Annotated in this window: 47 protein-coding genes (2 of these 47 cut by a window edge); 25 read left to right on the forward strand and 22 right to left on the reverse strand. The window is 53.9% G+C overall.

The genetic code is table 11. The features are described 5' to 3' along the window. Positions 1-1,122, reverse strand: partial view of a tetraacyldisaccharide 4'-kinase gene (lpxK, locus tag R3C20_05005; GenBank protein ID MEZ6039841.1) — the 5' portion only. 24 nt of this gene lie to the left of the window's left edge; the window shows 1,122 of its 1,146 coding nt (coding positions 1-1,122); its start codon is at positions 1,120-1,122; its stop codon lies off the left edge, out of view. A gap of 96 nt (positions 1,123-1,218) precedes the next feature. On the opposite strand from lpxK, the gene R3C20_05010 reads away from it, so the two are divergent. Continuing rightward, positions 1,219-2,634: a UDPGP type 1 family protein gene (locus R3C20_05010; GenBank protein ID MEZ6039842.1), complete on the forward strand. Its 1,416-nt coding sequence runs from the start codon at positions 1,219-1,221 to the stop codon at positions 2,632-2,634. A gap of 327 nt (positions 2,635-2,961) precedes the next feature. Further along, positions 2,962-5,244, forward strand: coding sequence for a primosomal protein N' (priA, locus tag R3C20_05015; protein ID MEZ6039843.1), 2,283 nt, complete (start codon positions 2,962-2,964; stop codon positions 5,242-5,244). Positions 5,245-5,434: 190 nt separating this feature from the next. Here the strand turns inward: priA and trmB are convergent, their stop codons facing one another. Beyond that, the gene (trmB, locus tag R3C20_05020) at positions 5,435-6,058 is read right to left on the reverse strand and encodes a tRNA (guanosine(46)-N7)-methyltransferase TrmB (GenBank protein ID MEZ6039844.1); all 624 of its coding nucleotides are present in this window, start codon (positions 6,056-6,058) and stop codon (positions 5,435-5,437) included. 49 nt (positions 6,059-6,107) lie between these two features. Next, a complete protein-coding gene (locus R3C20_05025) occupies positions 6,108-6,599 on the reverse strand; it encodes a 3-hydroxyacyl-ACP dehydratase FabZ family protein (GenBank protein MEZ6039845.1) in 492 nt (163 codons plus the stop codon). Between the two features lie 317 nt (positions 6,600-6,916). On the opposite strand from R3C20_05025, the gene R3C20_05030 reads away from it, so the two are divergent. From R3C20_05030 to R3C20_05045, 4 genes are all read left to right on the forward strand, one after another. After that, positions 6,917-8,026, forward strand: a complete 1,110-nt coding sequence (locus R3C20_05030) for an FAD:protein FMN transferase (GenBank protein ID MEZ6039846.1) — start codon at positions 6,917-6,919, stop codon at positions 8,024-8,026. A 97-nt stretch (positions 8,027-8,123) separates the two neighbouring features. Continuing rightward, positions 8,124-9,380, forward strand: coding sequence for a hypothetical protein (locus R3C20_05035; GenBank protein ID MEZ6039847.1), 1,257 nt, complete (start codon positions 8,124-8,126; stop codon positions 9,378-9,380). Between the two features lie 156 nt (positions 9,381-9,536). Further along, positions 9,537-11,078, forward strand: coding sequence for a Gfo/Idh/MocA family oxidoreductase (locus R3C20_05040; protein MEZ6039848.1), 1,542 nt, complete (start codon positions 9,537-9,539; stop codon positions 11,076-11,078). A 212-nt stretch (positions 11,079-11,290) separates the two neighbouring features. Continuing rightward, positions 11,291-12,745: an MFS transporter gene (locus R3C20_05045; GenBank protein ID MEZ6039849.1), complete on the forward strand. Its 1,455-nt coding sequence runs from the start codon at positions 11,291-11,293 to the stop codon at positions 12,743-12,745. Positions 12,746-13,185: 440 nt separating this feature from the next. Here R3C20_05045 and R3C20_05050 read toward each other — a convergent pair whose 3' ends face one another. Beyond that, positions 13,186-13,725, reverse strand: coding sequence for a YbaN family protein (locus R3C20_05050; GenBank protein ID MEZ6039850.1), 540 nt, complete (start codon positions 13,723-13,725; stop codon positions 13,186-13,188). Between the two features lie 292 nt (positions 13,726-14,017). On the opposite strand from R3C20_05050, the gene R3C20_05055 reads away from it, so the two are divergent. Further along, on the forward strand, positions 14,018-14,764 hold the full coding sequence (locus tag R3C20_05055; GenBank protein ID MEZ6039851.1) for a metallophosphoesterase family protein: 747 nt from the start codon (positions 14,018-14,020) through the stop codon (positions 14,762-14,764). A gap of 235 nt (positions 14,765-14,999) precedes the next feature. Continuing rightward, positions 15,000-17,168: a membrane protein insertase YidC gene (gene yidC, locus R3C20_05060; GenBank protein MEZ6039852.1), complete on the forward strand. Its 2,169-nt coding sequence runs from the start codon at positions 15,000-15,002 to the stop codon at positions 17,166-17,168. A gap of 25 nt (positions 17,169-17,193) precedes the next feature. On the opposite strand, the gene R3C20_05065 is transcribed toward yidC, so the two are convergent. The 3 genes from R3C20_05065 to R3C20_05075 form a co-directional block, all read right to left on the reverse strand. Continuing rightward, the gene (locus R3C20_05065) at positions 17,194-17,823 is read right to left on the reverse strand and encodes a Uma2 family endonuclease (protein ID MEZ6039853.1); all 630 of its coding nucleotides are present in this window, start codon (positions 17,821-17,823) and stop codon (positions 17,194-17,196) included. Between the two features lie 116 nt (positions 17,824-17,939). After that, the gene (locus R3C20_05070) at positions 17,940-18,806 is read right to left on the reverse strand and encodes a hypothetical protein (GenBank protein ID MEZ6039854.1); all 867 of its coding nucleotides are present in this window, start codon (positions 18,804-18,806) and stop codon (positions 17,940-17,942) included. A 12-nt stretch (positions 18,807-18,818) separates the two neighbouring features. Further along, positions 18,819-19,706 (reverse strand): ABC transporter ATP-binding protein, encoded by an 888-nt coding sequence (locus tag R3C20_05075; GenBank protein MEZ6039855.1) that lies wholly within the window; start codon positions 19,704-19,706, stop codon positions 18,819-18,821. 163 nt (positions 19,707-19,869) lie between these two features. On the opposite strand from R3C20_05075, the gene R3C20_05080 reads away from it, so the two are divergent. The 5 genes from R3C20_05080 to R3C20_05100 all read left to right on the forward strand — a co-directional run bounded on the left by R3C20_05080 (position 19,870) and on the right by R3C20_05100 (position 25,527). Next, positions 19,870-20,352, forward strand: coding sequence for a hypothetical protein (locus R3C20_05080; protein ID MEZ6039856.1), 483 nt, complete (start codon positions 19,870-19,872; stop codon positions 20,350-20,352). A 162-nt stretch (positions 20,353-20,514) separates the two neighbouring features. After that, positions 20,515-21,111 carry an HNH endonuclease gene (locus R3C20_05085; protein MEZ6039857.1) on the forward strand — a complete coding sequence of 199 codons (597 nt, stop codon included), beginning with the start codon at positions 20,515-20,517 and terminating at the stop codon, positions 21,109-21,111. Between the two features lie 594 nt (positions 21,112-21,705). Continuing rightward, on the forward strand, positions 21,706-22,842 hold the full coding sequence (locus tag R3C20_05090) for a PASTA domain-containing protein (protein MEZ6039858.1): 1,137 nt from the start codon (positions 21,706-21,708) through the stop codon (positions 22,840-22,842). A 480-nt stretch (positions 22,843-23,322) separates the two neighbouring features. Continuing rightward, the gene (locus R3C20_05095; protein MEZ6039859.1) at positions 23,323-24,291 is read left to right on the forward strand and encodes a ParB/RepB/Spo0J family partition protein; all 969 of its coding nucleotides are present in this window, start codon (positions 23,323-23,325) and stop codon (positions 24,289-24,291) included. A 21-nt stretch (positions 24,292-24,312) separates the two neighbouring features. Next, positions 24,313-25,527: a phosphotransferase gene (locus tag R3C20_05100; protein MEZ6039860.1), complete on the forward strand. Its 1,215-nt coding sequence runs from the start codon at positions 24,313-24,315 to the stop codon at positions 25,525-25,527. 16 nt (positions 25,528-25,543) lie between these two features. Here R3C20_05100 and R3C20_05105 read toward each other — a convergent pair whose 3' ends face one another. Beyond that, positions 25,544-26,266 (reverse strand): U32 family peptidase, encoded by a 723-nt coding sequence (locus R3C20_05105; GenBank protein MEZ6039861.1) that lies wholly within the window; start codon positions 26,264-26,266, stop codon positions 25,544-25,546. 93 nt (positions 26,267-26,359) lie between these two features. Beyond that, complete coding sequence (locus R3C20_05110) at positions 26,360-28,075, reverse strand: U32 family peptidase (GenBank protein ID MEZ6039862.1); 1,716 nt, start codon at positions 28,073-28,075, stop codon at positions 26,360-26,362. Positions 28,076-28,564: 489 nt separating this feature from the next. Between R3C20_05110 and rnc the strand changes: the two genes are divergently transcribed. After that, a complete protein-coding gene (gene rnc, locus R3C20_05115) occupies positions 28,565-29,302 on the forward strand; it encodes a ribonuclease III (GenBank protein ID MEZ6039863.1) in 738 nt (245 codons plus the stop codon). A 95-nt stretch (positions 29,303-29,397) separates the two neighbouring features. Here the strand turns inward: rnc and R3C20_05120 are convergent, their stop codons facing one another. Both R3C20_05120 and R3C20_05125 read right to left on the reverse strand, forming a co-directional pair. Further along, a complete protein-coding gene (locus R3C20_05120) occupies positions 29,398-30,330 on the reverse strand; it encodes a cation diffusion facilitator family transporter (protein ID MEZ6039864.1) in 933 nt (310 codons plus the stop codon). Between the two features lie 212 nt (positions 30,331-30,542). Then, positions 30,543-31,040 (reverse strand): 6-carboxytetrahydropterin synthase, encoded by a 498-nt coding sequence (locus tag R3C20_05125; GenBank protein MEZ6039865.1) that lies wholly within the window; start codon positions 31,038-31,040, stop codon positions 30,543-30,545. 452 nt (positions 31,041-31,492) lie between these two features. Between R3C20_05125 and R3C20_05130 the strand changes: the two genes are divergently transcribed. The 5 genes from R3C20_05130 (at position 31,493) to R3C20_05150 (ending at position 36,724) form a co-directional block, all read left to right on the forward strand. Continuing rightward, complete coding sequence (locus tag R3C20_05130) at positions 31,493-32,383, forward strand: HDOD domain-containing protein (GenBank protein MEZ6039866.1); 891 nt, start codon at positions 31,493-31,495, stop codon at positions 32,381-32,383. Between the two features lie 132 nt (positions 32,384-32,515). Continuing rightward, entirely contained in the window at positions 32,516-33,406 is an 891-nt protein-coding gene (locus R3C20_05135; GenBank protein MEZ6039867.1) for an amidohydrolase family protein, read from the forward strand. A 175-nt stretch (positions 33,407-33,581) separates the two neighbouring features. Then, positions 33,582-34,688 carry a 3-dehydroquinate synthase gene (gene aroB, locus R3C20_05140; GenBank protein ID MEZ6039868.1) on the forward strand — a complete coding sequence of 369 codons (1,107 nt, stop codon included), beginning with the start codon at positions 33,582-33,584 and terminating at the stop codon, positions 34,686-34,688. Between the two features lie 107 nt (positions 34,689-34,795). Beyond that, positions 34,796-35,299: a hypothetical protein gene (locus R3C20_05145; GenBank protein MEZ6039869.1), complete on the forward strand. Its 504-nt coding sequence runs from the start codon at positions 34,796-34,798 to the stop codon at positions 35,297-35,299. Between the two features lie 174 nt (positions 35,300-35,473). Beyond that, entirely contained in the window at positions 35,474-36,724 is a 1,251-nt protein-coding gene (locus tag R3C20_05150) for an MFS transporter (protein MEZ6039870.1), read from the forward strand. A gap of 50 nt (positions 36,725-36,774) precedes the next feature. On the opposite strand, the gene R3C20_05155 is transcribed toward R3C20_05150, so the two are convergent. Then, positions 36,775-37,548 (reverse strand): hypothetical protein, encoded by a 774-nt coding sequence (locus R3C20_05155; GenBank protein ID MEZ6039871.1) that lies wholly within the window; start codon positions 37,546-37,548, stop codon positions 36,775-36,777. Between the two features lie 123 nt (positions 37,549-37,671). Beyond that, entirely contained in the window at positions 37,672-38,112 is a 441-nt protein-coding gene (locus R3C20_05160; GenBank protein MEZ6039872.1) for a secondary thiamine-phosphate synthase enzyme YjbQ, read from the reverse strand. 151 nt (positions 38,113-38,263) lie between these two features. Between R3C20_05160 and R3C20_05165 the strand changes: the two genes are divergently transcribed. After that, a complete protein-coding gene (locus R3C20_05165) occupies positions 38,264-39,439 on the forward strand; it encodes a hypothetical protein (GenBank protein ID MEZ6039873.1) in 1,176 nt (391 codons plus the stop codon). Between the two features lie 294 nt (positions 39,440-39,733). On the opposite strand, the gene R3C20_05170 is transcribed toward R3C20_05165, so the two are convergent. From R3C20_05170 to R3C20_05190, 5 genes are all read right to left on the reverse strand, one after another. Further along, complete coding sequence (locus tag R3C20_05170) at positions 39,734-41,509, reverse strand: GspE/PulE family protein (GenBank protein ID MEZ6039874.1); 1,776 nt, start codon at positions 41,507-41,509, stop codon at positions 39,734-39,736. Further along, the gene (locus R3C20_05175) at positions 41,506-41,844 is read right to left on the reverse strand and encodes an STAS domain-containing protein (protein MEZ6039875.1); all 339 of its coding nucleotides are present in this window, start codon (positions 41,842-41,844) and stop codon (positions 41,506-41,508) included. Before R3C20_05175 ends, R3C20_05170 begins: the two co-directional genes overlap by 4 nt. A gap of 15 nt (positions 41,845-41,859) precedes the next feature. Then, complete coding sequence (locus R3C20_05180) at positions 41,860-43,419, reverse strand: ATP-binding protein (GenBank protein ID MEZ6039876.1); 1,560 nt, start codon at positions 43,417-43,419, stop codon at positions 41,860-41,862. A 31-nt stretch (positions 43,420-43,450) separates the two neighbouring features. Continuing rightward, positions 43,451-43,837 carry a response regulator gene (locus tag R3C20_05185; GenBank protein ID MEZ6039877.1) on the reverse strand — a complete coding sequence of 129 codons (387 nt, stop codon included), beginning with the start codon at positions 43,835-43,837 and terminating at the stop codon, positions 43,451-43,453. A gap of 254 nt (positions 43,838-44,091) precedes the next feature. Next, complete coding sequence (locus R3C20_05190; protein MEZ6039878.1) at positions 44,092-44,262, reverse strand: hypothetical protein; 171 nt, start codon at positions 44,260-44,262, stop codon at positions 44,092-44,094. A 236-nt stretch (positions 44,263-44,498) separates the two neighbouring features. Between R3C20_05190 and R3C20_05195 the strand changes: the two genes are divergently transcribed. The 3 genes from R3C20_05195 to R3C20_05205 all read left to right on the forward strand — a co-directional run bounded on the left by R3C20_05195 (position 44,499) and on the right by R3C20_05205 (position 48,542). Next, the gene (locus R3C20_05195) at positions 44,499-46,148 is read left to right on the forward strand and encodes an HD-GYP domain-containing protein (GenBank protein MEZ6039879.1); all 1,650 of its coding nucleotides are present in this window, start codon (positions 44,499-44,501) and stop codon (positions 46,146-46,148) included. 208 nt (positions 46,149-46,356) lie between these two features. After that, on the forward strand, positions 46,357-46,713 hold the full coding sequence (locus tag R3C20_05200) for a MazG-like family protein (GenBank protein ID MEZ6039880.1): 357 nt from the start codon (positions 46,357-46,359) through the stop codon (positions 46,711-46,713). Between the two features lie 107 nt (positions 46,714-46,820). Then, positions 46,821-48,542, forward strand: a complete 1,722-nt coding sequence (locus tag R3C20_05205) for a 5'-3' exonuclease (protein ID MEZ6039881.1) — start codon at positions 46,821-46,823, stop codon at positions 48,540-48,542. Positions 48,543-48,792: 250 nt separating this feature from the next. On the opposite strand, the gene R3C20_05210 is transcribed toward R3C20_05205, so the two are convergent. Continuing rightward, positions 48,793-50,343, reverse strand: coding sequence for a sulfatase (locus R3C20_05210; GenBank protein ID MEZ6039882.1), 1,551 nt, complete (start codon positions 50,341-50,343; stop codon positions 48,793-48,795). Positions 50,344-50,577: 234 nt separating this feature from the next. Between R3C20_05210 and R3C20_05215 the strand changes: the two genes are divergently transcribed. Further along, complete coding sequence (locus R3C20_05215) at positions 50,578-50,982, forward strand: response regulator (GenBank protein ID MEZ6039883.1); 405 nt, start codon at positions 50,578-50,580, stop codon at positions 50,980-50,982. A gap of 415 nt (positions 50,983-51,397) precedes the next feature. Next, on the forward strand, positions 51,398-53,206 hold the full coding sequence (locus R3C20_05220; protein MEZ6039884.1) for a hypothetical protein: 1,809 nt from the start codon (positions 51,398-51,400) through the stop codon (positions 53,204-53,206). A gap of 84 nt (positions 53,207-53,290) precedes the next feature. Here R3C20_05220 and R3C20_05225 read toward each other — a convergent pair whose 3' ends face one another. From R3C20_05225 to R3C20_05235, 3 genes are all read right to left on the reverse strand, one after another. Next, positions 53,291-54,073 carry a phytanoyl-CoA dioxygenase family protein gene (locus R3C20_05225; protein ID MEZ6039885.1) on the reverse strand — a complete coding sequence of 261 codons (783 nt, stop codon included), beginning with the start codon at positions 54,071-54,073 and terminating at the stop codon, positions 53,291-53,293. A gap of 383 nt (positions 54,074-54,456) precedes the next feature. Beyond that, positions 54,457-55,806 carry a DUF1501 domain-containing protein gene (locus tag R3C20_05230; GenBank protein ID MEZ6039886.1) on the reverse strand — a complete coding sequence of 450 codons (1,350 nt, stop codon included), beginning with the start codon at positions 55,804-55,806 and terminating at the stop codon, positions 54,457-54,459. A gap of 269 nt (positions 55,807-56,075) precedes the next feature. Next, positions 56,076-57,671, reverse strand: the final stretch of a protein-coding gene (locus R3C20_05235) for an SUMF1/EgtB/PvdO family nonheme iron enzyme (GenBank protein ID MEZ6039887.1). 3,045 nt of this gene lie beyond the right edge of the window; 1,596 of the gene's 4,641 nt are visible here — the last part of the coding sequence; the start codon falls outside the window, past its right edge — the gene reads right to left on this strand; it ends in the stop codon at positions 56,076-56,078.

A 57,671-nucleotide genomic window follows, 5' to 3' on the forward strand; every position in this document is an offset into this window, starting at 1 on the left:
TCTCTCCTGAGTCGCCGACGCCAGACATTCATGAAAAACGTCTCGGTCAGCATTCGTCAGAAACGCGGCTCGAATTGACAAAGCAAAGAAAGGCGGCCTGTGTATTTCCGCATTCGAACCTGACTGGTTAACCTCGACGTGAACCATTGGATCAAGATCTGCGACTTTCACCAGGTCCTTCTGCGTTCCAAGAACCATATCCGCACCGCTGGCAACGGCAGCTTGCTCCACACTTTCCAAATCAGCTCGTGTGTAATGGTGGTGATCACGAAACCAACGATGGCCCTTCACTTCGAAACCAGCCTGGCGGCAGGTTTGTTCAAAGCTCTCCGGGTTGCCAATCCCTGACATCAGAAACACTTTCCCGGCAGAGGGATCGTTCGAACAAAACCGTGCTGCGTCAAGCTTTTCATTGGTTATAGACAGTAATTCAGAGGGTGCAAACCGGACGCGACAGATTCGCCCCGTCAGCCCCGGCGATGCGTTGATGACTGCCTTTTCAATTTGCTCAAGCGTTTCTGCGTCAGCTAAATCAGCCCTGGTGATCATCACAAGTTGAGCCCGACTGAGAGAATTCAGCGGTTCGCGCAGCAATCCTCGGGGCAGGAGTGCTCCGAACCCAAAAGGGTTTGTTGCATCAATCAGCACAATATCCAGATCCCGATGCAGGCGACGATGCTGAAATCCGTCGTCCATAACGATCACATCAGCCTCACCGGAAGCCTCCAGTTTCTTTGCGGAGATGATTCGATCCGGGTTTTGCAGATGCGGGATCTGCGGGCAAAGCTGCTGCAGTACCTGGTACTCGTCATTCACACCCTGCACTGCAGCTCGATAGCCGCGACTGACAATGGCTGTGCGTCTGCCAGCGGACGTCAGCGTCTGAACGACCAACGCAACGACGGGGGTTTTTCCGGTTCCGCCGGTTGTAATGTTGCCAACGCTGATAACCGGCATACTGGCTTGATATGTCGGCTTCACCCCGCAGTCGAACAAAAAGTTTCGAACTGCGACAATCCATCGATATGGTATCGAGCAGACGAACAGGCAAGCGCGCAGGGTGGCTGCGAGGAGCCCCTTCGACTGACCACTGATCAGCATTCGAAAACTTGATTCGTCCATCTTCACGTTAGAATCACATGTTCCATTGAGACTGTTGGGCGCGCCCGACGGGCATCCTGTGTCATCTTAGCGTCTCCAGAAAGGGCGTCCTCCATCATGGCTGATGTTCAATTCGAAGTTGCCGAAAAGCTGAATCACTTCGGGCAATCAGGCCTTCTGAAACACCTCCAGGCCATCGATCCGGCGAGTGCTGAGCGTTTATTGAATCAGATCAACAAAGTCGACCTGCGAATGATTCAGGAAATCTGGCAGTCGGCATCCGCAGAAGAGGCCGTGTCAGAATCTGCTTCGGATCGAATCTCGCGAGCCCAGGCCCCGGCAACCGTTGTTCGGCAACCGGAAGCTGAGGCTGATCAGCAGGCCTGGACTGACGCTGACAGTCTCGGAGCCGCGGCGCTGGCTGAGGGCAGGGTGGCAGTAATTACTGTCGCAGGCGGCCAGGGAAGTCGCCTCGGATTTGATCACCCCAAAGGTATGTTTCCGATCGGACCAGTGACAAACCGCACTCTTTTTCAAATCTTTGGCGAACAGATCCAGGCACGCTGCAAACGTCATCACGCAGATATTCTCTGGCTGATCATGACCAGCGATGCCACGCACGATGAAACGGTGTCCTTCTTCGAAGAAAATGATTTCTTTGGACTCGAATCGAAGTCCGTTCATTTCTTCCAGCAGGGAAGCCTGCCCGCAATCGATGCAAAAACGGGCGAATTGCTGCTGAGTTCCGTTGATTCCCTGTGCCTGTCGCCGGACGGACATGGTGGCCTTGTCAATGCACTCAAAAATTCGGGTCTGCTGGATCTGCTGAAGCAACGCGGTGTCGAACACTTGTTCTACCACCAGGTCGACAATCCAACCGTCATCATGTGTGACCCGGCTTTGCTTGGATTTCATATCGAACAGAAATCGCAGCTCACCACGAACGTCGTTCGAAAAGTTTCTCCGACAGAACGAATGGGCGTTCTGGCTGATGTGGACGGTCGAACGCAGATTATCGAATACAGTGAGCTCACTCCGGAACAAGCGGCCAGCGAAGACGAAAACGGACAGTGGATTTTCTGGGCGGGAAACACTGCGATTCACGTTTTCTCCCGTGAATTCCTCGAGCAGTTGGCCGAAGACGGATGTCGACTGCCACTTCACGTCGCACGCAAAAACGTCGCATTCCTCCGGGCCGATGGCACAATGGTCAAGCCGGACGACCCGGCCAATCCAAACGCTGTCAAACTGGAGCGATTCATCTTTGACGCTCTGCCGATGGCGGAAAAAAACCTGATTGTCGAAGGCAACCGCGACCGGGAATTTAATCCGGTTAAGAATCGAGAGGGAGCGGATTCTCCAGCAACATCTCGCGCAGCGCTCAACCGGATTGCCCGTGAATGGCTGGCTGCTGCGGGTATTGAAGTTTCCGAAGAAAAGTCGATCGAAATCAGTCCGTTGACCGCACTGGATGCTGCGGAATTGTCCGAACGGGAAACTCGCGATCTGATGGATGAGATCGTCATCCAGTAGGAACAGTGCGGCTTCCAGTTGTATTGACTGAACTTGCGGCAGAACCGCGGCACTTAACAATCTGCGGCACACCCCGCTGCATCAGAAGTGACGGAATCTCAGCAGATTCAGTGAGGCCGCCGTTTCATCGCGTTGTCAGCTGCCCCATCCTTATCAGCTGAAGAATAAAAGGCGATCCGTTACAGTGTGAGGCAGGAGTCAGGATTTGATTCCAGGTCTCAGGTGATACGGCCCGGCCGGGATTTGAGTCGTTCGGTAATCCTTTCCGGGGATCTGCATCACGTTGTCTGCGGATCAATGTTTGAAGTGTGAGCGGAAGCCAGCCACGTGAATCAGCAGAATTTGTTTGGCTTTGCAGACACCCCGGAATGGGAAGAAGCTGCCCGCGAAGATGTGATGGTGGCCGAAGTTGTCTTCAACCTCCCGCTTGAAAAACCCTACACCTACGAAATTCCGGAACCACTTCGTCCAATGCTGCAGCCGGGCCAGCGGGTGAAAGCTCCTCTTGGGCGATCGAATCGCATGGTCACCGGCTATTGCGTTGGAATCCGTCAGGCAACCCCTGGTTCGATCAAACGGCTCAAATGCATTCATGAGCTCCTGGACCGCGAGCCACTGCTTGATGAACGAATGCTGGAAGTCACTCGATGGATCAGTGAAAGATATCTTTGTGGATGGGGTCAGGTGCTGGAAAGTGTCATTCCGGCCGGAGTCCGCCGCAAGAGTGGTACGCGTCTTGTGCAGAGCTACCAGCTGCTGCCAAACGTTGCGGATCGGATTCAGACATCCCGGCTGAATAAACAGCAGAAGGTGATCATTGACCTGCTTCAGAAGGCCAATGGGCCCATTGCTGCAGCTGAATTATGCGAAATGGCTGCGTGCAGCCCTTCACCTCTGGCGACTTTGGTCAGGAAAGGACTTATCGAATCGTTACGTATTCGATCGGATATCACCGGGGAGCTCACCGAAGGCAGCGCGAGCGAGGCCGATCTTTCTTTGAACCCGCAACAGGTTCAGGCTCTGGATAGAATTCTGGGAGCGGTTCGGTCTGGCGAACATAGTACGATCCTGCTTCATGGAGTCACGGGCAGCGGCAAGACAGAGGTCTATATTCGATCGATTCGTGAAGTGGTCAGCTATCGCAGGCAGGCCATTGTTCTGGTCCCCGAAATCAGTTTGACACCTCAGACAATCCGGCGTTTTCGCAGTCGCTTTCAATCAGTTGCCGTGCTGCACAGCCATATGACTGATGCCGAAAGGCACTGGCAATGGCAGCAGATTGCAAGCGGGGACATTGAGGTGATTGTCGGAGCGCGGAGCGCAGTGTTTGCGCCGACGCCGCATTTGGGACTGGTGATTATTGACGAAGAACACGAGCCTTCGTTCAAACAGGACAATACCCCGCGCTATCATGCCCGGGAAGTGGCACGATATCGTTGCCTGCAGGAGAAGGTGCCTTTGATTCTTGGTTCAGCGACGCCAACTCTGGAATCGTGGCTTCGGGCTTCCCGGCACCGGGATACTCTGATTTCAATGCCCGAACGCGTCGCGAAACGGCCGTTACCACCAGTGGTCATCGTCGACACTCGCAGTGATCCGCGTATCGGTAAAGGATTCGCCATCGGCCGTGCATTGCTGACAGGGATGCAGAAGGCACTTCGCGAAAACGGTCAGATCATCCTGTTTCTTAATCTGCGAGGTTATTCACCGACAGTATGGTGCCGCGGCTGCGGTGAAGGAGTCAAGTGCCCGAATTGTGACATCACCCTGACCTGGCATCGCGACCGCGCCGTGATTGTCTGTCACAGTTGTGATTATGAAACGCCGCCGCCGGATACCTGTCCGAAATGCGAAAGTCCCGCCATTCGATTCATCGGGACCGGAACTCAAAAGCTGTTCGATGAAGTGGAGCATGCATTTCCCTCCGCCAGCGTGCTTCGAATGGACAGCGATTCGATGAAGAAACCGGGGAGTCATGACGAGGCACTCGAACGATTCCGACTGGGCGAAGTCCAGATACTTCTGGGCACACAAATGATCGCGAAAGGCCTCGATTTCCCCAACGTGACGCTTGTCGGCGTCATCGACACGGACTCCATGCTGCGGCAGCCGGATATGCGGGCTGCAGAGAGGACATTTCAACTGATTGCTCAGGTCGCTGGTCGTACCGGCCGCAGTTCACGAGGTGGTCGAGTTCTCGTACAAACGACAAGTCCAAACGACCCGGCAGTCAGATTTGCTCAGAAGCATGACTACATCGGTTTCGCGCAGCACGAGCTGGCCGAACGACACGATACGCTGGCACCTCCATTCAGCAGCGTTGCGCGCGTGATCTTCCGAGGCCCCAGTGAGCAAACGGTCCTCAACACTGCTCAGGCGGTGGCGGATAAACTCCGGGCTGCCAGAAGTGGTGCCACAGAACATGTTCGAGTCCTCGGTGCCGCGCCGGCTCCGATCACGCGTCTGAGAAACATGTGGCGATTCCATCTGCAGATTACCGGCCGAACGCATGCCCTGGTTCGGGAACTCTGGATGACAGTTGAAAAAAAACTTACGCTGCCCGAGGGCGTCGAAATGGCAATCGATGTCGATCCCATCAACGCGAGATAATCCGCGGCCTCAGGTTCCCCGACTGTTCGCCATCCGGCTTGCCAGTCGTTATCGGGCTTGCGCTGATTGGCAGAGTGAATTCAGCAACAGACTTTAGCCTGTTGAGAAACGGGACTGGCTCGAGCAGGAGACCTTAAAACAGCGTGGTTCCCAGTCCGCCTGCGTGCCGTCCCGGTTTTTCAACGGACAGTTATCGTCGTTGCCAGAGCCCGCGATGAATGACCGACCCCAGCTTTCTCTTTTTGCGTTCGAAACTGGTTTGGTAATCGAGGTCGTGTTCGGGGGCGCGTTCTTCGGGGGCAGGCAGCGCGATGAATTCTGCATGATCCTGGACCAGATCGCTGATCACATCCCAATATTCTGCTACGTCTGTCCAGGAATGCAGGTGCCCACCGGGCTGAATGATCGTAGCCAGCATGTCCAGGAATTCTTCGGTGAAGATCCGACGCTTGTGATGACGTTTCTTCCACCAGGGATCGGGGAAATAGACGTGTGCCGCCGACACGGAGGAAGGTGCGATGAGTTCCGTCAACACTCGTTTTGCATCGCCACCAATCACCCGGGCATTTGTGAGATCGCGTTTCATCAAACGCGTGGCTGTTCGACGACCTTCGCGATAGTCGATCTCCAGCCCAAGGTAATTGACTTGTGGATTGTTGACGGCAGCGTTGAACAGAAACAATCCTCGCCCGCAGCCGATATCGAGTTCGACGGGATTATTGTTGCCGTAAAATGCGGGCCAATCCAAAGCTGGTCCCACATCCTCTATTGTCTGAAACCAGGGTTTGAGTGGCTTGATCGGTGCGGTCTGCATGGAGACGTCAGTCACATTTAGATTCGTTCAATCGGATCCGGTTGTTCGCTCAGCTTTGCTTGTTGACGGTCACACCCAGCATCTGCCCTTCGAACATGAGCTCACCTTCCACGAATCCCTGAAAGTTGAACTGAGCCAGTTTTCGGGCCATGACTCGTGTGACTTTGGCAATCAGGATCAGTCGACAGTTCGGGAAGATGGGCTTACGGAAACGTACATTATCCATCCCTCCAAATCCCAGATAATCACCGCCGATCAGGTCATAACGGCGGGCATAAAATCCCCCCAGCTGAGCAGCACTTTCGCACTGAACAACGCCCGGCATCAGCGGGAATCCGGGCATATGCCCCCGTGCCCAGAATTCGTTTTCCGTGACGTCTTTGTAGCCGACAATCAAATGCTGCGATTGATCGACATGCACAACGGCCGTCAACTGCTCCATTTCGAAGCGTTGAGGATTTGTGTTCCGGATTTCTTCCAACCCGAAGATCGGTTGGCTGAAATCCAGTTGAGACAAGTCGCAGATGGGTTCGGATGCCATCGCCTGAGAGCTCCAGAAGGGAATTTCCGAATCAAAGGCGGGGATTGTACTGATTTCGTCCGTATCTCAAAACGGCACAGCCAAATCCAGTGTCAGGTTTCGACTTTCGGGTTTCTTTTGAAGGGGAGAGCGCAAACCAGACAGGAAAATTCTGACAGAAAACGCCAAAAACCATCCCTGAAGCTGTCATCGTGTCCGTATGGTTTCACAGATCGATAGGAGCTGCTCTCGTAGGGTGCGATCGTGAACCGTTAATCAGACGCTGCTGTGCCGTCTTACCGGACCGGCAAAGGACCGCTACCTCCTGAATTTCGAATATGACTGAAAAACACACCCGCCGAGACCTGATGAACGCAGTGCGTTCGCTGGCTGCAAGTCGCCCGATCCTGCCCGAAAGCCAGTCTCGTACCGACGCTGTCTCCGGTTTAGTCGCGCCGGTTTGTGGCGACACCATTCGAATTGCCAGCCGAGCGATGGCGTGTGAATTTGGTGTGATCCTGAATCCCGGTTCGCCGGAGCATCTGACGGCAGCCGGAGACTTGTTGAATCTTGTGCACGATATCGAACTGTGGCTGAGTGCTTATCAGGACAACAGTGAGCTGTCGGTTTTGAATCGTCAGGCGTCTGAAAAGCCGATGCATGTGAGGCGATCTCTGTTCGAACTGCTTGTCATGTCGAAAGAAATTCATTCTCGAACCAACGGAGCGTTTGATATCACGGCGGGACCTCTCATCAAGCTCTGGCGAGCAGCTCGGGCACAGAAAAAGATTCCCACGACCGATGATGTGAGGTTGGCGATGCAAAGCGTTGGCAGCCAGCATCTGTCACTGCATGAAGAGAGCTGCAGCGTTCAGTTTGAGGTTGCCGGGATGGCACTCGATCCCGGTGCTATCGGCAAAGGCTATGCCCTGGATGAAGTCGCGAAGTGGCTGAATCAAACCGAGGAGGCCCCCGCAAACTACCTCCTCCACGGTGGACACAGCAGTTTGATTGGACGCGGTCATCACAACGGTCTGGACGGATGGCCAGTCGGAATTGGAAACCCACTTTTCACCGAAAAACGACTCGCAACTGTGCTTCTGCGAGATGAGGCAATGTCCACCAGTGGCTCCAATATTCAGTTCTACCGCTACGAGGGGCAGCGGTACGGACACATTCTTGATCCCAGGACAGGTTGGCCTGTCGAGGGAATGCTGTCGGTGACCGTAGTTGCCGGTTCTGCCGCATTGGCAGATGCCGTCTCCACTGCGTTTTTCGTGCTGGGGGTCGAAAAAGCGGTGCAATGTTGTGAGAATCTCAACGGCGTTGGTGTTATTCTGATGCCCTTTCCGGTTAAAGGTCGAAAGATCGAACCGGTTGTCGTCGGAATCCCCGCCGATCAGATTTTCTGGGATCCTGACCAGGTCGTGGCTCCTGAATATCTCTGACGATGGCAGAATTTCCGCGACGCCCCCGTTCCCTCCTGACGTCTCTCCCTGACTGTTTACCGCCGCCTGATTTTTCCTGCACTGGAGTTTTTGATTCGTGCCCGAAATACGACGATACTCTCTGACAGCGATTGTCCTGCTCGTCGGGTTGCGCCTCGCGATCGGATGGCAGTTGCTGTACGAAGGGCTCTGGAAGATAGACACTTACAGCACGCCACGTCCCTGGACTTCTGCCGGATACCTGAAGAACTCCGAAGGTCCCTTGCGCGATGTCTTCCGGTCGATGGCTGGCGATCCGGACGAACTGGGATGGCTGGATTATGGGACTGTTGCGAATCGCTGGAAAGACTGGAGCGAACGCTTTCAGTCACACTACAACCTGAGTAGTGCGCAGATCGATTCATTAAATCGAATGCTCAACGGTTCGGTGGAAAAAGTTGGCGATCAGGAAGTGTTCTCAGCAAAGCTTGCCAAATTGCCGAACGGGATCGAGAAACTTAACGTCAACGAAAAGATTGCATGGTTTGACGCGAATGCACAGAAGCTTTTCGTGAGCGCTCAGCGATTTCTTACGCCTCAGGAAAAAGCTCGCCTGGAGTCCCTGGTGAAAGGCCGCGAAGACGCCGAGTCGCGATTGTTTCTTACAGCCGTCGACACAGTCTACGAAAATCAAAAACGCGGAATGGGTTACTACTCGAAACTGGCCGGAACGCTGCGTGGCGACCCGGAACTCGTTGGAAACGAAGACTGGCAATTACTTGGAAAGCTTGAACAGTATCAGTCTCAACTGGCTCACTATCAAAAGGCTCGCGAAGAAGCGAAATCTTCATTCCAGTGGGACCATTTGAACTACGAATGGGGAAAACTACAGACGCTCCGGACGGAATTGACCAGTCCTGTCAAAGCCCTGGAAGCTGAGCTTCAGGAGAAGGCTCAGAAGATGCTTTCAGTCGGGCAACTCCAACAGGGATCTGTTTCCGAACCCTGGACTCTGCTTCGGGTGACCGACATTCTGACGATTGCCGGTTTGACCATCCTCGGGGTGATGTTGCTTTTGGGACTGGGAACTCGTTTGGCCTGCATCATGGCTGCATTCATGCTGTTCAACTTTTATATGGCAATGCCGCCCTGGCCGGGCGTCCCCGAAGCTCCGGGCCCGGAACACAGCTTCATTATCAACAAGAATCTCATCGAAGTTATCGCACTCTGCGGTCTTGCCGCACTTCCGACGGGATATTGGTTTGGACTGGATTCACTGATGAAAAGGTGGCTGGCCTCCCGGAGCACCGCTCCTGCGAAGGCCGGTCAGGCTGACCCCGGCGCTCAGGCCGCTCCAGCTCCTGCGGCGGGCTGATCAAACTCGACGGCCACGATGGCCTGGCACCAGCAGAATACTCATGGCACCTCGTCAAAGGTGATCGGGCTCGAGGCTCGTGAAGGCACCTGACCAAACCCATCAAAAATCAAACGACTGCATACCTGCAGTTCAGATCAATAAGGAATTTCGAAAATGTTACTCACACCAGAACAGCAGAAGATTGGCAACGACAACTTCAAAGAGGCGGTTGGCGTCACCCGCCGCGACTTCCTGAAAGACGTGGCCGCGGCTGGTACCGGGCTCGGCGCGGCTTATTTTGGATATAGTAAGCTGAAGGGCAAGCCGATTCGCACGGCGTTTATCGGAACGGGCGATGAAGGCAACGTCCTGATCAGCGAACATCCAACCGACTACATGGAAATTGTGGCTATCGCCGACATTCGTCCGGCGAACCTCAAGCGGACTTTCACAGGAAGCCATCCTGAAGCTCGCCGCGGACTGAACGCAGTCCTGGGACAGGCGAAAGCTTCGGAAGTGAAGACCTTCAAGAGCCACAAAGAGCTGCTGGCAAAGAAAGATGAACTTGGCCTGGAAGCAGTTGTCATCGCTGTCCCGCTGAATCAGCACGCACCGATTGCCATTGAATGTCTGGAGGCGGGATTGCATGTGCTATGCGAAAAACTGATGGCACAGAATATCACCGACTGCAAACGAATGATCAAAGTCGCGGAAGACAAAGGTCTGATGCTGGCGGTCGGACATCAGAGGCACTACAGCGTTCTTTACGAAAACGCGGCCTTTCTTACAAAGCAGGGACTCCTGGGAGACATCAAATTCATCCGCGCGCAGTGGCACCGCAACAATAGTTTTCCCGATGCCGATGCATGGCGAAAGTGGCAGTACGATGGCTATGCCAGGCAGGACCACAAGTACCTGGAAGAGCTGGAAAAATCCGGTGAATTGAAAGAGCTTGGATACGATTCAGCGAGGCAACTGGTCGACTGGCGTTTGTACAACTCCACCGGTGGTGGACTGATGGCGGAACTCGGCAGCCACCAGATGGATGCAGCCAGCATCTTTCTGGGTAAAGTTCATCCCGTGGCCGTACAGGGTTACGGTGGCAAGAACTTCTACGGGATTGAAGGTCTCGGGCCGAAGGACAAATGGACGGATGACCGGGAAATTGATGATCAGATCTTTGTGACCTTCGAATTTCCAGGCAAACTCTACGAGAAGAATCAGAACGACATTTCCGTTGTGACTTACTCCTCAATGAATACCAACAGCTGGGAACCATACGGCGAAGCGATTTTCGGCAGCCGAGGAACCATCGTCATGAAGACGGAAAAGGAAGCGTTGCTGTACAAAGAGCCGAGCCGCAACAGTCCGGGCGGAGTTGAACAACGCATCTGGGTTGTGAACAGTCAGGGTGACGGCCCGGCGCTGGACAGCTACGAAACCGGAGCTCCCAGCGCGGCAGCAAACGCTGACGCCGGTATGGGTCCAAAGATCAGTCGTGGTTACCGCGAAGAGATGGAACACTTCTGTTACTGCATCAGCACCGGCGAAAACAAATTGCGATGCAATGGCCGGGTTGCGATGGCGGATGCCATCATGGCGATGACCGCCAACCTTGCCATGAAGCATAAGAAGCGAATTGTCTTCAAGGACGAATGGTTCGATCCAGCCAGTGACGCGGTTCCGGAAACCGACGAGCAAGTCACAACGGCCTGAAAGAAGTTGACTTGATGAAGCCCGGCCCGCTGTGTTGCCGGGCTTCAGTTTGTCCCTGCTCAGCTCCTGTTTCACTCAGCTCCTGTTCAGATGAGTCTCCAGCATGGCGCGCTGGCCCGATAACAGTCGTTCGAACATTACCGCATTGCTGCTGATTTTCGTGCTGCTTCCACTGTTGGCATATCTTTGCCATCTGTTTGTCCGAGGTTAATGTGAGCACCCCTGCGACCAGCCACAAGTCGACACTGTTCATCGTTTTTCTGACTGTCTTCATCGATCTGCTTGGATTCGGCATCGTCATGCCGTTGTTGCCGCGCTACGGTGCGTGCTTTAATGCCAGCAAAGCACAGCTCGGTCTGCTCATGGCATCTTTTTCTGCGATGCAGTTTCTGTTTGCTCCCATGTGGGGAGCCCTTTCGGATCGCGTTGGGCGGCGACCGATTCTGATGCTGGGGCTCCTTGGTTCCACATTCTCCTATGCCCTGTTTGGCTATGCATCGTCGCTTGGACGGGAAGGCCATTTTCTTGGACTCGGTGCTCTGGCACTGCTGTTCACCGCCCGCATTGGAGCAGGAATCGCGGGTGCGACCATCTCCACAGCACAGGCTGTCATTGCGGATTGCACGGGTGTTGAAAACCGTGGCCGTGGGATGGCGATGATCGGGGCTGCGTTCGGGCTTGGATTCACATTTGGCCCACTCATCGGAGCAGCCTGTACCTCAGATCGACTCACCGTAGCCCTCAACGACCAGCAGTATGCTCAGGTACAGCAATGGGATGAGGTTACGGATCTGATTACCGCCGATCAGTTGCTGGAAGAGCTTGGCGGAAGCGGGAAAGTGCCGTCAGCGGATGAACAGGCCATTCGACGCCAACTCAATGCGCCGATGCCCCGAGTGGAAGTCAAGCTTCACCTGCTGGAACCGCCTACACCGTGGCCTGGATACGTTGCCTCTATTCTTTCCGGGTGCGCGCTTCTGATAGCCGCATGGCGTCTGAAAGAGACAAGAAGGCCCCCGGAAACATTGACTGAGGCAGATGCTGAAAAACCAGTATCTGCGCATGGACGGAGGTCGTGGCTTAACTTGCGTCTCCTGAGCACCTATCTCGCGCAGGCAAGCCTGTCGGCCATCCTGCTTTCCGTGTTCATCACGACCTTTGGTTTTGCACAGTTCGAAAGCACGTTGTCACTTCTGACGCGTGAGTTCGCATTTGGGCAGCAGAGCAACTTCCTGTTATATGCTTATGTGGGAGTCATTCTTTCTCTGGGGCAGGGCCTGCTTGTGCGTCGCTTTCTGCCGCGTATCGGTGAGTATCGAATGGCCCTGATTGGCGTCACGCTGATGACTACGGGATTTCTGCTGATCGGCTTGACGGGAGACAAAGTGCTGCCGGCCGTATCACTCTGGTACATCTTACCTGTGGTGGTCATCGGCTTCTCTGCCGTCACACCGTCCCTTCAGTCGCTGCTGTCCCAGGCAGCACCGAGCGACCAGCAGGGATCCGTTCTTGGTACCAGCCAGAGCCTCTCTGCACTCGCGCGAATTCTGGGTCCATACACGGGCATTCAATTGCTCGGCGTATCGACTTCGCTTCCGTATTATCTTGGCGCGGGACTGATCATGGCCGGCGGTGTAATGATCACGCGGATCCGCCGAGCAAAGTGACAGTAGATTCCCGGCTGAATCGTGTTTCACCGAAGGCAGGCTGTCCGTTGAAAAACCCGGACAGGCACGCATGACGACCGGAAACCGTCGTGTTTTAAGGTCTCCTGCACGAGCCAGTCCCGTTTTTCAGCAGGCTGCCAGGCCAGGCCAACCCCCCGTAGTTACTGACGTCGGGTGATGGGTAATTGGTGATGAATGCATGTCAAGATTCGGCCTCCAGAGAGGAGCTGGCGAGATGCGACATTCACTCACGTCCCTGAATAATGGCTTTGAGATCAGGCGAACTCCTGGCTTCCTCCGCCTGCATCAAGCCCCCCTAGTCTTTCGCAAAGCCAGGGTTCACCGATCAATTCTCGGGGACTATAGACTCTCTGATGAGTTTGTGGCGTCACGCCTTGGGGCCACCTGATGCCACACGGTTATCTCACGGAGCATCAGAATCAGTACTGTGGGATACGGCCAATGACGATGATTCCGACACAGCCCATCGCAGCTACCGCCGTTCGGACACCCGTGGTCACCGGAGCCATGGTCAGGGTGCATCCCAGACACACCACCACGATCGCGAGCGCAAGGACTTTGACATGCATCCTGACAGCTCGGCGACATTCCCAGTCATCAATCACCCGGCCGAAGATCCGATTACGGCGCAGCATTCGATGAAGGCCCGGAGAACTTCGCAGGAAAAGGCCGCTGGCGAGCAGCACGAAGGGCGTCGTTGGAAGCCCGGGAATGACAACGCCCAAAAGTGCCAATGTCAGACAAAGGAAGGCTCCGGCAATCGCCAGATACCTGCGAATTCCCGTCAACCGATTTGAATTGACGTCGTTTTGCAACGGATGTCTCCCGGTTCCTGACAGAGAATCAGCACTGGATGGGGAAAGTTCATTCAATTGGGGACAAATGGCAGCATTTGCATTCGAATCCGGCAGATTGGTGTTCGAAGCATTCAAGTGTTGACGTTCCAGAATTGTCGACAAAATTCTTATCTGAGAATGATTAGGGGAAATTTCGCCGACATCCGTCTCTTGTGGCGCTTATGCAGTAAAAATAGACTCTTCCGATTCGGTATGTTAGCAAATTGAAGAGTAAGCAGGTGAGTTTCCCTGTACCGAATCGTTTCCGGGCTGAACAACATCCATCACGTTGGCCGAGTTTTAAGTCGATTTTCAATGGAATGGCAAAGCTCATGCAGTTTGGGCCATCCTTTTCACGTGTTTATTGGCAATTTTACCGGTCAATCAAACCCACCCTTGTGACCGAGGATTCACATTGAGAGCCCTGATTAGCGATATTCACGGAAATCTGGAGGCCCTGCAGGCGGTCCTGGCGGACATAAGAGCAAAGGGTGTGACTGAAATTTTCTGTCTTGGCGATGTCGTCGGCTACGGACCCAACCCAGCCGAATGCATCGATCACGTCATGGACCTGGATATGTGCCTTCTGGGGAACCACGACCAGGCGGCGCTGTTTGACCCGGATGGGTTTAACGCCGGAGCAGAGCGAGCCATTTTCTGGACGCGATCCGTTCTCGAGCGAGATACCAGCTCAAATGCCGAGCGCCGCTGGGATTTCCTGGGGGAACTCTCTCGTCGCTACAAAGACGAAGCAGCCGGGATGATGTTCGTGCACGGTTCAGCCCGCAATCCGCTGAACGAGTACGTTTTTCCGGACGATGTCTACAATCAGGTGAAAATGGAGAAGATTTTCGCGTTGATCGACCAGTACTGCTTTCAGGGGCACACCCATATCCCGGGTGTCTTCACAGACAGTCTTGAGTTTTTCGCCCCGGAGGAGATTGACTTTCAGTACAAGCTGGGAAGTCAGAAGGTCATGATCAACGTCGGTTCGGTCGGACAGCCCCGAAATAACGATCCGCGTTCGTCTTATGTGACCATCGATGACGGCGTCGTTCAATTCCATCGTGTGTCGTACGATTTTGAGACCACAATTGCCAAAATCTACGACATCCCCGATCTGGACAATTTCCTGGGTGACCGTCTTCGCGAAGGTCGGTGAATCTTCAGGAAAAACGAGAACCAGGACAGGGACATTTTTCCCCGCTGTTTCGTTCCGGTATCCTGACCGTCGCTGAATGGCTCACTTTCCTTTGAGCCGGCTGCTCAGCATTGACGTTGCGCTGGTCAAAACTGAGGCTGCTGCCGCGAGTGTGAGTCTCGCGCGAGCCCTCCTGCCAGAGTGCAAACCCGATAGTCCTCCAGCGCAAATATTACTGAACGGAATTCGTTCTCTCATGGAAAACCGAAGACTCTTCACCTTCCTGCTCCTCTCTTCGATGACGCTGGTACTTTGGGGAACCTTTGTAGCTCCCAAACTAGCTCCACCACCTCAAAAAGCCGCTGATGCGGCCGGCGAGGACGGTTTGGCAGCACTTGACGCTCCGAAAGGAGATAAGGACGACCCTGTATCTGATGCAGGAAGTCAACCGGGGATCACGGGAGAGCCGGAAGCCGGTCCGGACGTCGAGACCGAAACCTCCGACGCTGCGGGGGATGTAGCTCTGGTTGAGCATCCGGAAACAGAAGTCCTTCTGGGGTCACTGGATGCCGAAAGTGGATATGCCCTTCAGGTAAAGCTGACGTCTGCAGGAGCGGCGATTGAAACCATTCAACTCACATCGCCTCAGTTTGGGAGTCTGCAGGACGAAACCAAACAGGCGACGATCCTTGGAAACAACCTGACCAGCGACAAGACTCTGACGACCGGAGTGAACATTGTTGACGCCCAGCTGAAGAAGCTTCGTCAGCCATCGCTGGAAAGAATCCACTGGAAGCTGGAGGAAAAGTCAGAAGATAAAACCGGCGCAAAGGCGGTTTTTTCCTACGACGCACCGGATGGATCCATTCGGATTCGGAAGTCATTCCGTCTCCCGAAGCTAAGGATGTTTCTTGACGGACAGCCACTCAGAGAGGCATTCCGGAGGGATCCGACAGGGCACATTCTGGAAGTTGCAATCGAACTCATCAATCTCTCTGGCAAAGCTCAGACGCTTGCGTACGAAATGCAGGGCCCCGTCGGAGTGCTACTGGAAAACGAAGCCCATACGAGCAAGTTCCGCGATATCAAGATCGAATTTCTTGCGGGCAGCAAGCCCGTCGTTAAATCGGCAAAAGAAACAGTAAGCGATGTCGAGGCCCACGAGACACAAGCGGGGCGCGTGATGTCCAGTGATGAACTGCTCGCAGAACATCGCGAAAAAGATAAGTGGACCACACCGTTTCGATATGCAGGCGTCGATGTTCAGTTCTTTGCCGCGCTGATCGCACCACTGGATGAACGTTCGGAAGAAGAACAGACGGCAAATAAGCGTCTCGATCGCACGTTCCCGATGCTTGTGCAACGCGATACCGTGAGCCCTCAGAAGAGCGACATCAGCTTCCGAATGGCTTCCACAGATATCAATCTTGCGGCCGAGGGAGAGGCAGCGACAGTCGTTCACAAGTATGCATTCTTTGCGGGGCCCAAGCGTCGAGAACTTCTGGATCCCCTGCCAATGGCTGCATCCCGAGTGCTGGATTACGGGACCTATTTCGGCTTTGTCGCCCGGTTTATGCACGGCGTTCTCGACACCCTGTATGGTCTTGGACTGCCATATTTCCTCGCCATTATCACCCTGACAATTCTGGTCCGCGGCTGCATGTTTCCGATTTCTCGCAAGCAGGCCATCAGCGCAGCCAAGATGAAGGCTCTTCAGCCTAAACTCAACGAGCTAAAAGAGAAGTTTGGCGAAGACCGTGAAAAGCTGGCACGCGCACAATTTGAGCTCTGGCGAAAACACAAAATCAATCCGGCCGGTGGATGCCTTCCGCTTTTCTTTCAGTTGCCGGTCTTCGTTGGACTGTACACCGCGCTGAATACGGCCATCGATTTGCGGTTGGCGAAGTTCCTCTGGATCGACAATCTGGCCGCTCCGGATTCACTGGCGAAGCTTCCTTTCGCGCTGCCGTTTCTTGGCAACGACTTCAACCTGTTGCCGTGTGTGACCGTCGTTCTGTTCCTTGTGCAGCAAAAACTGTTCATGCCGCCTGCGGTCGATGAACAGGCCGAAGCTCAGCAGAAGATGATGAATTTCTTCACTATCATGATGGGAGCCATGTTCTGGCATCAGCCCGCTGGACTTTGTCTTTACTTTATTGCTTCGAGTCTGTGGGGGATTGCCGAACGCAAAATGCTGGGAACTGCAGCAACGAGCCTGAATGACGAGACATCAAACAGCGAAGAAGAAGAGACCGACGGTCAAAAACCGTCAGTGCGTGTTGCGAAACCGGATAAGGATTCGGCGGATAAGAATCGCGTGCCGGGTTTCATGCAGAAATTCATCGACATGGCACAGGAAGCACGCGAACAGGCAGAAAAAACCAATAAGGACGATTCACGCCGGAAAAAGAAGCGCGGGAAGTAGTCGACGACGGATCATTTGCGACTCGCTATCGTTTTGTTCCCGTCCACCAGGATGGCTGGGCAAAGATGGTTTTGACCGCAAGACTGAAACCTGGAAGCGCCTGACCTCCCTCCAGAATCTGCCAGTCACCAAGTGAAACCGTGGTCTGGTTCTTTCTGACAACCTGAACCTCACGTTTGAACGGATCTGGTATCCAGATAGTTTCGACTCCCATTTTCAGATAGGCCAGGGTTCGCAATCGCATGTCGCGACGCCGGTCATTTGACGACGCGATATCAACCACCAGATGCGGCCTTTGCGAGGCAATCAGCAAATCGTTCTGTTCGAAACGTGGGCCCTTGTTGAAACAACTGATGGCAGGGAAATAGATCGTGTCGGGGTCTGTCGAAACGTGCAACCCAAGATCGTACCCAGCGTAGTCGGGCGAAGCGGCCCCCTGAGCCTGAAACCAGACTGCGAATTCGCGGGAGATATTCAAAACGACATTCCCATGCGCATCGTCCGGGGCCTGCAGAAGTACCGGAAAGCCCTCGTGCAATTCAACCCATCGACCACCTTCCGGAAAATCCATTCTGCGGGCGGCAAATTCATCAGCCGTCATAAAACGTTTCAGGGGCGAATCGTCTTCTGGTTCCGAAGGGACTCTGTCCAGCATGATACAGACCTTCACTGATCATAATGACTTGGGAAGTGGGCTTTCAGAGCGTCAACTGTGTGACAGCTGGCGACGGTGGATCAATTGCAGACGCCTGATCGTTTCGTGACGGTGAATCAGTTCGTGATCGTCCTGCGTGAAAGAATCTCCGGAACGGATTCATCGGTTTCAGAGAAGCCGGTAATGAATTCCAGGTCCTGCAGCGTTTGTTCGGTCTGTACGATGCTTCCAGCGACGTTGTCGACCTGCGTTGAAAATGTCGCCGGGTCCGTCCGACTAATCCCCATTTCTGCCAGCGATCGAATGCGACTTTCCAGCCGCTGTTGCTCGGCCTTCACAAGTTCGAAGCTGTCGCGGGCCTGTTCAAAATTCTTCAGTCGCTGATGACATGTCGCGAGGCTGTCTTCCAGGGTTGCAATGATTCGATTCCGTTGTTCATCTTGTGGACGTTCACGTTCACGATCCAGCCGACTGCTCACATCCTTTAAGTCACGCTTGATTTGCTCAATCGTTGTTGTTTCGAAGAATCGATTCAGTGAATGTTCGGTGTAAAGAAGTTTCAGAAACAGCCACATCAGTTTATCAAGTTGATCGAGCTGGACATTTCCGAGGCTCAGTCCGTTATTACTGCCCTGAGCTGACTGAAACTGGCGAGTAATCTGGCCAAGTTCCATGCACTGCGACATTAATTCCTGAAACCGCATTTGTGCGCCGCGTGGCAGGGTCGCCAGCATTCGTCTCATTCGAATTTCGGATGCCTCGGCATCGCGGGCCATCGCCAGGGAATGGTCCTGCATATCGACGAAGCGTTGAAACTTCGGGTGCGTCCCTACAAAGCCAAGCCAGGCAACTTCTGCTGCCGCGACAAGCGGGAGTCCCACTTCGGGCTGCCCGGAAAGGACGGCGAAGCCAATACCCCCAAACAGTCCCAGCAGATTCCAGTGGTTGGCAAATGCTTTTTTAATGTAGCGAAAAAGTTTCACGATCCAATTGCTTCACGATGATGATGCGACGGACTTGTCACGCGGAGATTCGAGTTCTTCCAGGATGTCACGGATTTGGAAAACCTTCTCCTGAAATTCAGGTTCGCGCTGCATCACTGCCGCCGGTCGATCTGGCGCGGGAACAGCGATTTGATGCAGAAGCGTACCGGGAGAACGGCTTAGAATGAAGACACGGTCACCCAGGTAAACGGCCTCTTCAATGGAATGGGTCACAAAAAAGACAGTGGCTTCCACTTCCCGCCATAATGTGACCAGAAGATCCTGCATTTGGTACCGATTGTGAGGATCAAGCGCACCAAACGGTTCATCCATCAGGATGATCCTCGGGTGCAGAATCAACGTGCGGGCAATCGCCACGCGTTGTCGCATGCCGCCGGAAAGTTCATGTGGATATTTCCCGGCATCTGTGTCCACGTTCAGGCCGACACGAGCGATCCAGTCTCGGGCTTTCGCATGCCTCTCCGACCTGGAAACGCCACGGCATTCCAGACCGAATGCTACGTTATCCAGAACGGTCCGGTTGTCAAAACTGGTGTAATCCTGGAACACCATTCCGCGATCGGCCCCAGGCCCCATAACAGGCTTGCCGGCGACCAGAACCTTGCCGGAAGTTGCTGGATGCTGTGGCTCCAGACCTGCCAGCAACCGCAGGATCGTACTTTTCCCGGATCCACTGGGCCCCAGCACAGAAATGAATTCGCCGTGTCCGTGCAGATCTTCAATCTGAAACGTGATATCCCGAATCGCCGTAAAGGCATCCGGTTGTCCTACATTGTATGTCTTCGTGACGTTTCTGAATTCGACGATGTTTTCCGACATGATTGCTCTTGTTCGGTTGGTGTTCTCCAGGTCGCTGCGTTCCCCGAATGATGGCGGCATTCCCGGGTCTTTGGCAAGCGACGCTCGCACTGACCCGTACCGAAACCGTGGACTTTCACCCCCCGGAGCGTAACCAAAGGTGAATACGACGTGTCTGAATTAACTCAAGGGTCGCTGCACTCAATCCATTTTGCAGGCGAACACGAATACAGGACACGTGACCATGACGACATCCACGATGAAGCAGCAATCGGCGAAGCGGCAATTTCTCAGGACATCCGCCTCTCGAAGCCACCGGAACAAGCCGGCGTTTTTCGGCGCAGCAGCAGCCAACACGCACATTCATTACCGGAACGGTCGAAATCCGGCTGCACTGCAGGACGCTCTGACGAATACCGCCCACGGCGGCTGCCAGACAGTCGGCGAATACGGGCTTTTCGGTCCGCTTTTTCATTTTCTGAATGAGCGGACAGGCAAACCATGGCAGCGCGTGGCAAGAGAACTGCGACTTCGTTTCGCTCAACACCAACTGTCCGAAGCACAGATCCGAATTTTTGCCAGCGACTTTGTGGATTTTCATGTCGACGACGACGGTACCCAACTTCGTTTCAGCGAAGGTTTGCTGGCCGGACAGCCGTTGATTTCAGGCTGGCGTCGGCGACTTTTTGTATGTCCGAGGACAGGCTTGCTGAAGCCATTGGTGTGAAAAAACTGTTTACTCAACCAGTAACTCGTTAGTAATCAACTTGCCTGACAACGTATGCTGAGCAGTCACGCAAGTGTTTGAGACTGGCGGGGAAGACTTCTCGCGCGTAATCCAGAGACCGATCCGTGTGCGATTTCTTTCCGGCACATCAGGAGAGTGTTGATGTCCAGCAGTGTTCTGCAGAGACCCACTTTGGTGCTCAATCGAAGCTGGCAGCCGGTTGCCGTATCAACCGTTGCCCGAGCCCTGGTGAAGGTCTGGAACGAGTCGGCACGGATCGTCGACCCAGCCGACTACCAGCAGTACGACTGGGAAGACTGGTCTCGATTGAAACCAGAAGATGGTGACGATGTCATTCAGACTCAGTGGCTTCAGCTAAAGGTACCGGAGGTGATTACCCTGACACGCTATGACCGCCTTCCTGTCAAGATTGTGGCCTTCAGTCGCAGGAATGTGTTCAAGCGGGACGGGTTCACGTGCCAGTACTGTGGCTGCCGCCCAGGTAGCGAAGAACTAACCATTGACCACGTGATCCCTCGATCCCGGGGCGGTATATCGTCATGGACCAACTGCGTACTCGCCTGTATCGAGTGCAATTCCCGGAAGGGAAATCGCACACCAGAACAGGCAAATATGCCATTGAGGAAAACTCCAACCCGTCCGCTCTGGAATCCCCTTTACGCTCCGCATGGTGCGAGAATCCAAAGCTGGTCGAAATTCGTCAGCGAAGCCTACTGGAACGTGGAACTCGACGAGTAATCTTTGGCCGGGTTAAATGGGGTGTCTGCGTAAGGCGGGTTTTCCCAATGTTGTGATTGGATGCAAAGGCGAAAACCAATCACCGGGTCTAACTGTCCTTTGAAAAATCCGGGCGGCACGCAGGAGGACTGGCAACCATCGTGTTTTCAGGTCTCCTGCTCGAGCCAGTCCCGTTTTTCAGTAGGCTGCTAAGCTAACCACCGGAGGCCGGACACGGGGATTCGATCGGGGGAGGACTGCCTGACGTCAGGCGATTCTCCCCTTTTCATTGCACCTTCCTTCGCCCTGCCAATTTCAGGACTGTGCGTGAATGACCGTGCAATTGCGCGCCCCGCGGATGATCGATCACCCGAACTGAAACAGGTCTGGCATCAGTTTTTCAAAACAACTATAAGCCTCTCCTCTGCTGCGAAGCGCCCCTGCGCGCGGTGTAGCCGGTTTGTGGCAGAGACCAGGTCTCCTGTTTGCTGGGATGCGAAGGGAGACTCGCTGCAGGATCTCAGGAGTTCCCGAGCCCCTGCGACATTTGTGAGATACCTGACCATCAATGCTGGCCAGGTAGTTCGAATACCCAAATCATCGGAAGGGAGTCCGATGTTGCGATTCATTTTTGCAACTTCAGTTCTTTTCGTTTCGTTCGCAGCGTTTACTGGCCCTGGTTCTCCGGCGTGTCTTGCTCAGGAGGCCCCTTCCGGACGCGCCAGAATCAATGATGAAGAACCGCTCCCTCCGGATCTCGAAAAGGTCCTGCGAATGTGGGCTGACGCGAGCAGTCGCATCCAGCGTCTGGAAGGTGAGCATACGCGGCGAGTGTATGACTATACTTTTCAGGTCGAGAAAATCTCTGTTGGCAAATTCTTTTATGAATCGCCGGACAAGGGACGAATTGACATCTCCCCAGCCGACGACAAGCTCATGGCCGACCTCCATCGCGCTCGCAATGCCGGTCAGATTGCCGCCCCGAAGAACGAAAAAGGGGAGATGTTCAAACTCGAAGCAGACAAACCGGAAAAGTGGATTTGCGATGGCGTTCGCGTTTATGAAATGAACGTCCCGGAGAAGCAGGCTCACATCGCTCAACTCCCGCCGCAAATGCAGGGGACCAATATCATGAACAGTCCACTGCCCTTCCTTTTTGGGATGCCTCCTGAAAAAGCCAGGGAACGATTTCGGCTGAGCTTCACCGGCACTTTCGATCCCTCGAGCGGCTTTGCAATGATTACAGCCCTGCCACGTAAGCAGGAAGACGCCCGCAACTGGGAGCGTGCTGACATCAAACTGGACTTGAAGTCATTCCTTCCGACAGCCGTTCGAATTCAGAAGACACGTGAAGAAATCGCGACCTACAGCTTCACCAACATGAAGATAAATGAACGCAATTGGTTCAATTTGTCGTGGATTAATGCATCGGCAGAAAAGCTGTTCACTCCCGATTTGCGAGACTGGAATGTAATTCTGGTCGGAGCAGACCCAGTTCCCCAGCCGGTGGAGGTTGTTCTGCCTGACCTGACCAATCGTTCTTACAAGGAAGCAGTTGCCGAGCTCCAGAAACTGGGCCTGAACTATGACCAGAACGACAAACCCAAGCAGGTCCTGCTTCAACCAGGACCCGTCGCAAGGCGTGCCGATGACGTCTACAAAGTCGAATCGATGGTCCCCGGTCCAGGCACACCGCTTAAGCAGGTGAAGGAAGTGAAACTGGTTCTGTGGAATAAACCACAAGTCAATTAGTCGCGATCGATCGGCCGTTTCTGCCGAACGGCAGTTGCTGACGGTGTTCGACGCTGTGCCCGCCTCCTGGCACCGGATGCCAGTTTTGAACGCTGGTTCTGAACAGGTGGCTGTTAGTTGTCCATTGAAAAATCGGGACAGGCACGCTGGCCGGCTGTCAACCGTCGTGTTCGCAGGTCTCCTGTTCGAGCCAGTCCCGTTTTTCAACAGGCTGTTGGGGGCAGAATCTTCTGCCAGCGAAAAACCTCCGCACGCTGGTCATCAAGGGTAGACGACCACTTACCGGATTTGAATTTCCAGCGGTCGGACTGTACCGATTGGACCGGTTATGCCGATGAGAGGTGTGATAGCCAAACACCGTTGGATGAAGTGCGGGCAGTCGTTGTTGGACTGTCTGCCATCCTAACGGCCGGTGAGGTCGCAGGCTGCCAGCCTCGATCGAAAAAACGCGACTCGAAATTCAGGCAACGGATTGGTGCGATGGACAATCAGCCTCACGACGAAAACAGCCCTCAAACAAATCTTAAGCGGCGCCTCGGGCGCGGCCTGAACGCACTTCTTGGCAGCGGCGGCGAAATGGATGGCGGTCAGTCAGACACTGCCCATCTGCCAACCCCGGGTAATCACACGATTGCTTCGGACGAAATTGCCGTCGAACTGATTGAACGCAATCCATTTCAGCCGCGCCGCGATTTCGATCAGGCATCCATTGATGAACTCGCCGACAGTCTGCGAAGGCACGGTGTTCTTCAGCCGCTGCTTGTTCGCCCCAAGCCGAGCGGCGAAGCCGGTTATCAGATTGTCGCCGGCGAGCGTCGCTGGCGGGCAGCTCAGCAGGTTGGTCTGGACACAGTTCCATGCCGTGTCCTCGACTTTCAGGACCAGCAGGTTTCTGAAGCTGCACTTGAAGAGAATCTCAAGCGTCAGGACCTGAATGTTCTTGAGAAAGCGCAGGCTTTCAAAGCTTACCTGGACCGCTTTGGTGGAACGATCGAAGACCTTGGCCGACAGCTCAGCATGAATCGAGCAACGGTCAGCAACATGATGCGTTTGCTGGAATTGCCGGACACTGTTCAGATCATGCTTCGCGAAGACAAGCTTACCGGCGGGCACGCAAAAGCGCTGCTTCCGTTATCAGAGCAACAGCAGATCGAACTTGCACGGCAGATTGAACAGGAGCAACTCTCGGTTCGCAGGACCGAAGAGATTGTTCGCGAGATTCTGAAGTCGGGTGCCGCCGCACTTCCCTCAGATCAGAATGCAGCCCCGCCTGCCGAAAAGCCTCAACCGTCGAATCACGTCTTGTCTCTGCAGGACCATCTTCGTGAACAGTTGGGTGCCAGAATTGACATCAAACTGAAGAAGAATGATGCAGGACAAATCGTGATCCACTTCGGTGGCAACGACGATTTCGAACGCATTGTTGGGCAGTTGCGCAAAGCGGCATAAGCCGGAACAAGGCACACGAATGTGAACGACTCGTTCGTAATACCGCCTTCAGCAGAAGATGGTGAAACGGCCGTCGTCGCTCGCGTTGCATGCCTGTTTGGTGTGACGGCGGAGTCTGTCGTCGCCGCCTCCGGAGGATTCAGTGGCGCCGCCGTCTACTGCGTGCAAACCGCAGATAACCAGCGATACGCTCTGAAGCAGGTCCAGGACCCAAGTCCCCGGTCTCTGCAGAGACTCCGATGGCAGCACGAACTGATTAATAGTGCTGTAATGCTGAGATCAGTCCCTTTGCCTCAACCGCTATCCGCGGCGACCGGGGACATTCGGCTGCATTCTTCACATCTTGCTTTTGATTCCCTCAGCAGCACGCTCTGGACAGCCGAACCGTGGCTGCCGGGGTATCCGGCTGATGCTTCAGCAATCAGCGATCGGCATCTGACCAACGCTTCGCATGCTCTGAACGAGATCTACACGGCATTCTCTGACACAGTGCTCAGAACCGGAGGCAATGAGCGTTACCGGATTGAGTTCAATCGCTCAAACGCCCTGAAAACACGAATTGAGATCCTTCGTTCTTTACTGAACGGAGAACTTGAAGAGTTGCTGAAGACGATGGAAGCGGATCCGGACACGACATTCCGCCACCTCGCCCGAACCATTTGCGCCGCCCTGTCTCGGCACATCAGGCGACTCTACGAACAGTGTTGTGAATTGGCTGCCCGTGAGTTCCGCCTGCAGCCTGTGCTGAAAGATGTCTGGTCCGCCCATGTTCTTTTTACTGGATCGGACGTCACCGGCATCATTGACCTGGACGCCAGTGACACCGACAGCATTTGCTGTGACTTGTCGCGTCTTCAGCGTTCGTGGTTTGGATCAAACATCGGCAGAATTCAGAATTGGGTCGAGGTATTCAGCTCAATCCGGCCACTCGACAAACCTGAACGCCAACTGCTTTCCGCACTGGACGGGTGCACCGTCCTGCTAAGCCCGTTAAACTGGCTCCGTCGGCGACGCGACGACCTGAAAGCCACAGAAAACCAGAGGCTTCATCCGTTAGGAAGAAAGCTCAAGACTGTGAAAGAACCTGAGACACCAGGCAAGCTTCTCTCAACGCCTGCTCCGGGCTATCCGATTACAACAGCGTCGGCGAGAGATTCACTTTGTTCGTCAATGATAATTGATCGGCTCAAGCGACTGTCCGGTGTTGCAGAAGCGTACGAAAGCGTCGTTTTCTGACAAAGGCTTTGCCTGGTTACAGTAATGCCAGTGGATTTCGACGAGGCTCGAGCGTTCCACGCGTGATCCCAACCTGATTCGTTGCGTTCAAGGATTGCCAGACTTCACGGCCGGAGATGCGATCCATCAGCAGATCGCGATACAGGTTCAGGACACTGGCCAGGTCATCGTTATCTTCGCGGAGAACTTCAACTCGAAAACTGCGTACTCCCCGATTGACCAGTTGCTGAGTGATCTCGGCGGAACTCTGCGGCACCGCATTAAAAAGCGTGTTCCGGCAGCCGACGTCGGCGGCCAACGGATGGTCGATGCCAAGTCGATCACGCAGTTCCACCTGATGAACATCGCAGGGGCGACCGCAGTTTGTCTTGTTCGTCCCCGGAGACAGAACGGAACAAAAGACACAGTGTTCCATGTGAAACATGGGCATATGCTGATGAATGACAACTTCAAGCCATTGCGGCGGAATCACATCAACCAGCGCAAGGAGCTGATCGCGATTCATGTCATAACTGGCGGTCACGCGACGAAGTTGTTTTGACATCAGCCATTGTGCAGAGAGTTCGTTGGTAACATTCAGTGAGAAGTCACCAACCATTGGGACGCCGTTGTCGCCAAAGAACTTCATTCCGCTCAGGTTACGAACCAGCACACCATCAGGTTGTTGCTTATGCATCAGCCGGAAGATGCCCATCTCGCCAGGCTTCTGAATGCGCGGCGTCGCGGTAAAAATCGGCAACTCAGCAGCCTTCGCAAGCTGTATGGCATGGCCGTATTCTCTCAGATCAGCGAAGTCTGCAAATACCTCATGTCGGATTTCGGCATGCCGCCGTCAGTCTTCCGATTGGGCCAGAACCTGAATCAACGATTGCAGCTGAGATATCGTTCGCACAAGAATGCTGAGATTCAGTTGTTCAGATTCCACGGTGCGGGCAGGGAATGTCCTTCTCAGTTGCTCCAGCTGATTCTCCGGCATGAGGCGCTGATTGCTATGGGGAAGACTGGCATCCAGTTGCTCAATCATCAATCGCCGCATTTGCCCCAGTACACTGTGCGGGACCATGGGCTGGCCGGAAATACGGGCATCCAGACCAACTAACTGGTAGATCGTTCCGCCGAGCCTGCCGAGCTGTTCTCTGAGCACCTCGGCCGTCAGGGCGTGTTTGCGAGCGGCTTCGAGCACCTGGTCAGATGAAACATCGCAATGACACCCGGTTCTTGTTTCGCCAACGATCCGCAGCCGCTTTCCGACTTCAGCAATCACCTGGACATTCAGCGGCACGCGGCGTTGGGGGTCCGCGGATTCAAACGTTTTTCGCAACTGCTGGTTGAGTCTGGGATCATCTGTTTTCCAGATCGTCAGGCCCGGACGTAGTTTGCGTGTGTCAATTGCCTTTCGATCGAATGCCAGATCAACAATGCCATTTTCGATGGAGCCCGCTTGAGGGATTCCATGCTGAAAAACCTGATAAACCCGCCCCCCCTGCTCAGTGCCCGCTGCGCGATCCCCTTCAAAGACAACTCCATCACCTGCCGCAATGGAATACTGAAGCCGAACCCGGACTCGATCGCCGTCGACCTGCAGGACTGTCCCCAGCAGAACGCCACGTTTACTGCTGCTGGTCGCAGGCACCAGCATCTTGTGATCACAACCCTTCAGCCACCCGGGACTAAATCCTCGCGAGAACGATTGCTCCATTTCCTGAACCTGGCGCCGACTGAATTCGACAGCCTTGTTTTCTAATGCAACGTCAATTGCCTGACGATAGCTGCGAGTGATATTCGCAACGTACTCCGGTGTCTTCAAACGTCCTTCGATTTTGAAACTGCAGATGCCGGCGTCGATCAGATCGCTGGTGAGTTCCCAGGCCGCCAGATCCTGAGGACTCAGCAGATATTTCTGATCGCCCAAATCCATCAGCTCACCGTCACAGACCAGTTCGTAGGGCAATCGACACGCCTGAGCACACTGACCGCGATTTGCACTGCGGCCTCCCAGCGATTCGCTGGTCAGGCACTGGCCGGAGTACGCGACACAAAGTGCGCCGTGAATAAAAACTTCCAGTGGCATCGACGTGGTTCTGCGAATTACACGAATTTCATCGATGGAGGTTTCTCGCGGAAGAACCACTCGTTCGATACCAAGCTCTTCAGCGACTTCAATACATTCCGCGCTGGTGAGTGTCATCTGGGTGGACGCGTGGAGAGATAAATCGGGACAAGCAGATTTGATGAGTCGCGCAACACCTAGATCCTGAACGAGCACTGCATCCACAGATGACAGAGCAAGTTGCCTCGCAATTCGTTCCACCGTGACCAGTTCGTCTGAAAAGGCCAGTGTGTTCAGTGTGACATAGCCCCTGACACCTCGGCGATGCAGGTACTCCATCAGGTCCGGGATTTGTTCCAGCACGAAATTGACAGCGCGCGCACGGGCGTTGAACCCATCGTCCAGTCCAAGATAAATGGCATCGGCCCCGTTTTCGACAGCCGCACGAACGCAGTCCCAGTCACCGGCTGGCGCGAGAAGTTCGGGGCGATTCGGCATGGGATTTGGTGTTTCGTTCAAAGATGCGGCAAAACGGGGATTGTCAGCGGCCGTTTGCTGCCAATGATGAGAAGTGTGAAACTCGATTATAGAGTGACTATGCGTCGAATCGACGGACTTCCATCAGGACTTTCCAAAGCATTCCGAGAGCTGAACACGTGCATCTGAGGCCTGCGCGGAAGGGAGTCGAATTCCTGCCAGCGTCTGCCTCATGACACGGAAAATCCTTCCACGGGAGTGTTCTTTATTTGTTCCCTGGGGGCGGGGATTCCTTCGTGGGGTGGTTGGAAATCTCTTTTTTGAGTTCACGCACAAGGGTGTGACCTGAAACTGCCTGCATCGATTATGCTTCCGCTGTGTAATTCCAACGAACTCAGGCAGAGTTTGGCGGTCTGGCCTACCGCCGAATAGACATTCCCCCGATGACAAGAGAACGGAACACGAGTTGTGGTTGGCCCTGAAAACGGAAATCCTTTTCCAGAACGATCCTTGGCCGATTTAGAGGAGCTGCTGGTACGATGCGAGAAATCGATCGGCTACAGATTTCGCGACAGCCGCCTGCTGCGCCGCTGCCTCACGCACAGTTCGTCTGCCGAGACTCGTCTCGATTCGAATGAGCGGCTTGAGTTTCTCGGGGATTCCATTCTGGGTTTGGTGATTTGCGATTACCTCTTCCAGTCGTTTCCTGACCTCCGGGAGGGACAACTCACACAGATGAAATCTCAACTTGTGAGCCGTGCGGTATGTGCTCGCGTGGCGGCAAAGCTTGAGTTGCGGGAGTTTATTCTGGTCGGACGCGGGCTGAATTCCATTCCGAATTCCATTCTGGCGGCAGTGGTCGAATCGCTGATTGCTGGAATTTACATCGACGGAGGGCTCGCAGAAGCACGCGAGTTTATTCTTCGCGGATTCGAAGACGAACTCACCGACTGCCAGCTGCAGGAAACAGACAACTACAAAAGTCAGCTGCAGGAGCACACACAACGAGTCAGCAACGTGACACCGGAGTACGTTGTAACAGAGGAGCGCGGACCAGATCACGCACGCGAATTCTGTGTGGCTGTCCGGATTGGGAACACAACCTATAGTTCTGCCTGGGGACGCAGCAAGAAAGAGGCTGAGCAGCAGGCTGCCCGCGCCGCTATGGAAAGTCTGGCAGATACGGAAACCAGTCCGTCTCAGCCTGATTCAGGTGAACCCGAATCCCCCGACGAAGTCAGTCGCTGACCGGCGGCCATGTGGCAGACCTGTCAACCTCCGCTGGAGATTTAACCGGAGTCACAACCAGAGCAGTGGCCCGAACCAATATCTGAACACTGGCATTAACGGTTTCCGGCATTCATTTGTTCATGTCCGGCCGGCTCATGCGGAAACGGTTCGAGATGTACCAGCACATCTCGCAAGCTTGTGAATTCTTCCAGCAGTCTGGCTTTCACCAGGTGCCCAATCCTGTGTCCGTCGGCGACCGTCATATGCTGATCCACTTCAATATGGATGTCTGCGAAGTATTCCAGTCCGGACTTACGAACCCAGAGTTTTTCTACGACTTCAACGCCGGTTACCTGCTCTGCAGACGCACGTATACGATTCACAAAATCAGCATTCGCCTGAACATCCATCAGATCGCTCGCACTTGATCGAAACAGATGCACACCGGAGCGAATAATGGCAATTGCAACAACGATGGATGCCGCTTCGTCGGCCCAGTAGAAGCCGTCACCGCCCAGACGAACAGATGCCAGTCCAATCAGAACGGCCAATGCACAAAGCGCATCGCTTCGATGGTCCCACGCATTTGCAATGATTGCAGCTGACCCCGTCCGCCGACCAACCTGCACCTTGTAGTGGTACAGGCTTTCCTTGATGACAATGTTGATCGCAGCAATTCCCAATGTCCACCAGGGCGGTATTGACTGTGGCAAATTGATGCGCTGGATCGCCTCCCAGCAAATAAATACAGCTGAGACAATGACCAGCAGAGCGACATTTGAGGCGGCAATTCCTTCCGCGCGGGTGTGCCCATAGGGATGCTCTTCATCTGCAGGCCGCTGAGCCACACGAAGTGCGTAAAGCACCACCACGGTGGTCACAACGTCGCCAATGGAGTTGACTGCGTCTGCAATCAGAGCAAACGATTGGCCGATGATGCCCCCCGCCAGTTTCACTCCCCCAAGGACCAGATTGACCACCAAACCAAGCGAGGCCGCTTGTGTCACTTCGGTATACAACTGGTCGATGGACTTGCGATTCGACAAAGTCTTTCCCTTGCAAAAATTGGCGGTCAGCTGCACGAAGAACAGTCAGCCGCACGCTGCCAGACACTGACTTTTCAGAATCCCTGATCATTTCAACGGACTCAGAAAGTCAGAAGACATCACGCAATCACCCAAACTCAAGCTGAACCTGGATCAGGAAAAGCGCTCACGCCAGGCAAAGTTGAGGTGTCCGTCGTAATTCGACTTTCGCATTATGACTGGCATGCCTGCAAGGCAATTTCTGCGGACACCGCCGGACTTCGAGAATTTTCGAAGTGAAGGTTATCTCGTTTCCAGTCTTCGCAGGTGTAGACGATCACGGAGGTATCCGTTTCGCGAATCTCAATTTTACTGAGGCGGAAGCCCATTTCCGTAATCTCGGAGAACATCATCCAGGCGAGGTTTTCCACGCTGGTTGGGCCATTGAACAGTTTCAGCCTGAACTTCTCACCCGTACGTCGAGAGTGATCCTGAAGTGTTTCGTACAGTGGGTCGTTGACATTAATCAACATGCCGTGGTCGTAATTCTGTTTCAGCCAGGGCTCCAGTTTCTCATCGAACGCGCCAAATAAGGTGCTGATATCTCCTTCACGTTCAACTTCAAAATGGCAGTGAACTCCATAGCGATGACCATGAATATTGCTGCACTTGTCCCTGAGCGTTTCGTTTCGATGTGCGGCGTAGAATTTGTAGTCTTTTTGAATGATCATCGGATAAATCTCGCAACTTCAGCCCGCCCCGATTTCTGAAGACGTCTGAGTGAAGTAGAAAGTGTCAGTTTATGGGAGACGGCAACCAGGTGCCGCCCTCTCTGTTTGAGAAAATCTCATCGCCTGATTCTATCGAAGGTCAGTGGGTGAATGTCCCCATGAGACATCAGGACTTTCTGATTCGGCAGTGTTTTTCTGTCCAAAAGACACTGGACACTGCCATCAAAACCGCGTCGGAACACTTCGATTCTTCATGAAAAGAGCAAGCGGGCAGGTTGCTTGCCGCCACCTGTTTTTAAGCGTGCTAGGCTATCCATAACAGGTTAGCCGTTCTGTTTCGCTGATTCCATTCCTGAATCGAATCACAGGTTTGATGACTGAGAAATCGCACTGTTGACTCCTCCGTGTAAGTCTTGCGAGCCGCTCCGGCTCAATCTTAGGATCGTGTAGCAATGAGTGATACTGCAGTGGAAGCAGTTGACGCTTCTGGCCTTCAGATAAATCGATTCGGAAATCTGCCGGCATTGCCCGAAGTGACCAGTCGCATCATGTCTGCGCTTAAGGATCCGGATATTCGGCCAGGGGAACTGTCCAGGCTGATCACATCGGACGTTGCACTATCCGCTCGCATCCTGAAAGTTGTGAATTCGGTCTTTTACGGACTGCCACGGCAGATCTCAAGTATCGAACGCGCCGTTGTCGTTCTGGGCAGAAATGCAGTCCGCAATATCACCATTGCTGCTTCGATGGCCAAAGTGTTCAATGCAACGGGGCGACTTTCGAATACACGATTCAATATGAAGACACTGTGGACGCATTCGACCGCCACAGCCAGCGCGTCACGACTGCTGTGTCAGGAAATCCATCACGGCGATCCGAATGAGTATTTTCTTGCCGGGTTGACTCATGATATTGGCATCATGGCTGAGCTGTACTGGTCCCACGAATTGCTGGCAGATTGTGTCGATCAGACGATCGTAGACTCCAACGGCGTTCCGGTTAAAGATCTGAGGACATTTGAAATGGCAGCTTTCGGAGCTGACCACGAACAAAGCGGTTGCACGGCTTGCGAAGAATGGAATTTTCCGAAACCCATTGCCGTTGCTGCTGGTTCCCACCACGAACCACTGACGGCTGAAGAAGAACATCGTAAACTGGCCGCGGTCGTTCACATCGCCGACCGCATCAGCGCTTCGTTACCGGAATCATTCCGAGTCGACTTGCCAACGCTGGACGTCTCCGATGATGTCCTCGATGAGCTACGACTGAACCGCGATTCAATGGAGCGTATTCGTGACTTTCTGATTGCCGAGATGGCCGAAGTCCAACAGATCTTTTCGTGACACCACTGTCGGATTGCATGCAACATGCGAAATCGGCTAGCTCCGGATATTCCTGCTGTCCCAGCAAACCTGCAGTCGGTACACTGGACATTGGGATTTGCTTACCGATGATTCCAGCGCGAGCTCAGTGAAATGGACGCACCCATCAACCGACGTGAACTGATTTGCAGTTTGGCGAAAGCGGGCATCATTTCACCATCATTAACGGCAGCTCTGGCCCAGCCAACTGCTCAGTGCTTCGTGAGTCAGGACGATTCTATCACAGTCATCGACACCAACGTGAGCCTCTTTCAATGGCCCTTTCGTCGACTTCCACTCGAACCGACTGCAGTGCTTGCAGCAAAACTTCGGCAACTGAATATCACTGAAGCATGGGCGGGAAGTTTTGAAGGCATTTTTCACCGTGATCTCACGTCTGCCAATGATCGTCTCGCTGCAGAATGTCTGCCATTTCAGGAGTTCCGTCCCGTTGGAACCATCAATCCAATGCTGCCAGGATGGAAGTTCGATCTCGAGCGATGTGTTCGTCATCACCGCATGTCCGGAATCCGATTGTTTCCCGGATATCACGGCTATGCTTTCGATGCGACTTCTGTCGGTCAGTTGCTGGAGATGGCAACTGCTTTCAATGTGTTCATCCAGATCGTCGTTTCCATCGAAGACACCCGGACTCAACCGGAAATGCTGAGGATTCCGGATGCCGATCTGACGGCACTGCCCGATGTCATCGCCAGTCTCCCGACAGCTCGCCTGCAGATTCTCAATCATAAACTGCGAGATCCCTTGCTGAGCAGGTTATCAGATCACCCGGGTGTCTATTTCGATACGGCACGCCTTGAGGGGACAGATTCAATCCCTGAACTCTGCTCAAAATTGCCGAAGCAACGGCTCCTGTTTGGCTCACACGCACCATTTCTGATCCCGGAAGCCGCACTGATTCGGGTCCATGAATCCAACCAACTCGATCTGACGCAATTGCAGGACATTTATCACAACAACGCGTCACGGTTTCTCAGAAATTGAGGACTCGATTCGGCGGATTTCCACGCGTACAAATGCCGTCGTTTCATTTCGAAGCGTCCGGTGGCAGATGGCTTCAGGGTGCGTTTCCGGCTATGCTGGGTCGTTCAGGTGCACTTCGCGACTCCCTGCCAAAGTGCCCGCTCATTCGCATTTGTCTCTCTCTGATCACTCAAATATGACCATTGAAAAAGTGCACGTTAATCTGGCAGCTCGAAGTTACGAGATTCATATTCAAAAGGGGTGCCTTCGCCATGCTGGTGCCACGGCGGGGACCTGGCTGTCCGATGCGTCATCACAACTGCTGAGGGCGTTGGTGATCTCTGATGATGTCGTCTGGAAACTGCACGGCTCGACGGTCATGGACAGTCTCGCCGGCGCGGGAATTGAATCGATCAGCCAAACCGTTCCGTCGGGAGAAACATCCAAGTCTTACCAGCAGGTTCAGCGGTTATACGACACTCTGGTCGATATGGCAGCCGACCGAAAAACAATCGTCATCGCGATGGGAGGAGGCGTTGTGGGCGACCTCGCAGGATTCGTGGCTGCAACCTACGCGCGGGGGCTCCGGTTCGTTCAGATTCCAACCACACTGCTGGCGATGGTTGACAGTTCTGTGGGAGGAAAAACCGGCATCAATCACCCGAAGGGCAAGAATCTGATTGGTGCTTTCCATCAGCCATCGGGCGTCCTGATCGACACCGAACTGCTGAAAACGCTGCCGGATCGCGAATATCGGTCCGGTCTGGCGGAGATTGTCAAATACGGTGTCATCATGGACGAACCGTTTCTGCAGTATCTTGAACAGAATATCACCGGGTTGAATGAACGACGTGACGAGGTTATGGGCCATGTCGTTGCTCGCAGTTGCCAACTAAAGGCTCAGGTTGTCGAAGAAGATGAATTCGAAACGACCGGGCTTCGAGCGATCCTGAACTACGGGCATACGTTTGCGCACGCCTTTGAAGCACTGGCAGGCTACGGCACCCTGCTGCATGGTGAGGCAGTATCAATAGGAATGGTCTGTGCCAGTCGACTGGCGGAAAGTCTGGGACGCATATCAAACCAGGATACTCAGCGACAGATTTCCCTGTTGCAGGCGTTGTCTCTGCCGGTTCATGTCCCCGCCGATCTTGCGGGGCGAACCGACGAAATTGTCCGATGCATGATGCTGGACAAGAAGACGGAAGGACGCGAACTTCGTTTCATTCTTCCTTCAGCCATGGGGCATGTAGAAACCGTCAGGGGCATCGATGCCGGACAGGCAATCACGGCTTTGGGTTGACAGTGTCAGGCAAACCATGGTCAAATTCGTGACGATGTCACCTGGTTGTGTGACGATCGGATTCCGTCCGAATAGTCTTTTCACCAACCCACCAAAGGAGATTGAACATGAAAAAGTCACTTCGCATTCTGGCGTTGTTACTGTGCACGGGCGTTTCATTGACAGTTATTGCAGATGAAAAGCCAAAGCAGGAGAAGCCTGTCCAGAAAGCGGAAGTCAAATTCACGGCCAAGTGCCCTGTATCCGGTGCTGATGCCGACAAAGAGCAATTCACCGCTTACAAGAACAAGAAGACTTACTTCTGTTGCGAGAAATGCAAAGCTGCCTTCGAAGCTGACAACACCAAGTATGCAGTCAAGGCAAACCATCAGCTGGTTCAGACACGACAGTTCCGACAGACCAAGTGCCCATTTTCCGGCGGCGATATGAACAAAGAACAGGCCGTCAAGATGAAGGGCGTCAATGTTCAGTTCTGCTGCGAGAAATGCAAAGGCAAAGCTGAAGCCGCAACTGGCGACGATCAACTCGCAATGGTGTTTTCAGACGACGCGTTCAAGAAAGGCTTTGAAGCCCGACAGGGTAAAGGCAAAGGAAAGAAAAAGACCGAATAGCCCGACGATGATCGTGCGATTCCTCTGATGACGCAGATTCGAATCCGAATGGCCCGGCTTTCCCCCAGAAGCCGGGCTTTTCTATTTGGTGCTTCATCCATCACCCGGAGCAATCGCTGGACCGCCGAACATGATTCTTATACGCATCGAAGAACCACTCTACAGAGATTGTCCGTGAATCGTAACTCGCTATTGCTTCGCCTTGTCCTGCTTGTTTCCTTCTCACATGCCACTGTACATCTGCTTGAACAGTCTATTGCGAGTGTCGAACTGGATGTTTCCAGCGAATTTCAACTGAATTCTGAACAATCCGGATTGCTGAGTACGTCCTTCCGAATCCCGTATGGATTCGGAGCGTTACTTGCCGGCATGCTCGCTGATCGGATCGGAGCTCGCCGGATTCTCGCAATCTATCTAGGAGCCTCTGCATGCATTTGCCTGGCAGTCATGCTCAGTCCCTCTTCAACAATGTTGTACATATCGCTGTTTTGTCTCGGATGCTTCGCCAGTATCTATCATCCTGCCGGGCTAGCACTTTTGGCGAACAGTACGACTCCCTATGAGCGTCCCCGGGCACTGGGGCTGCACGGAGTACTCGGCTCAACGGGAATCATGTCCGCGCCGCTCATCGCCGGATTGACATTGTCCGTCTCCGGAGCCACCTGGAAAACATTTTATGCGGTCATCGCCGTCTGCTGCGCAATCCTGACCTGGATGTTGCTGACTATGTTGAAACCCGTTCCACCGGAACAGGTTGCTCAGCCTGAAGGCGGTCACAACGGCAATAAGAGCGAAACTGAAACGAACACCGTGAAGCTCCCGGCCATGCCTGTTCCACTGGATCGGCTGCAGAAACGACCGTTTGCGTTAATGGTGACATCCGCTGCTTTGTGTGGAATTGTCTACGGTGGATTTCTGCATTTTCTCACTCGATACCTGACCGAAGTTCCGCAGGTAGAACGACTGGCTGCCAGTTTTGGGTTTACCGGAACCGCCAGCGCCAGATTCTGCTCAGCATTGGCACTCTCATGCGGTGCAGCGGGGCAGTTTCTGGCGGGACGCATGGCACATCCTCGACATCTTCGCTTCATGCTTGCCGCGGTTTACGCCGCAAACATTCCCTTTCTGCTGTGGATGTCCGTCGCGCAGGGACTGGAACGTCTTGTCGCTGCCTGCCTGCTGGCCTTCGTGCATTTCATGAATCAGCCACTGTACAACAGCCTGCTTCCGGAATTCGTTCCACCTGGAAAGCGAAGTACCTGGTACGGATTCAGCGCAATGATGGGTTTTGGATTAGGAGCAGTGGGACCGTGGTTTGTCGGGACATTTGATAATTATCGCGACTCATACTCCTGGTTGGCGGGCATCGCATTGCTGGCTGCGATATTCCCCCTCCTGCTTCCTCGACCTGCCATTGAGACATAAGAAACGGACATAAGAAACGGACATAGCCGCTGAAAGATTCTGCCGCCGGATTACCTGGCCCGGGCGCCGCGTTCGGCCATCTGCAAGGCACGAATCAACTCCTCCCGATCCAGTCCCTGATCTCCATTCACATCGGCTCGATCAAAACTACGAATCAGTCGTGCTACGATGTCCTGAGGGGACATTTGCTCCGATGCTGACGTTTCCCTTCGTTCGGGCGTCATATCCACAGATGTGACAGGCCGGGATTTGGACCCGGCTGCAGGTGATCTGCGTGAGAGATCGCCCGGCTGTCGGGCGAATTGACCAGCCATTTGCTGAACACGTTCGATGGAAAGACTGGACTGCCCTGCACGGTCAAGAATCTCCTCAAATCGCGATCTCAGTGCCTGAGGGATCTCGTCCGCAGTGAGCTGCCCATCCCCATTGCGATCGCTCCGTTTCAACATATCAGCCAGCCCCGGACGCCCTGCATTGGCAAATCGTCCTCTGCGTCCCTGATTCGATTGCACTTCTGAAGTGACGGTTGGAGCTTCTGAAACTGATGCCTGAAATTCCTCCAGTGTCAGGTCACCGTCCTTGTTGTGATCTGCGACGCGTAGTGAACGCCTGAAGAATGGCATCTGCGAATCACTGACTTCATCTGCTGTAATCTTCCCATCAGCATTTCGATCAAGTTTCTCGAACAGCGTCTTTTCGGCTGCCTGGGAAACCTCGTCGTCCGGAGAGGGTGCCGCGAAGAGAGCAGAGCAGGACACTGCTGCAATCGAGGCACAACCGAAGGTCAAAGATCGAGACACGAACTGTCGCATTTTCAGATTCATCTCCGGATCCCTTTTCAGCCTGAATTTACAATCGATTGGGTCGCTGATTTCACTACGGAAGACTTTCAGTCTGCCATCATTGCTAACCCTCTTACAGTCACAGCGATTCGCAAAGGATGTCCGTTACGCTCCGTTTTCTTCAAAATCTCCGTTGATTGTGACAATCAGATGTCGACGCCCCCCGTGGTTGCGATATTCGCACAGGTAGATTCCCTGCCAGGTACCTGTTTGTATCTGTCCATGGGCGACAGGAATTGTAATAGAACTGCCAGTGATAGCTGCCTTTACATGTGCTGGCATATCGTCCGGCCCCTCACAGGTATGATCGTAAGGCCAGGATTCCGGAGCGATCCGATCGAGTGCCATGGCCAGATCAACCGGAACATCCGGGTCGGCATTTTCGTTGATACAGAGGGCCGCCGAAGTATGCCTGATAAACACGTGCATGAGCCCAACCCGACACGATCGAAGTTGCGGAACGGCCTGCAACACATGCGGAGTGATTAAATGGCAACCGCGACGAAACGCAGGAAGCACAACCTCCGATTGATGCCACTCATTCATTTGCATGACTCCCGTAACCTATCGATTTTCGGCGTTTTCTGCCGTTCACCCGGATCGTAAGCGACCTTGATTGAATGATGAAGTCCAGGGCAAAATCCCACTGCACAATGGCTGTCAATTGCTTCGTCCCTGAATCAACTGGATGAATTTCATGTCGCAAACGTCCGGTGAGACTACGGTTAAAAACAAACGGATGTCACTGACTGAACAGCCTCGGTCATTCCTCAGCCTCCTGGCTTCGCTAACGTTAGTTCTTCAGACCGCAGCAACTCCTCTGGACCATGCTCACGGGGATGAGGTCGGAACGATCTCAATTCCGGACTTCAACGGCTTTCACCACTCGGCTGACTCGCTGCCCGAAATCCCTTCGGATCCTTCAGAGACAATTCTACCCGGCCTCATCGACTCACAGACGTCAGATATTCTGGTCCCCCACTCGCAGAGTCCCATTCGGCCCGACGATAAATCCACCGCCGAAATTTCAGCAACCGGCGAATCCTGCAGCAATGAGTTTCGCATCAATATTGATGACGACGATAAGGACAACGACAAGAGTCTGTTTGGCAACTTTCGACAGCCGTACACGGTGTATCGATCACATTCGACAGAGCTGAGCTGGATTCCGTCGTCAGGCGAAAACTTCGGACTCATCGACTGGCAGTCGGATCCATACCTGAAGAGCCAGAGAAATACGGGGTTCAGCACCGCCTTCAACGTCCACTGGTTTAACGGTCCGATTTCGCCCGACATTCCCTCTCGCGTCTACGACTTCTGCCTGGGATTTCAGCATCGCGATTCATTCTCTCCGTTGCTCAGTTACGATCTTTCTGCTCAGGTAGGTGCCTACAGTGATTTCGAAGGGAGCGCAAGAGAGGGGATTCGCTTTCCTGCGCACGCGGTCGGAATGCTGCATGTGAATCTCACCACCGATGTTGTATTTGGCGTCGACTATCTCGACCGAGACGATATTCGGATACTCCCGGTCTTTGGTCTTTCAATTCGGGATGTGATGTCTCCGTCGCTGCGTATGGATCTGGTCTTTCCTCGTCCTCGAATCGAATATGAGTTGGACAATGCCAAACGAGTCTACCTCGCCGGAGCGCTGGGTGGTGGAACATGGGACATGGAATACCCGGATGAATCGGATGACGTTGTGACGATTCGAGACTATCGACTTATGCTGGGTTTCGAGCGAATGGACAGCGACGGAGATTTGTCCGCCATCGAATTTGGTTACATTTTTGATCGCCACCTGCGGACCCGAACGCAACCCAGCGCGATCGGTTTTGATGACGCATTCATGATTCGCTTTGTGAGTCGGCACTAGCTGTCTGTTGAAAAATCGGGACAGGCACAAGCAGGATGGCTGTAAACCGTTGTGTTTTGGTGTCTCCTGCTCGAGCCAGTCCCATTTTTCAACACGCTGTTAACCTTGCGGCCCGCTGGAGACCAAACGAAGAGTCATTCGACACGTTGGCGAGGAACAGTTTGAAGGGCGTTTCACGAGACGCTGAGCAATGCCTGATTCCCGGGAGTCTTTTTCAACGCGTGACCGGAAGAATACTCCGCCGTGGGCTGTGCCATGGGGCGTGTGAGTGCGTTTCCTGGTTATCCATTGCCTTCAGTCGGTTGCAGCGACACGCAGCACTTCGTCAGGACTCGTCAATCCTTTCTCTGCGAGTACGATTCCCTGCTGCAACAATAGCTGGCCGCCATTCTGCTGATACCAGCGTCTGACCGAATGGCTGTTCAATTCCGGCGTCATCATCTCACGAAGTCCTTCGGTAACCGTCAGAACTTCGTAGATTCCCATTCGTCCTCGAAAACCCGTGTCGAAACAATTCGGACAACCTTCACCCCGTACAAACTGGCGACGACGATCCCCTTTGTACCCGAGGCGATCCAGAACTTCCGATGATGGAAAATAGTTCTTTTGGCACTTCGGACAGATTGTGCGCAACAATCGTTGAGACACCACGCCAACCAGACTTGCAGAAAGTTTGTAGCTGGCAATGCCCATATCCCGAAGTCGTGTAATCGCACCAGCGTTATCATTGGCGTGCAGAGTGCTGAGGACCAGATGTCCGGTCAATGCCGCCTGAGTCGCAATCTCAGCCGTTTCGGCATCCCGAATCTCTCCGATCATGATAACATCCGGATCCTGCCGCAGGATTGCTCTGAGAGCGCTGGCGAAGGTGACCTGGCTGCCCTGAGCCGCGTCGACCTGATTGATAAGGTCCAGTGAATACTCGACCGGATCTTCAACTGTCACGATATTCGTATGAATGTCCTTGATCAGCTCAAGCGCTGAATACAGTGTTGTCGTTTTCCCACTGCCGGTGGGACCGGTGACAAGGATCAGACCGTGCGGCCGCTTCATCATCGCTTCAATCTGAGCTTGTTGGGATGGGCTAACGCCCAGATCCCCCATGCGAAACGTCACGCTCGTGCTGTCCAGAACTCTCAGCACCAGTTTTTCGCCAAGAACTGTCGGCAGCGTGGAAGCTCGAAGATCTATCTCACGGCCTTCAACAATCACGTGGACGCGACCATCCTGGGGTCGGTGATTCTCGGCGATGTCCATTCTTGCCATGGCTTTCAATCGCGAAATCAACGCTGCATGAAAGTCACCGCGCGGCCGAAGGACTTCTCTCAGACGCCCGTCGACTCGAAATCGCACGGATGAGTGTTTTCGGCCTGCCTCGATATGAATATCGCTGGCTCCCTGTCGAACAGCGTGAACCAGAATGTAGTTCACCATGCTGATGATCGGACTGCCTTCAACCTGTTCATTCAGATCATTCAGGTCGACTCGAACGACTTCCGGGTGTTCTTCCACGGCATTGTCATCGAACGATTTCGCCACTTCATTCGTACCAGCGTCGTCTTCGTAGCATCTTGCCAGAAACCGCTCGATACTCGAACGCAGCGCAAGGACCGGCCTGACTTTGAGTCCCGTCAGTTGCTCAATTTCGTCAATTTGCAGCAGATCCTGGGGGTCCGCCATCGCCACCGTCAGGGTCTGATGGACGCGAAACATGGCGAGCACGCTCAGCCGTTCCGCGATGGATCGCGGCAAAGTACGGACAACATGGGGATCGACCATGCCGTCACGAAGACGGACTCCGGGTACCCCAAGTCGCTGTCCGAGAAACGGGAGCAGACGATCTTCATCGATCAGTCCCACCTCAATCAGCAGTTCCCCCAGTCGTCCGCCGGAAATCGACTGCCGGGCCAGCGAACCCTGCAGGTCTTCTCGCCGCAGAAGACCGGCCGAGATCAACGATTCGCCCAGCGGAAGATCGTTATGAATGAGACCGAAGTTTCGTCGCGTCAACAGCGACTTCGTTCGAGACTGACCGCTTTGTCGAATGAGTTCGGAGAGTCGGGACATCATGTCGCGAAGCTCCCCATAGCCGTAATCTGATTATCAAACACTTCGAACTGGCTGAGCAATCCCGTGATTTGCAGAATCTCCTCGCACAGGACGTTCAGCCCCACCAGTTTGACACCACCACCACGACGATTACATGCCGCCTGCAGTTCCACCATCAGTTCCAGAGCAGAACTGTCGATCAATGGAACCCCGGTCAGATCCAGCAACATGCGAGGCTGTCGTTTCTGAGCTCGTGCCAGAAGATGCTGATGCGCCGTGTCAAGATTCTCAAGCGTCATGATGCCATCAATGCGCGCGACAATCACGGCGCCCTGTTGAACTATGTCGCATCTCATCACCGTCCGTCCTTGTCAAACTCCGGGGGAATCATCAGAAGACACGACCAGGATCTCCTTGTGTACCGGTGCACGATCCTTCCGGACTTCAACCGATTCGGTTCGCCTATGAGCAGGGGGATTCGACAGCTGCCTGACGGCCTGTTCTCCCACAATATCCATCGCCCGCGCAGGAATGGTCAGTGTAAACCGACTTCCGTGATTTAATTCGCTGGTGACATCAATTCGACCACCATGCAGGCGTGCGACGTCCTGCGCGAACGCCAGGCCGAGGCCGGTACCACTGATCTGGTGAACTCGCGAATCGTTGCTGCGGAAGAAGCGATCAAAGATTCGCGGGAGTTCATCCGTCGAAATCCCAATGCCACTGTCTTCCACGTGAAACCGCACTTCACCCGAAGCATTTTCTGCTTCCAGCACCACGCGACCGCCGTCAGCTGTGTATTTGATGGCGTTACCCAGCAGATTGACCAGCGCGGCTTCCAGCTTGTCTTTGTCAACAATAAGCTCAGGCAGTCGCGGAGGAATTCGAGTTTCGAAAGTCAGGTTCTTGCTTTCGAATAATGGCCGGATTGTTTCCTGAACTTCTTTAACCAGCCGCTCGATCTGGCATTCATGTCGGTCAAGCGTCATCGAGCCGGCCTGCATGTGACTGATGTTCAGCAAATCATCAATAATGCGATCCAGTCGACCAGCTTCTGACATGATGATGTTCAGGAATCTGTGCTGATCTTCGACGTTGATTTCACCAACTCCGGTCAGGGTTTCGGCATACGCCCGAATATTGGACAGCGGAGTGCGCAATTCATGCGTTGCGGCGGAAACAAAACTGTCTCGCGTTTCAATCGCAAGTTGTTGTTGGGTGATGTCTCGAATTGTCCAGACATAAAGCCCGGCATGATTTCGAATCGCTCTTCGATTGACACGGATCACTCCGTCGGCCGTTTGTGTGCCTCGATACAGCTCAATTGTCAGCATTGCTGCCTGATCGGGGAATGCCAGCGAGACGGCATAGTCAGTGAAGTTTTCGAATTCACGAAACAATTCATGAATCAGTAACTGACTCACAGCATTGTCCGTCCCTGCACATTCAAGCAATGATCCAAACGCCGGGTTCTGGTAAACAATGGAGCCGGATTCGTCGCTTACCGCAATACCATCGCTCAGCGAATCCAGCACAACATCCGGCAACTCTGATGACTTCTGGAATGCGCCGTCGTCAGTGAGTGCATGATCCGCGCGTTCAAGCAACTGTTGCACGACGGCAGATTCGATGAGTCGATTCCATCCGCGAACCGACTGACCATTGCCGACAATCTGGGGAATCGATTCGGCAGAAATCTCGTCCGTTTCTGCAAGTCGTGACAGGCACCGTTCGATTTCTGCTTCAGAACGCAGTCGATACCGGGCAAAGAGACTGGAAACCAGAATCAGGAGCATCATTCCTGCCGTCACAAGCAGAACAGACGCCGAGTCACTCATCCGGACAACAAGCGCCAGGCCAATCAGCGTGAACGCAGTGTTCAGCGTGATTGCGCTATGAATTCCAGGGCTCTTGACGGCGGATACGGACATGGAGTTTTTGATCGGTCAGATTGAGGAGAGATCAGTAAATAGCTTCAGTAGGCTGCAACAATTCGTCAACGCGCATGACCAGTTCACGAGGACTAAAGGGCTTGCAAATAATCTGTGGCAATCGCAGCTCATTCAGAACGCTCTGGCTGATTTCAAACCCCTTGGCAGTGCAGAACAGTATTGGCAAATTACAAAGCGATTTGTCAGAACGGATTTTTTCGCACAGTTCGAGGCCGGACAGCTCGGGCATCTGGCAGTCAGTGATCAGCAAATCTGCCCCCTGCGACTGAATAACATTCCACGCTTCATTGCCATTCTGTGCGGCCGTCACCTGGTAACCTGCTCGCGACAGGTTAAATCTGATGACATCCAGAAGAACGCAATTGTCCTCCGCAATGACGACGTGTTTGCAGGTCATGGTGTAATCCTCAGTAACGTCTCTCCGTCACCGAATTCCCCAACGTTCCATCCATCATGTGGCCGGTCGTTTGGCACGACTCCGGTCCGTTGCCTGAACCGTAGTTCATGAAGCGAAACATGATGATGATTTTTCGCATCCCGACGGTGTGCGCAGCAAGAAGGCCGGACTCCGGATCCGGCCGGTCATTTTGTATCGATTGTCTGTTCTGTCCGTCAGTAGAAATCACCAGGCAATGCATGGCTCATGGGTGATCAGGCATCTGCCCGCATCTTCGTCGCACGCCCGGCTTCCAGTAGCTGAAGTCGGATACGCTCCGGGTGATCAGCGCTCCGGGCAATCAGCAAAGGCTCACATTCAACCAGATGCAGGACGAATCCGCCGGATTGGCGAATATTCCACTTCCGGTCGCGATAAATGTACAAGTTATTCCGCTGGAAATCCCCTTAAATAATACCCTCCAGGCATGAATCTGAAGCTAGCCTTGCAGTGACCTTTGCCTGGGCTTTCGACGCATAAGTGAGGTTGGATTTCGTTCCGGTGGCAAGCCGTTGTCGTTGCGGGACACGCCTGGGCACATTCGGAGTTGTATTTCAGTTCTCCCTTGTCAGGTCGTGCACATTGGGTCATCGTCGTCGCTCGGGAGAATTTGAGTAAGCCAATGATTCAAGCTGTCAGCCATCCAGATACGGTTGAGACGACACCGAGTGCGAATCACTCGGACGTTGAATACTGGTACTTCCAGTCGGGATGGCAACGAGAAGACGCATTCCGTGGAGATCAATCCCACCTGAAGCGCGCACAGTGCGGGACGGAATCTTCTCGTCAGAATGCGGCAACCATCGCAAATCTCATCGAACTTGCCTTCGCACGGCGCACGCCTGTCGTCGAACTGTTAAGCGATCATCTCGCTGCAATCGTGACTCCCTACGCCAACAGAAATCCGCGGATGGCGACTGTGCGATACGTTCCAGTGGACACATCCCGGCTCCTGAATCTGCTTTGCGATGCGACGGCCCAGATGCAAAGCTGCGAAATGCTGATCGAACGTCAGACATCGACCATCAATTCTCAGAATGACCAGCTCGCAGCATATGCAGCCCAGGTTTCGGATGACCTGGAAGAACTGATCTGGCTGCGAAGGCTTGCATGCAACCTGGAGCTGAGTGAGTCCGGAAACAGCACGGAACATATTGCTGATACGGTGCTGCCGTCACTTTGTGACCTCATCAGTGCTCAGATGCTGACATTTGTACGCGACATTCCGCTGGACGCAGACGATGACGATCTTCCTGTCGTCTGGCAAACCGGTGATTACCGCGCGAGTAAGGAAACGATACTTCAATTGATGAATGAACTCGCTCGATCCGAAACAGATCAACCAGTCGTCATGAACAACTGGTGTTCAGGCTATGATCTCGAAAGTGCGCGGTCGGGACGCGGATGTCCGGTTGATTCCTGCATCATGGTACCTGTCGCTACTTCAACAGCCCGCCTGGGCTGGCTGATTGCTTTCAATAAAGATTCGAACCTCACGTCACGATACCCGCGTTTCAGCGGTCCGGAGTACACAACTTACCTGAGTGAAAACGAATTCGGCACTTTCGAAGCAAGTCTGATGAACGCGACGGCTGTCGTGCTGGCGGCCCATGGTCGTAACTGCAGCCTGTTTCGCGAAAAAGAACTGCTTCTGCGCGGCGTCATTCGTTCCATGATTAATGCAATCGATGCCAAGGACTCATACACATGCGGTCACAGTGACCGCGTGGCGGAATTCGCACGCATGATTGCCAGTGAACTGGAACTACCCGCCGAACAGTGTGAAGAAATCTACATGACCGGGTTGTTGCATGACGTCGGAAAAATCGGAGTTCCTGACAATGTACTGAAGAAGCCCGGCAGGCTCACGAGTGCAGAATTTGAATTGATTAAGCAACACCCGGTGATTGGTTACGAGATTCTCAAACATCTTCGCCACCTGGACTATGTTCTTCCCGGCGTACTGCATCATCACGAGTCCTGGGATGGCAGTGGATATCCATATGGACTCACCGGCAACAACATTCCGCTTGAAGCAAGAATTCTGGCTGTCGCCGATGCGTATGACGCCATGACCAGCAATCGCCCTTATCGCCGCGGCATGCCGACAGCCAAAGCCGAACAGATTTTGCGGGATGGGGCTGGTCAGCAGTGGGATGCGCGGTGCGTCGAAGCGTTCTTTCGCGTGATTACTGATGCCCGCAGGATATCCGGCAGGAACACAGCTCCGTTCGTTCCGGTGATTGCCAGTGCCGTGACCGCGGACTACTAACACCCGCAATTCGACGATCGCCGAGCATGACACTGCTTTTCACGGCACAGGTCCGGGGCTTACGACCTCCTTGACAGTACAAAAACTTTCTTTTCCGGTCGTTTTCCGGAAATGCTGACCTGACGAAATGCCGAACACCTGGGCGAACACCGCACTGCCGGGTAGAATCTGCACCGTTCCGGGAGGTATCGTCCAGAGGGAAATGCAGATGAGTGACATTGACGGGTTCCAGCAGCTTCGAAATGCGAATATCCGCAGACACGCGGAATGGGCGAAAGGTGGCAGCGTCTCACTTTCATTCCGCGGTCTTGAAATGGCTGGAGAATGTGGTGAAGTCTGCAATGAATTGAAGAAGATCGAACGGGTTCGTCTCGGTCTGGCTGGCGGTTCTGACGATTTGAACGGATTGAAAGAAGAGCTCGCAGATGTTCTGATTTGCCTCGACCTGATCGCGATGGATCTCGGAATTGATCTGCTGGAAGAAACCAAACGAAAGTTTGATAAAACGTCTGTAAAGTTTGGCCTGACATCTCGATTTGCTGACGACCATTCGTCTGATCCGTAGTGAAACCGGGAGCAGCAGGGTTCTGTGAAACCGGGCATTCGTCTGAAGAGCTCATGCCCGGGAGTGCAGTGAACGCACAAACGTTTGCGATTTCGGAGTACGACGTTATGCCCCTTGGAAGCGCAGTCACATGGGTTGAACGCCGCAGGGACGGAACTACGGCTGCGGGAGTTAAGACGTACACGGCGTCGCCAGTCGAATTTGTTCGACGAAGCGACGGAACAACCGTCGAATGCGTGTGTCTCCAATGCCATCGCTTTGTGCCAGTTGCAGATCTGGTCGCAGGCCACCACGACGCTCCCCTGTTGGCCAAAGCAACGCAAACGGAAAGACCGGGGCACTCCAGGAGTCTGTCACGAAGGGTTGAGATCTCTTCAAACTCCGATCCGCAACTTCTGATTGATATCCATGAAGTTGATGAGAGAGCCAGCCGACCATCATCCGACGCATCAATGGAACCCGCAACCAGCATCCAAAGTGATCTCCCCGGTAATTCCTCCACAGAGGAAGCAAAGACTTTTGGAACAGCAGTTTCTTTCAACGAATCGTGCAACGTATTGGCCATCGATTTCCTGAATCTGCTTGTCCGTGCGTATCACGTGGGCACCCCCACAGAAACCCATGCGGTTCGTTCCTTCTTTCAGACACTTGCGAAAGCCATCCGAACGACCGACCCCGCTCACATTGTGATTGCGATGGATGGAGGACACACATATCGATCGACGCTGTTGCCCGAATACAAAGCCCACAGGCCACCATCTGAGCCTGGGTTGACCGAACAGAAAACGCTGGCAGAAAAAGCATTGCAGCTGGCAGGCTTTCCGACCGTGCGAATCGATGGCTGGGAGGCTGACGACGTCATTGCAAGCATTGCCACTCAGTTCGAACGAACCGTCATTGTCAGCAGCGACAAAGACTTGCTGGCGATGCACGGTCAAGGCGGATGCCGCATACTGCATCCCTGGGGAGATGGAGGATTCGTCACTCCCGAAAGTCGACTGGAACTGCCCGCTGATCAGGTGACGGATTTCCTCGCACTTTGCGGCGACAGCACCGATGGCGTGCCAGGCGTCAAAGGAATCGGTCCCAAAACGGCAATGGAGCTGCTCCAGAAATACAAGACACTCGACGCGATACTGACAAAGGCATACTTCAGACAGATACCGGGATCCGTTGGAAAGAGGCTGCGAGATGAGAAGCCCGCAGCGTTGCTTTGTCGCGAGGTCGTTCAACTCAATACGGCATTACCCGTTCACCTTCCGGAGTTCGCAGCGAAGCCGGGCTGGCAACAACGACTGACTGAAATGAAGCTCGGCACTGTGGCCGCGGTCGTAGAGTCCCTGCTTGGGATGCGGTTCATGGAACGTGGCATCCGGGTTGTTCGCACGAACGTGCCTCACGCGGTGAACTCCACGACCATTCATAATCAGTCGGACTCACTGGCAGACGTCGCTTCGGACACTGACGCAAATCAAATCCCGAAACCTGCGAGGCCAGTTCAGGAGTTGCCAGTTCAGGAGTTGCCAGTTCAGGAGTTGCCAGTTCAGGAGTTGCCAGTTCTTCCGCAGAGTCGTACTGGAGACATTCTTCGATCGATCAGCGAGCCGGTCCGAGACCGCCCGTCCTATGCAGAACGCTGGCTTGGTCCCGATGCTGGTCTTATCTGGGTTTGGGAATGCGGTCGCACTGCCGATCAGGATCAGTCAAATCCCTGGAAAGAAGGAACGGATTTTCATCTCGCCTGGCAACAGGGTTTCAATGGTCTCGATTTGACAGATTGTTCATCCCTCCGATCATCCGTTGCCACCAAAGGAACGCTCTTCGATTAGCTGCCCGTCAGTGAATCAGCCTACGTATACAAACGGATTGGCGCTACGAAAGAACGATGCTATCCCGTCACGCGATGGCGTGTTTGATGACATTGGAAACAGATATTCCTCAGGCAGTTGCACTTCTGCCCTGAATTCGATGTCAATTCGATCAACCCCGTTTGACCAACGAAAATCTGAAAAAAGACCCGGCTGATTTAAGTATCACCGGGTCTGATGCTCATTCATTTCCGCTGGATGGGTGGGATCGTCATTTCTTGTTCTTCGCCGGTGCCTTTGCTGGCGGTCTTCGTGACGGGGTAATCGACGCTTCCCCGTCTTTCTCCGGCACTTTCAATTCTGTTCGAAGTCGCGTCAGTTCGGAGTGAAGTTTTTCCCTGGTGCCTGCGTAGGCGGGTTCGTCGTAGACGTTCTTCATTTCATTCGGATCAGACTCACGATCAATCAGCGTCCAGTAGTTTGTGTCCGGCTCATAGAAATGGAACAGCTTGAAACGATCCGTGACGACCCCGTAGTGTTTGCGGACACTGTGAGCACCCGGGTATTCGTAGTAATGGTAATAGAAACTCTGGCGCCAGTTCTCGGGCGTCTGCCCAGCCAGCAGCGGCTTCAGACTCGCCCCCTGCATGTCAGGAGGAACCGGTTGACCAGCAGCATCCAGAAAGGTCTCTGGGAAATCGAGAACCGAGACCAGCGCGGAACTGCTGGAGCCAGGTTTTGTGACGCCAGGCCAGCGCACCATCAATGGAGTCGTCAGGCTTTCTTCGTAGATCCAGCGTTTGTCAAACCATCCATGTTCGCCGAGGTAAAAACCCTGGTCGGATGAATAAATCACAATCGTGTTTTCAGACAATCCAGCTTCGTCCAGATAGTCCAGCATACGTCCAACACTCTCATCGACCGACAGGATACAGCCGAGATAGTCGTGCAGGTAACGTTGATAACGCCAGCGGATCAGATCTTTACCCTTGAGATCGGCCTTGCGGAATTCTTCGTTCAATGGGTCGTAAAACTTCGACCAGATCCTGCGTTGTTCCTCGTTGAGTGACCTGGGAACGGTGAGTTTGGCGTCTAGTTCTGTGAATGTTTTTGCGAGAGTCATATCCTGTTCGTGTTCAGCCTTGCCTCGCCCACTGTAGTCGTCGAACAAAGTTTCCGGTTCCGGGAACTTACGGTCGCCGTTCCACCCAAGGTACTTCAAGTTCGGAGACCACTCTCGATGAGGTGCTTTATGCTGCATCATCAACATGAATGGTTTTGATTCATCACGCTGCTTCAACCAGTCGAGCGAAAAGTCAGTGATTAAGTCCGTGGTGTAACCATCGTGCTTGACACGTTCACCATTCTTAATCATTGGTGGATTGTAGTAGGCTCCCTGCCCGGGAAGGATGTGCCAGTAGTCGAACCCCTGAGGATCAGACTCCAGATGCCATTTCCCCACAACGGCAGTCTGGTATCCGGCTTTCTTTAACAGCTTCGGAAACGTTTGCTGATCTCCGTTGAAGCGATTTCCATTTCGATAGAAACCGTTCAGGTGACTGTACTTTCCTGTCTGAATGACAGCGCGACTGGGACCACAAATGGAATTTGGAACCATGCATCGGCGAAACAACATTCCGGTTTCTGCAAGACGGTCCAGATTCGGAGTGTGCAGAAGATTCAGAGGGTGTCCGTATGCACTAATCGCCTGAGATGCGTGGTCATCACTGAAAATGAACACAATGTTTGGCTGTTTGGAGTCTGCGCGAATCAATGACGGACAAACCAGAATGAAAGCCAGTGCGGCAATGCACGATGACATTCGTCTGTGAATCCGGACTTTTTGCATGGGATATCCTTTGGTGCAGGGAGGCAGGAATCGAACGACGCACTGTCAGTTCGGGGTGAACACGTCAGGATAACACGTTCGTCGTAGCTGCTGAACCGTAGCGCGGCGCAAGTGCAGAAGGCAGACGCTGGTGACTGCACGGCTCTCAGGCTAGAATCGCTGAACCATATCCCGCCTGACTTTCCCGTCCCTCCTGAGATTCCTGCTATGACGAATGCTGATTCATCCGCTCAGAAAACGGTCCTTGTGATTGAGGATGATCGTGAGATTTCGGCCACGGTACAAAGCGTTCTCTCGGCAGCCGGTTACAAAGTCCTGGCAGCCAACAATGGACAGGATGGCCGAAGGATCATCCAGAACAACAAGCCGGATCTTGTGCTGACCGACATGATGATGCCTCGAATGGGCGGCTTTCCAGTGCTGGAATTCCTGTCGGAACTCAGTGACCCTCCCCCCGTGATCATGATGACTGCGAACGAAGGCAGTCGCCACAAAGCCTACGCAGAAATGCTGGGAGTTGTCGATTACCTGAGGAAACCATTCGCGATGGAAGTGATGCTGGAATCCGTCGCTCGCGCAATCGCCGCACGGAATAATCCCGAACAACACTGATCATTTGACTAGTCCGAAAGGTTTTACCGCCCAGACTGGGCTGTCAGCACAATCGATTCTTCCATTCGTGCCAGGTTTTTTGTAAAGATGGCGTGAAGAAATAGTTATGCTTGGAACCGGACGGACCCGCAGATTCCTCAAACCGCGCGATCGAAGTGATTGGATTGTGCGGGGTGTTGCCAAAAGTCATCACACAAGTTGCTTTCTTTATCGTAAACTTCCCCGTAAGACCGTAACCACCCCGGTTAATCTGGTCATCTGACCACGGCGGGGAGTTGTCAATTACCTGAAACACCAAGAATCGTCGCGGGACTGAATCGGGTTTCGCTTAATTGCGGGTCCATTCAATCTCTCGGCAAAGCAAGCGCGCGGCGATATGTCGACAGATTTCCGAACGTGTCCGAGCTGCAAATCGATGGTCCTTGCGGACACTTACGAGTGTACGCAGTGTGGGCATGTATTCGACGAAAAGAAGTCCCGAGACATCGCTCAGGGTGCGTCGAACGATTCGCTGAAATCCGCAAGCCTCGAAGAAGAATGCGGCTCCTGCGGCGCCATGGTGCGTACGGGGCTGGTCCGTTGCTGGAATTGCAACGGCTTCATGCGCGACGACATCGCGCGCCGCTACGAGCAGCTCACAACTACTCCGCAGAAGATCATCTACAGCGATATCCCGCCTGAACAGCGAACCGACTACCTTCCGCCTCGAATTGCAGAAAAAGCATCCAGGGCCGTCGCACAGGCTACAGATGGATTCACCTTGCGCAGCGATGGAGGCGGTACATCCACTCTGACTGGCGAATCTGAGTTCACACTCGATGATCGTGTTAATTCAGCGGTAGCCCAGCCTGCCCGCTCGAATCAATCTGAGACACCAGCCTCGACTCAGGCAGAATCAGTGCCCGTTGATGGTCCTGATAAGCCCAAAGATACGACCCCCGGGGGCAAGGCCGTTGCTGCTGAAACGAGCGAGACCGCCCCTGCATCCGCGGCGGATTCAGAAGAGACCGGCGACGTAAAGGCATCTGAAAAATCGTCCTCGGCAACTGCTGGCTCTCGAGTCAATGCGGATGCAGATGACCTGTTGTCGATCGCCATGGCAGAAGAGAAAGAAGCAGACCAGAAAAAAGGTAAGGATGGAGCAGTCACCCAGATCCTGATTCCGTGTCCGAAATGTACAAATCTGGTGCGGGCGTCGGGCAAACAGGCAGGTAAGAAGGTCCGTTGTCCAAAATGTAAAGGTCCTGTCGCGATTCCGGCTCTTCCCGCCCCACCAAAGCCTCGGAAGAAACGAGCGAAGGAAGCAGAAAAGCCAAAGGTCGAAGTCACCTGGGTCAATGACGGCTGGCTGCACGTTTTCAGCCCCACGTCAGTCGTGCTGAAACCAGGCAGTATGGTCGAACCCCACTCGATGGTTGACATTGCTGTCACGGACGCTGGTGTCTTTCTGGTGTCCTATGTCAAAGAAGGCAAAGCCGGCAAAAAGGCCGGGAGCGACGACGGCGGTATGCTGGCATTTGTTCGGGACAAGCTGTTCGGCTTCCTTGGTAAGGGATCCACTGACGTCAAGCAAGCCGCCTCTGAACTGACAGACAGTTACAGCAAGGTGCGAGATCAGGTTGCCAAGACGGGTGAATTCAAGAATCTGCCCAATGCCGAAGTTCAGACCATCGACAAAGACTCACTTCACCTGACAAAACTCGTCCAGCCGATTATCAGGGTTCAGGAGTCAATGTTCGCAGGAGTGCCGGTCTTCGGAGAAGGCCGAATTGCCGTCTATCTACCGATTGAAGGCAAGGATGGCGAACAGAGCTACCTTTCACTTCCAATCAGCAGTTACCGTACCCTGGCCAGGACACTGAAAGCACAGTTCCAGCTGGAATTTCCAACGGCCGAAAACGGCGTACCCGAGACAGAAAAGGTCGAATCCCTCAGCTGTTTCCTCGAAGAAACAAAGTTCGAAGCAATTCAGGACGTCGTCTACTACGAACAGGATCCTGCCTTTGAACTGGAACTTGTCGGGCACCGCTGTTCCGCCTGCAGCGCGACAATTAGCGAAGAAGGCCGGAAGAAGAAAAAGCTTGGTGGGGCTGCCGGAAAAGGACTCGCCAAAGCCAAATGCCCCAAATGTGGTGCCAAATTTGGCAATGGCCCTCTGTACAAAATCTCCAAATCCCCGGAACCAGCCGACGCTGATTCTGAATCTGCCGAGTCAGTTGCTTAACGGGCACTGCTGCTCTGTCTTGTGTGCTCTGCCTTGTGCCCAATGGATCACAGCACGGAAATTTGACGTTTGTTGCTGCGCTGCTCAGGACAACAGCAACTCAGGCATCTCTGATGATCTCGTACCCGGAAGCGGTGAATTGTCCAGACTTCGAAACGTAAAAACGACTGACTTCTTGGTCTCGTTGCTGAAGTTGCGTGTCGCAGCATGAAAACAACGAGCATGAAAGAAGAGCGCGTCGCCGGGTTGTAACTCGACAGGGACGGAAGTTTCCAGCAGCGGTTTGTTGGCAGGAAGATCCTGCCGCAGGAACAGGTCGTCGTCCAGTCGTTCCCGGGGAGTGGGGTTCAGGTGGGTTCCCGGTAGAACACGCAGACAACCGTTGTTCAGATTTTCGCTGCCGAGTGCAATCCAGAGGTTCACCAGCTGTGGAGTTGTAAATGCCCAGTAACGAGTATCCTGGTGCCAGCCGGTATCACTGCTGAATCGAGGTTGCTTGGTCATGATGCAGTTGTGATGTGCAAGCGGCATGACCACATGGTTGCCAACCAACTGCTTCAGGCGATTCAGGATCAATGGTTCCTTGAGAAACTGGCAAAACACGGGGTCACGGCTGATCGCCTGCCGAAGTCTGCGAACTGTTTGTCCTCCTTCAGAATCACGGGATTCCGGCGCCCCGGGGTAGTTCAGATCGGCCTCAAATTCGATGTCGCCCTGAAGGAGTCTCAGGTCACGGTTCGTAACACTCAACATACGCTCAACGTATGAATCGGGGATCAGTCCCCGACAGACCAGGTATCCATCGCGCGCAAATGACTCCTGTTCGTCCAGGGTTAATGCTTCACTGGTCATAGAGGCGAATGCCATACCGTCGGTCCACACATGTGGTTAATCAAGAGCGATAGACCTGAGTGTGGTACGGTTTCCTGAATCTTCAAGATCAGCGATTCTCTATTTGTCGTGCTTTCCTGAAAACACCCAGGCACTACCAGATTCGGAGAGCTCTGAAACTTCCGTCACCACTGCACCAGCTAGCTGAACGTTCAGTGACGCCCGACTTCGTTGCTGGAGAGTTCGGAACGGGGTGAGCCGGGAACACCGTCCCGCGTCCCGACTACGTCAGAATCTCAACAAAAAAGATTCACCTGGACGCACGGGCATCGCATTCAGGAACAGGGTTTCGCGAAACCTCATCCATTCTGTCTCATTCGAAAAATGAACGGCACTGACGTCTGGCAAGTGCCAGCGTTTTAAACGAGCTCGCGCATCGGTTCTCGAATATCCACCAGGAACTGAGGCCGGCCTGTAGGATCTGCCAGAGTCGTATTCATCACATCGATACCCAGATTGTGGTACGCGGTTGCAATGATCTCCTGGACGTTGACCGGACGAAGCGCTGCGTATTCGCCAAGTCGATTGGTTGCGCCGATTGCCTGACCTGTCCGCATGCCGCCGCCTGCCATAAGGGCGCAGCTGACCTGAGGCCAGTGGTCGCGGCCAGCTCCGTCGTTAATGCGGGGCGTTCTGCCGAATTCGCCCCAAACGAGGATCGTGACATCATCCAGCATGCCACGTTCTTCCAGATCCAAAACCAAAGCGCTCACCGCCTGATCCAGTTTTCCGCCATGATCACGAACAAGATCAAAGTTCTTACCGTGGCTGTCCCATCGGCCGAACGAAAGCGTGACACTGCGGACTCCAGCTTCCACCAGTCGCCGTGCAAGCAGAATATGTTCGTTGCAGGTTGGTGCTCCATCGTACTGATATTGGTAGGGCTTGCCGTCCCCGTAGCGAGCACGGACTTCAGCCGGTTCTTTTGAAACGTCCAATGCATCGGCCAGTTTGCTTCCGGTGAGCACTCCGAAGGCTGCTTCGGTGAAGGAATCCATGCCATCCATCATGCCGGATGCATCGACGTTGCGTTTGATACCATCGAGGCTTGAAAGTAACGCTCGACGATCTGCCAGTCGATCCAGTGTGACACCATTGAGGGTCAGGTCATCCATGCCACCGCCGTTGGGGCGAAAAGGCTGATAGGCTGACCCCAGAAATCCAGGTCCGCCGGGTTCTGACCAGGGGACATGCCGCGTGGTATCGGCGAGTGCAACACTGGGCGGTATGCCGGGATCCTTCGGGCCGAAGACTTTACCAAGAACCGATCCGACGGCAGGGCGGCCACCAATGGATTCGATGCTGCGGCGATCCCATCCCGTTAAGCACTGAAATGCGTCGTGCGCGCCGGAACAACCGACAACGGATCGAACCACCACCAGCCGATCCATAATGGCAGCCAGTTTGGGAAAGCATTCGCCAATCTGAATTCCGGGAACGTTTGTCTCGATCGGACTGAATTCTCCCCGGATTTCCCGCGGGGCGTCAGTCTTGATTTCCCACATATCCTGATGAGGAGGTCCACCCCCCAGGAAAATATTAATGATCGCCTTATCCGAACCACGAACACCGGATGCGGCCTGCACTTTCATCAGCGTCGACAGGTTCATGCCGCCGACAGCCCCCATGGAAAGGCCGCCAATCTTGAGGAAACTGCGACGGGACACACCATCGCAATAGCGCATCTTCTGGCCGTGGATTGTTAGCATCGTGATGGCTCCGGCAGGGGGTGGGATAACCGGTATGAGTCGCTTTGTGACGCGGGCGGGTAAGAGTGGTCGTCGAGTCTGGTACTCAATTCTTATCGTCGACAACGAAAACCACAAGTGGCGAACCTACTGCGGTCACTCGATTCATCGGACAATGGTTTGCAAAAACACGGTTTTGCCCGAAAACTACGCTCAAGTATGGCGACCGCGGCAGGTAAACGCGAGCAGACACCTGACATTTTGTCCAGTCCATCATCAATGATTGCCTGTTATCTGTCGCTGCCATTCAGCAGGGACTGACGAACGGCTTCCACCGAGAGTGCCACCCGAAATCCTGTGTCAATCCAGACGGATCCCTGCCAGAGGGCATATCGGCTGGCCGAACGTGCTTCTACGGGTTGCATGTAGAAACTTCCACCACGGACTACTCGAAGGCCGTCCATGGGCAAATCAATCCGCGGATCGGTTGACCGCACATCTGTCATCTCGCTGTAGGTGCCAGGCAGCCAAACGTCATGGCACCATTCCGCAACGTTGCCGTGCATATCGAACAACCCAAACGGATTTGCAGTGGCGCTGGCAACGAATCTTGGGGGCCTTGAATTACTGTTTGCAGCCGTCCAGGCAAAGCCATCGAGTGATTCCGGAGTGTCACCTGTCGAATACATCGATTCGGTGCCAGCGCGACATGCGTATTCCCATTCCGCCTCTGTCGGAAGTCGGTAGGCCCCCGCTCCGGTCATGGCAATTCGTTCGCTGGTGACGTTGTAGGCTGACGGCAGATTTTCATGGATTGTCAGTCGACCGCAGAACTCGCCGGTATTCATCCAGGTGATCATTTCGGCGGGAGCATTGCTTCGATCTTCGTTGGCGACGAATTCCGCTCCCTGGCCATCTTTGTAATACCAGAATGGTGATGTCCCCATGACCTGCGAATACTGTGACTGGGTTACTTCAGTTTCACCAAGGTAGAACGGCCGCGAAATCGTCACTTTCTGCCTTGGCATTTCGGATTCCAGCAGACCAGTGCGATTATCATTTCGAAGCTCGAAAGGTGCATTACGGAGCGCATCGATCTGACTGCCATCACTGCCGATCATGAATGTTCCCGGTGGGATCAGTCGAAATCTCATACCAATGGAATTCGTGAACTCGACCGGAACTTTGAGATAGCTGGCCCATTCCTGCTGATACTCTCTTGCAGCATCGGCAGAGAATGGTGCGACCGCCGGATTTGGAGTTCCATCCTGGCTTACAATTGGAGAATCCGGTGTTCCCACGATGTCAACGTCGGACGGAACGGATTTGTTCGCCGCTGAAACCGCCTCGATCGCCGTGTTCAGTTTCCCCACGCCAATATGTTTCCAGACGACGTTGTATAGCGTCTGCGAGCCACTCTGAACCGATGCAACCGAAACCGGGACTCCGCCCTGCTTCGCGACGATGCGGGTCACGCCAGGAAGTTCGTCGATGGGAAGTCCGATCGATGCGCTCCAGACACTTTTTGGCTGCGCATTGACGGTAACGGCATAAAGGCGACTGACGGCGCCATGATGATTCAAAGCCAGCAGTTGCAGTGGTTGCATGCCGTTGTCGCGAGCCTTTGCGAGTTCATTTGACATTTCCTTCATCGAAACCGGAGCGATCCAGTCAACGGCTGTGTATCTCTTGTCCGGGGCACGAATCAGCAGATACCTTCCTCTCTGCTGCCAGTGCCGTGAGTCCACACACTGCGGAATGTCATTCCACCCCTTCATTCCATCGACAATGCTGCGTTTTATCTGGGCATCGCCCGGACCATGAGAACTCCATAGCTTGCCATCCGCGATGCCTGCACACAATTTTCTGACACGCCCATCCTCCTG

The organism is Planctomycetaceae bacterium (assembly GCA_041398825.1).
GTDB lineage: Bacteria > Planctomycetota > Planctomycetia > Planctomycetales > Planctomycetaceae > F1-80-MAGs062.

Bases quoted from the DNA above. Each gene is read 5' to 3' on its own strand.
- R3C20_05010 (MEZ6039842.1), top strand. From the start codon at position 1,219: ATGGCTGATGTTCAATTCGAAGTTGCCGAAAAGCTGAATCACTTCGGG.
- trmB (MEZ6039844.1), bottom strand. From the start codon at position 6,058: ATGCAGACCGCACCGATCAAGCCACTCAAACCCTGGTTTCAGACAATA.
- R3C20_05025 (MEZ6039845.1), bottom strand. From the start codon at position 6,599: ATGGCATCCGAACCCATCTGCGACTTGTCTCAACTGGATTTCAGCCAA.
- R3C20_05030 (MEZ6039846.1), top strand. From the start codon at position 6,917: ATGACTGAAAAACACACCCGCCGAGACCTGATGAACGCAGTGCGTTCG.
- R3C20_05040 (MEZ6039848.1), top strand. From the start codon at position 9,537: ATGTTACTCACACCAGAACAGCAGAAGATTGGCAACGACAACTTCAAA.
- yidC (MEZ6039852.1), top strand. From the start codon at position 15,000: ATGGAAAACCGAAGACTCTTCACCTTCCTGCTCCTCTCTTCGATGACG.
- R3C20_05065 (MEZ6039853.1), bottom strand. From the start codon at position 17,823: ATGCTGGACAGAGTCCCTTCGGAACCAGAAGACGATTCGCCCCTGAAA.
- R3C20_05075 (MEZ6039855.1), bottom strand. From the start codon at position 19,706: ATGCCGCCATCATTCGGGGAACGCAGCGACCTGGAGAACACCAACCGA.
- R3C20_05080 (MEZ6039856.1), top strand. From the start codon at position 19,870: ATGACGACATCCACGATGAAGCAGCAATCGGCGAAGCGGCAATTTCTC.
- R3C20_05085 (MEZ6039857.1), top strand. From the start codon at position 20,515: ATGTCCAGCAGTGTTCTGCAGAGACCCACTTTGGTGCTCAATCGAAGC.
- R3C20_05090 (MEZ6039858.1), top strand. From the start codon at position 21,706: ATGTTGCGATTCATTTTTGCAACTTCAGTTCTTTTCGTTTCGTTCGCA.
- R3C20_05095 (MEZ6039859.1), top strand. From the start codon at position 23,323: ATGGACAATCAGCCTCACGACGAAAACAGCCCTCAAACAAATCTTAAG.
- R3C20_05110 (MEZ6039862.1), bottom strand. From the start codon at position 28,075: ATGCCGAATCGCCCCGAACTTCTCGCGCCAGCCGGTGACTGGGACTGC.
- R3C20_05125 (MEZ6039865.1), bottom strand. From the start codon at position 31,040: ATGATCATTCAAAAAGACTACAAATTCTACGCCGCACATCGAAACGAA.
- R3C20_05130 (MEZ6039866.1), top strand. From the start codon at position 31,493: ATGAGTGATACTGCAGTGGAAGCAGTTGACGCTTCTGGCCTTCAGATA.
- R3C20_05135 (MEZ6039867.1), top strand. From the start codon at position 32,516: ATGGACGCACCCATCAACCGACGTGAACTGATTTGCAGTTTGGCGAAA.
- aroB (MEZ6039868.1), top strand. From the start codon at position 33,582: ATGACCATTGAAAAAGTGCACGTTAATCTGGCAGCTCGAAGTTACGAG.
- R3C20_05145 (MEZ6039869.1), top strand. From the start codon at position 34,796: ATGAAAAAGTCACTTCGCATTCTGGCGTTGTTACTGTGCACGGGCGTT.
- R3C20_05155 (MEZ6039871.1), bottom strand. From the start codon at position 37,548: ATGAATCTGAAAATGCGACAGTTCGTGTCTCGATCTTTGACCTTCGGT.
- R3C20_05160 (MEZ6039872.1), bottom strand. From the start codon at position 38,112: ATGAATGAGTGGCATCAATCGGAGGTTGTGCTTCCTGCGTTTCGTCGC.
- R3C20_05165 (MEZ6039873.1), top strand. From the start codon at position 38,264: ATGTCGCAAACGTCCGGTGAGACTACGGTTAAAAACAAACGGATGTCA.
- R3C20_05170 (MEZ6039874.1), bottom strand. From the start codon at position 41,509: ATGATGTCCCGACTCTCCGAACTCATTCGACAAAGCGGTCAGTCTCGA.
- R3C20_05175 (MEZ6039875.1), bottom strand. From the start codon at position 41,844: ATGAGATGCGACATAGTTCAACAGGGCGCCGTGATTGTCGCGCGCATT.
- R3C20_05180 (MEZ6039876.1), bottom strand. From the start codon at position 43,419: ATGTCCGTATCCGCCGTCAAGAGCCCTGGAATTCATAGCGCAATCACG.
- R3C20_05185 (MEZ6039877.1), bottom strand. From the start codon at position 43,837: ATGACCTGCAAACACGTCGTCATTGCGGAGGACAATTGCGTTCTTCTG.
- R3C20_05195 (MEZ6039879.1), top strand. From the start codon at position 44,499: ATGATTCAAGCTGTCAGCCATCCAGATACGGTTGAGACGACACCGAGT.
- R3C20_05200 (MEZ6039880.1), top strand. From the start codon at position 46,357: ATGAGTGACATTGACGGGTTCCAGCAGCTTCGAAATGCGAATATCCGC.
- R3C20_05205 (MEZ6039881.1), top strand. From the start codon at position 46,821: ATGCCCCTTGGAAGCGCAGTCACATGGGTTGAACGCCGCAGGGACGGA.
- R3C20_05210 (MEZ6039882.1), bottom strand. From the start codon at position 50,343: ATGTCATCGTGCATTGCCGCACTGGCTTTCATTCTGGTTTGTCCGTCA.
- R3C20_05215 (MEZ6039883.1), top strand. From the start codon at position 50,578: ATGACGAATGCTGATTCATCCGCTCAGAAAACGGTCCTTGTGATTGAG.
- R3C20_05220 (MEZ6039884.1), top strand. From the start codon at position 51,398: ATGGTCCTTGCGGACACTTACGAGTGTACGCAGTGTGGGCATGTATTC.
- R3C20_05225 (MEZ6039885.1), bottom strand. From the start codon at position 54,073: ATGGCATTCGCCTCTATGACCAGTGAAGCATTAACCCTGGACGAACAG.
- R3C20_05230 (MEZ6039886.1), bottom strand. From the start codon at position 55,806: ATGCTAACAATCCACGGCCAGAAGATGCGCTATTGCGATGGTGTGTCC.